General features: G+C 56.2%; 53 protein-coding genes (1 of these 53 only partly in view). 30 read left to right on the forward strand and 23 right to left on the reverse strand.

All coding sequences use genetic code 11. The features are described 5' to 3' along the window. From GO988_RS22305 to GO988_RS22330, 6 genes are all read left to right on the forward strand, one after another. Positions 1-127, forward strand: partial view of an efflux RND transporter periplasmic adaptor subunit gene (locus GO988_RS22305; protein ID WP_198173004.1) — the 3' end only. Its footprint begins 1,049 nt before the window's first position; the window shows 127 of its 1,176 coding nt (coding positions 1,050-1,176); its start codon lies off the left edge, out of view; it ends in the stop codon at positions 125-127. A gap of 18 nt (positions 128-145) precedes the next feature. Further along, positions 146-754 carry a hypothetical protein gene (locus GO988_RS22310; RefSeq protein WP_157569779.1) on the forward strand — a complete coding sequence of 203 codons (609 nt, stop codon included), beginning with the start codon at positions 146-148 and terminating at the stop codon, positions 752-754. A gap of 48 nt (positions 755-802) precedes the next feature. Then, positions 803-2,935, forward strand: a complete 2,133-nt coding sequence (locus tag GO988_RS22315) for a heavy metal translocating P-type ATPase (RefSeq protein ID WP_157569780.1) — start codon at positions 803-805, stop codon at positions 2,933-2,935. A gap of 4 nt (positions 2,936-2,939) precedes the next feature. After that, positions 2,940-3,725 carry a ZIP family metal transporter gene (locus tag GO988_RS22320; protein ID WP_232341663.1) on the forward strand — a complete coding sequence of 262 codons (786 nt, stop codon included), beginning with the start codon at positions 2,940-2,942 and terminating at the stop codon, positions 3,723-3,725. 700 nt (positions 3,726-4,425) lie between these two features. After that, positions 4,426-5,292, forward strand: coding sequence for an Abi family protein (locus GO988_RS22325; protein WP_198173005.1), 867 nt, complete (start codon positions 4,426-4,428; stop codon positions 5,290-5,292). A 255-nt stretch (positions 5,293-5,547) separates the two neighbouring features. Further along, complete coding sequence (locus GO988_RS22330; protein WP_157569782.1) at positions 5,548-6,507, forward strand: site-specific integrase; 960 nt, start codon at positions 5,548-5,550, stop codon at positions 6,505-6,507. 95 nt (positions 6,508-6,602) lie between these two features. On the opposite strand, the gene GO988_RS22335 is transcribed toward GO988_RS22330, so the two are convergent. From GO988_RS22335 to GO988_RS22345, 3 genes are all read right to left on the reverse strand, one after another. Then, positions 6,603-8,303 (reverse strand): coiled-coil domain-containing protein, encoded by a 1,701-nt coding sequence (locus GO988_RS22335; protein WP_157569783.1) that lies wholly within the window; start codon positions 8,301-8,303, stop codon positions 6,603-6,605. Positions 8,304-8,351: 48 nt separating this feature from the next. Next, positions 8,352-9,443: a dsDNA nuclease domain-containing protein gene (locus GO988_RS22340; protein ID WP_157569784.1), complete on the reverse strand. Its 1,092-nt coding sequence runs from the start codon at positions 9,441-9,443 to the stop codon at positions 8,352-8,354. A 108-nt stretch (positions 9,444-9,551) separates the two neighbouring features. Next, positions 9,552-10,163, reverse strand: coding sequence for a hypothetical protein (locus GO988_RS22345; RefSeq protein WP_157569785.1), 612 nt, complete (start codon positions 10,161-10,163; stop codon positions 9,552-9,554). A gap of 291 nt (positions 10,164-10,454) precedes the next feature. Here GO988_RS22345 and GO988_RS22350 point away from each other — a divergent pair, with 291 nt between their 5' ends. After that, on the forward strand, positions 10,455-10,925 hold the full coding sequence (locus GO988_RS22350) for a LexA family protein (RefSeq protein ID WP_157569786.1): 471 nt from the start codon (positions 10,455-10,457) through the stop codon (positions 10,923-10,925). A gap of 11 nt (positions 10,926-10,936) precedes the next feature. Then, a complete protein-coding gene (locus tag GO988_RS22355; RefSeq protein WP_157569787.1) occupies positions 10,937-12,313 on the forward strand; it encodes a Y-family DNA polymerase in 1,377 nt (458 codons plus the stop codon). 166 nt (positions 12,314-12,479) lie between these two features. On the opposite strand, the gene GO988_RS22360 is transcribed toward GO988_RS22355, so the two are convergent. The 5 genes from GO988_RS22360 to GO988_RS22385 all read right to left on the reverse strand — a co-directional run bounded on the left by GO988_RS22360 (position 12,480) and on the right by GO988_RS22385 (position 20,442). Further along, a complete protein-coding gene (locus tag GO988_RS22360; protein WP_157569788.1) occupies positions 12,480-13,901 on the reverse strand; it encodes a toprim domain-containing protein in 1,422 nt (473 codons plus the stop codon). 78 nt (positions 13,902-13,979) lie between these two features. Then, on the reverse strand, positions 13,980-16,568 hold the full coding sequence (locus GO988_RS22365; protein WP_198173006.1) for a DUF3945 domain-containing protein: 2,589 nt from the start codon (positions 16,566-16,568) through the stop codon (positions 13,980-13,982). Positions 16,569-17,068: 500 nt separating this feature from the next. After that, on the reverse strand, positions 17,069-19,081 hold the full coding sequence (gene mobC / locus GO988_RS22375) for a conjugal transfer protein MobC (RefSeq protein ID WP_157569791.1): 2,013 nt from the start codon (positions 19,079-19,081) through the stop codon (positions 17,069-17,071). A gap of 84 nt (positions 19,082-19,165) precedes the next feature. Then, positions 19,166-20,113: a relaxase/mobilization nuclease domain-containing protein gene (locus GO988_RS22380; protein WP_157569793.1), complete on the reverse strand. Its 948-nt coding sequence runs from the start codon at positions 20,111-20,113 to the stop codon at positions 19,166-19,168. Beyond that, positions 20,110-20,442, reverse strand: coding sequence for a plasmid mobilization protein (locus tag GO988_RS22385; protein WP_157569795.1), 333 nt, complete (start codon positions 20,440-20,442; stop codon positions 20,110-20,112). Before GO988_RS22385 ends, GO988_RS22380 begins: the two co-directional genes overlap by 4 nt. A gap of 609 nt (positions 20,443-21,051) precedes the next feature. On the opposite strand from GO988_RS22385, the gene GO988_RS22390 reads away from it, so the two are divergent. The 14 genes from GO988_RS22390 (at position 21,052) to GO988_RS22455 (ending at position 32,560) form a co-directional block, all read left to right on the forward strand. Further along, the gene (locus GO988_RS22390; RefSeq protein WP_157569797.1) at positions 21,052-21,819 is read left to right on the forward strand and encodes a ParA family protein; all 768 of its coding nucleotides are present in this window, start codon (positions 21,052-21,054) and stop codon (positions 21,817-21,819) included. Between the two features lie 12 nt (positions 21,820-21,831). Then, the gene (locus tag GO988_RS22395) at positions 21,832-22,323 is read left to right on the forward strand and encodes a DUF3408 domain-containing protein (RefSeq protein ID WP_157569799.1); all 492 of its coding nucleotides are present in this window, start codon (positions 21,832-21,834) and stop codon (positions 22,321-22,323) included. A gap of 95 nt (positions 22,324-22,418) precedes the next feature. Next, positions 22,419-23,138 (forward strand): hypothetical protein, encoded by a 720-nt coding sequence (locus tag GO988_RS22400; RefSeq protein ID WP_157569801.1) that lies wholly within the window; start codon positions 22,419-22,421, stop codon positions 23,136-23,138. 66 nt (positions 23,139-23,204) lie between these two features. Further along, positions 23,205-23,546, forward strand: coding sequence for a DUF4134 domain-containing protein (locus tag GO988_RS22405; RefSeq protein WP_394351238.1), 342 nt, complete (start codon positions 23,205-23,207; stop codon positions 23,544-23,546). 3 nt (positions 23,547-23,549) lie between these two features. Beyond that, positions 23,550-23,870 carry a DUF4133 domain-containing protein gene (locus GO988_RS22410; protein ID WP_157569803.1) on the forward strand — a complete coding sequence of 107 codons (321 nt, stop codon included), beginning with the start codon at positions 23,550-23,552 and terminating at the stop codon, positions 23,868-23,870. Beyond that, a complete protein-coding gene (locus GO988_RS22415) occupies positions 23,867-26,377 on the forward strand; it encodes a TraG family conjugative transposon ATPase (protein WP_157569805.1) in 2,511 nt (836 codons plus the stop codon). Before GO988_RS22410 ends, GO988_RS22415 begins: the two co-directional genes overlap by 4 nt. Positions 26,378-26,396: 19 nt before the next feature. Next, the gene (locus tag GO988_RS22420; RefSeq protein WP_157569807.1) at positions 26,397-26,978 is read left to right on the forward strand and encodes a hypothetical protein; all 582 of its coding nucleotides are present in this window, start codon (positions 26,397-26,399) and stop codon (positions 26,976-26,978) included. Positions 26,979-27,012: 34 nt separating this feature from the next. Further along, positions 27,013-27,660, forward strand: a complete 648-nt coding sequence (locus GO988_RS22425; RefSeq protein WP_157569809.1) for a hypothetical protein — start codon at positions 27,013-27,015, stop codon at positions 27,658-27,660. Position 27,661: 1 nt separating this feature from the next. Continuing rightward, a complete protein-coding gene (locus GO988_RS22430; protein WP_157569810.1) occupies positions 27,662-28,306 on the forward strand; it encodes a hypothetical protein in 645 nt (214 codons plus the stop codon). Between the two features lie 5 nt (positions 28,307-28,311). After that, positions 28,312-29,403 (forward strand): conjugative transposon protein TraJ, encoded by a 1,092-nt coding sequence (traJ, locus tag GO988_RS22435; protein ID WP_157569812.1) that lies wholly within the window; start codon positions 28,312-28,314, stop codon positions 29,401-29,403. A 26-nt stretch (positions 29,404-29,429) separates the two neighbouring features. After that, entirely contained in the window at positions 29,430-30,050 is a 621-nt protein-coding gene (gene traK, locus GO988_RS22440) for a conjugative transposon protein TraK (protein WP_157569814.1), read from the forward strand. A 24-nt stretch (positions 30,051-30,074) separates the two neighbouring features. Continuing rightward, positions 30,075-31,307: a conjugative transposon protein TraM gene (traM, locus tag GO988_RS22445; protein ID WP_157569815.1), complete on the forward strand. Its 1,233-nt coding sequence runs from the start codon at positions 30,075-30,077 to the stop codon at positions 31,305-31,307. Between the two features lie 5 nt (positions 31,308-31,312). Beyond that, positions 31,313-32,296, forward strand: a complete 984-nt coding sequence (traN, locus tag GO988_RS22450; protein WP_157569818.1) for a conjugative transposon protein TraN — start codon at positions 31,313-31,315, stop codon at positions 32,294-32,296. Between the two features lie 114 nt (positions 32,297-32,410). Then, on the forward strand, positions 32,411-32,560 hold the full coding sequence (locus GO988_RS22455; protein WP_157569819.1) for a hypothetical protein: 150 nt from the start codon (positions 32,411-32,413) through the stop codon (positions 32,558-32,560). A 249-nt stretch (positions 32,561-32,809) separates the two neighbouring features. Here GO988_RS22455 and GO988_RS22460 read toward each other — a convergent pair whose 3' ends face one another. The 6 genes from GO988_RS22460 to GO988_RS22485 form a co-directional block, all read right to left on the reverse strand. Continuing rightward, positions 32,810-32,998, reverse strand: a complete 189-nt coding sequence (locus GO988_RS22460) for a hypothetical protein (protein ID WP_157569821.1) — start codon at positions 32,996-32,998, stop codon at positions 32,810-32,812. A 210-nt stretch (positions 32,999-33,208) separates the two neighbouring features. Next, positions 33,209-34,423, reverse strand: a complete 1,215-nt coding sequence (locus GO988_RS22465) for a replication initiation protein (protein ID WP_157569823.1) — start codon at positions 34,421-34,423, stop codon at positions 33,209-33,211. A 1,146-nt stretch (positions 34,424-35,569) separates the two neighbouring features. Then, entirely contained in the window at positions 35,570-36,559 is a 990-nt protein-coding gene (locus GO988_RS22470) for a hypothetical protein (protein WP_157569825.1), read from the reverse strand. A 158-nt stretch (positions 36,560-36,717) separates the two neighbouring features. Then, entirely contained in the window at positions 36,718-37,098 is a 381-nt protein-coding gene (locus GO988_RS22475) for a hypothetical protein (protein WP_157569827.1), read from the reverse strand. Between the two features lie 171 nt (positions 37,099-37,269). Beyond that, a complete protein-coding gene (locus GO988_RS22480) occupies positions 37,270-38,835 on the reverse strand; it encodes a ParB/RepB/Spo0J family partition protein (RefSeq protein WP_157569829.1) in 1,566 nt (521 codons plus the stop codon). A 90-nt stretch (positions 38,836-38,925) separates the two neighbouring features. Beyond that, positions 38,926-39,900 (reverse strand): ArdC family protein, encoded by a 975-nt coding sequence (locus tag GO988_RS22485; RefSeq protein ID WP_157569830.1) that lies wholly within the window; start codon positions 39,898-39,900, stop codon positions 38,926-38,928. Positions 39,901-40,079: 179 nt separating this feature from the next. Here GO988_RS22485 and GO988_RS23885 point away from each other — a divergent pair, with 179 nt between their 5' ends. The 3 genes from GO988_RS23885 to GO988_RS22500 all read left to right on the forward strand — a co-directional run bounded on the left by GO988_RS23885 (position 40,080) and on the right by GO988_RS22500 (position 41,516). Then, the gene (locus GO988_RS23885; RefSeq protein WP_198173007.1) at positions 40,080-40,301 is read left to right on the forward strand and encodes a low molecular weight phosphatase family protein; all 222 of its coding nucleotides are present in this window, start codon (positions 40,080-40,082) and stop codon (positions 40,299-40,301) included. A gap of 76 nt (positions 40,302-40,377) precedes the next feature. Then, on the forward strand, positions 40,378-40,560 hold the full coding sequence (locus GO988_RS22495; RefSeq protein WP_157569832.1) for a hypothetical protein: 183 nt from the start codon (positions 40,378-40,380) through the stop codon (positions 40,558-40,560). An 86-nt stretch (positions 40,561-40,646) separates the two neighbouring features. Beyond that, on the forward strand, positions 40,647-41,516 hold the full coding sequence (locus tag GO988_RS22500; protein WP_157569834.1) for a DUF4238 domain-containing protein: 870 nt from the start codon (positions 40,647-40,649) through the stop codon (positions 41,514-41,516). 75 nt (positions 41,517-41,591) lie between these two features. Here the strand turns inward: GO988_RS22500 and GO988_RS22505 are convergent, their stop codons facing one another. The 9 genes from GO988_RS22505 to GO988_RS22545 all read right to left on the reverse strand — a co-directional run bounded on the left by GO988_RS22505 (position 41,592) and on the right by GO988_RS22545 (position 52,293). Next, positions 41,592-42,839 (reverse strand): hypothetical protein, encoded by a 1,248-nt coding sequence (locus GO988_RS22505; protein ID WP_157569836.1) that lies wholly within the window; start codon positions 42,837-42,839, stop codon positions 41,592-41,594. A 97-nt stretch (positions 42,840-42,936) separates the two neighbouring features. Beyond that, positions 42,937-43,905 carry a DUF4396 domain-containing protein gene (locus GO988_RS22510; RefSeq protein WP_232341665.1) on the reverse strand — a complete coding sequence of 323 codons (969 nt, stop codon included), beginning with the start codon at positions 43,903-43,905 and terminating at the stop codon, positions 42,937-42,939. 79 nt (positions 43,906-43,984) lie between these two features. Beyond that, entirely contained in the window at positions 43,985-44,608 is a 624-nt protein-coding gene (locus GO988_RS22515) for a DUF305 domain-containing protein (RefSeq protein ID WP_198173008.1), read from the reverse strand. A 191-nt stretch (positions 44,609-44,799) separates the two neighbouring features. After that, entirely contained in the window at positions 44,800-45,408 is a 609-nt protein-coding gene (locus tag GO988_RS22520) for a DUF305 domain-containing protein (RefSeq protein ID WP_157569841.1), read from the reverse strand. A 97-nt stretch (positions 45,409-45,505) separates the two neighbouring features. Continuing rightward, positions 45,506-47,263 (reverse strand): hypothetical protein, encoded by a 1,758-nt coding sequence (locus GO988_RS22525; protein WP_157569843.1) that lies wholly within the window; start codon positions 47,261-47,263, stop codon positions 45,506-45,508. A gap of 146 nt (positions 47,264-47,409) precedes the next feature. Further along, on the reverse strand, positions 47,410-48,033 hold the full coding sequence (locus GO988_RS22530) for a helix-turn-helix domain-containing protein (RefSeq protein ID WP_157569845.1): 624 nt from the start codon (positions 48,031-48,033) through the stop codon (positions 47,410-47,412). Between the two features lie 11 nt (positions 48,034-48,044). After that, positions 48,045-48,422, reverse strand: a complete 378-nt coding sequence (locus GO988_RS22535; RefSeq protein WP_144853272.1) for a cupredoxin domain-containing protein — start codon at positions 48,420-48,422, stop codon at positions 48,045-48,047. Positions 48,423-48,438: 16 nt separating this feature from the next. After that, positions 48,439-50,706, reverse strand: a complete 2,268-nt coding sequence (locus GO988_RS22540) for a heavy metal translocating P-type ATPase (protein ID WP_157569847.1) — start codon at positions 50,704-50,706, stop codon at positions 48,439-48,441. A 153-nt stretch (positions 50,707-50,859) separates the two neighbouring features. Further along, complete coding sequence (locus GO988_RS22545; RefSeq protein WP_157569849.1) at positions 50,860-52,293, reverse strand: hypothetical protein; 1,434 nt, start codon at positions 52,291-52,293, stop codon at positions 50,860-50,862. Positions 52,294-52,502: 209 nt separating this feature from the next. Here GO988_RS22545 and GO988_RS22550 point away from each other — a divergent pair, with 209 nt between their 5' ends. From GO988_RS22550 to GO988_RS22570, 5 genes are all read left to right on the forward strand, one after another. After that, entirely contained in the window at positions 52,503-52,856 is a 354-nt protein-coding gene (locus GO988_RS22550; RefSeq protein WP_157569851.1) for an ArsR/SmtB family transcription factor, read from the forward strand. Positions 52,857-52,884: 28 nt separating this feature from the next. Beyond that, positions 52,885-53,343, forward strand: a complete 459-nt coding sequence (locus GO988_RS22555; protein ID WP_157569853.1) for a DUF6428 family protein — start codon at positions 52,885-52,887, stop codon at positions 53,341-53,343. Between the two features lie 69 nt (positions 53,344-53,412). After that, positions 53,413-54,186, forward strand: a complete 774-nt coding sequence (locus GO988_RS22560; RefSeq protein WP_157569855.1) for a metallophosphoesterase family protein — start codon at positions 53,413-53,415, stop codon at positions 54,184-54,186. An 8-nt stretch (positions 54,187-54,194) separates the two neighbouring features. Continuing rightward, positions 54,195-54,638, forward strand: coding sequence for a DMT family transporter (locus GO988_RS22565; RefSeq protein WP_157569857.1), 444 nt, complete (start codon positions 54,195-54,197; stop codon positions 54,636-54,638). Positions 54,639-54,665: 27 nt separating this feature from the next. Further along, positions 54,666-55,099: GNAT family N-acetyltransferase (locus GO988_RS22570; protein WP_157569859.1), on the forward strand; the 434-nt coding region annotated here is incomplete at its 3' end.

The raw sequence follows: 55,099 nt of genomic DNA on the forward strand, positions 1-55,099 counted from the left end.
CGGCCGCAGCGAAGACGGCTATACGGAGGTAAAGCGCCCGGCGAATCTGCCGGCTACCACGACGTTCGTAGTCAAGGGTGCGTATTCGCTGCTGGCCAAGCTCAAGAATACGGCCGACGAAGACTAATCCATTCCGCGCCCGCTCATGCTCGAACTACTCACCGGCACCCTCCTGCTCAGCCTGCTTCACGCCGCCATCCCCAACCACTGGGCTCCGGTGCTGGCCGTGGCGCGGGCTGAACGCTGGCCCCTACGCCGGGCGGTGGGGCTGACGGCAGTAGCCGGCCTGGCCCACGTACTGAGTACCGTACTGCTGGGCCTGGCCCTGGGGCTGCTGGGCTGGCGGCTTTCAGACCACTTTGCGCAGGTGGCCGCTTGGGCTGCGCCAGCGCTGCTTATCGGCATTGGCCTGCTCTACGCGCTTTCGGGGCCGGGTCATGCGCACCCCGACCCGACTACCCCCTCGCGCCGGGGCAAGCACTTCGTGCTCGGCCTGGCCCTGACCATGTTTCTGGCTCCCTGCCTGGAAGTGCAGACTTTCTTTCTCACGGCCGGCACGCGGGGGCCACTCGTGCTGGCGCTGCTCATGGCCGTGTACCTGGTAGCCTCCGTGGCCGCTATGTGCGTGCTGGTCGCCGTGGCCTTTCGGGGCCTGCACCACCTGCCCCTAGCCGGAATCGCCCGCTACGAGCGCCGCCTGACGGGGGCGGTGCTCGTGGGGGTAGGCATCGCCGGCTTTTTTGTGGAATGGTAGCCGGCCAGCGTCTTCTCTCTTCTCTTAACACGCTTGTATAGACTGTATATGCCGGACCCTACTTCATCCAATACCAACGAGGAACTGAACACCGCCAAGCAGGTGAACCTCGACAATGTGGGCGCGCTCAACCGCGAGCAGCTCACGCCCCAAGCTGCGGCCGAGCCCCAGGGCCACGATGTCGCGGGTCACGACCATGCTCCCGCCGAGGGCAAGCCGGCGGGTCACGACCACCACGACCATAGCCACGCCGGGCACTCCCATGACTCCGGCGAACTGGACCTAGATGAGGAGGAGGAGCACGACCATGACCACGGCCCGGCCGGTGCTAATCCCTACCTGCTGCCCGGCATTAGCCTAGTGCTGCTGCTGGTCGGCCTGGCGCTGGACCACTACCAGGCGGGCTTCTTTACCGGCTACGTGCGGCCGGCCTGGTATGGGCTGGCCTTCGTGCTGGTAGGCTGGAACGTGGTCAAGGCGGCCGTGCTCAGCATCCCCAGCGGCAACGTGTTCAACGAGTTTCTGCTGATGAGCCTCGCCACCATCGGCGCGTTTGCCATCGGTGAATACCCCGAAGGCGTGGCCGTCATGCTCTTCTATACCGTGGGCGAGTTGTTTCAGGACGCGGCCGTGAATCGGGCCAAGCGCAGCATCAAGGCCCTGCTCGAAATTCAGGCCACCGAAGTGACGGTGGTGCGCGGCGGCAAGAATCTAGTCATTGACCCTAAAGCCGTGCAGGTGGGGGATATAATGGAAATCAGGCCTGGCGAGAAAGTAGCCCTCGACGGGACGCTAAACGCGACGGCTGCCAGCTTCAACACAGCCGCCCTAACCGGCGAGTCGGCCCCGCAAACCAAGCAGCCGGGCGAAGCCGTGCTGGCGGGCATGATTAATCTCGAAAGCCTGGTGCAAGTGACCGTTACGGCGGGCTTTCAGGATACCAAGCTCAGCAAGATTCTGGCAATGGTGCAGGACGCGGTGGGCCGCAAGGCCAAGACCCAGCAGTTCATCACCCGGTTCGCCAAAGTGTACACCCCCATCGTGGTGGGGCTGGCCACGCTGCTGGTGCTGGTGCCGCTGCTGGTCGTGCACGATTATGTTTTTCGCGACTGGCTTTACCGGGCGCTGGTGTTTCTAGTCATTTCCTGCCCCTGCGCGTTGGTCGTCAGCATTCCGCTAGGCTACTTCGGCGGCATCGGGGCTGCCTCCAAGGCGGGCATCCTCTTCAAGGGCTCCAACTTTTTGGACGTGCTGCGCGAGATTGATACCGTCGTGATGGACAAGACCGGCACGCTGACCAAGGGCGTGTTTGCCGTGCAGCAGGTGCAGCCCGCGCCCGGCACTGAGCCCGCGCAGCTGCTGCGGCTGGTTGGCGCGTTGGAAACCAAGTCTACCCACCCCATTGCCCGCGCTGTGGTCGCCCACGTCGGGGAGGCAGTTGCCGGCGTAGCCGTAGAAAACGTGGAGGAAATCGCCGGCCACGGATTGCGTGGTCGGGTAGACGGCCGGGACGTACTGGCCGGCAATACCAAGCTGTTAAGCAAGTTCAACGTCGGCTACCCAACCGAAGTAGACCAGGTAGCTGACAGCATCGTGGTGGCCGCTATCGACGGGAAGTACGCCGGCTACCTCACCGTAGCCGACGCCCCGAAGGAAGACGCGGCCCAGGCCGTCCGGGAGCTGAAAGCCGACGGCATCACCAAGCTCGTCATGCTCTCCGGCGATAAGGACAGCATCGTGCAGCGCGTGGCCAAGGAGTTGGGCATCACCGAAGCCCACGGCGGCCTGTTGCCCGAAGACAAGGCCAGGTACGTGCAGCAGTACCTGAGCGAGGGCCGCAAGCTGGCCTTCGTGGGCGACGGGGTGAACGACGCGCCCGTGGTGGCCCTAGCCGACGTGGGCATTGCGATGGGTGGCCTGGGCTCGGATGCCACCATTGAAACCGCCGATGTGGTGATTCAGACCGACCACCCCAGCAAGATTGCCACGGCCCGTCGCATCGCCCGTGCCACGCATAACGTGGTGTGGCAGAATATCTGGCTGGCCTTTGCCGTGAAGGCTGTTGTCCTGGCGCTGGGCGCGGGTGGGCTGGCTACGATGTGGGAAGCCGTCTTTGCCGATGTGGGGGTTGCCCTGCTGGCCATTCTCAACGCCGTGCGCATCCAGCGCATGAAATTCTAACCTCATGCTACTGACTATTCCTACGGCAGTTACGCCTCCCTGGACGACCTTAGTAGGTTTCTCGCTGCTGCCCGCTATCGTCATGATTGCCGGGGCGGCGCTGGCTGTGTGGCGAGCGCCCGGCCCAAAACTGCGCAGTGCCATTCTTCACTTCGCAGCTGGCGTCATCTTCTCCGTCGTCGCCGTGGAACTGCTGCCCGACATCGTGCAGCACCACGCTCCCTACGAAGTAGCTATTGGTTTTGGCCTTGGGGTAGCCACGATGCTTGGCTTGCGCTACTTTACCCAGCGCTTAGAAAAGCAGCAGGAAACGACCTCCGAAACATCAGTTGGTACGGGTTCTCCCAGCGCGTCGCCACTACCGTGGGGCCTGCTGGTGGCTATCGGCATCGACATTCTCATTGATGGGCTGCTGCTCGGCATTGGCTTTGCCGCTGGCGCGAAAGAAGGCACCTTACTGGCCATCGCGTTGACCATTGAACTGCTGTCGCTAGGCTTGGCTACGGCCGTGGAGCTGCGCGACGGCGGGCATAGTAAAGGCCGGGCCGTGGCCATCGTGGCGGGCACCTCCCTGATGCTGCTCGTGGGAGCTGGTATCGGAAACACGGTGCTGCGCGGGGCTACTGGCAACCTACTGGAAATTGTGCTTTCTTTTGGCTTGGCGGCGCTGCTCTTCCTAGTCACTGAAGAACTGCTAACCGAGGCCCACGAGGAAACCGAAACTCCACTGCTCACGCTGTCTTTCTTCGTGGGCTTCCTGCTCTTTCTGTTGCTGGGCATGGTCGCCTAGCTCGACTACCTCCCAGTGAGTTGGCTTATAGAAGACAAGAACCCTCGCACTAAACTTTCAGGAGTTGGTGCGAGGGTTCTTAGGGTGTGGAATCTGCGGGATTGCAGGCGCAATTTGCACGATATGGCTTGAACTAGCTTGCTGCTCTGAGCCCGTTAATCACCTTTTTTATGCTTGTGAGGCTTCAAATCGGGGTGTTTCGGTGCGTTCGGTGGGTCAACCCGTCTTCTTCTGTCGGGTGTGCCGTCTTCTTTGTTTGGTTTTGGTCCAGGTTTGAGGCCCATAATGACGAATGGTTTTTAGAGGTAAAACTTCTTTTCAAGACCTTTCAGTAGTGAGTAATACTCCTTACTGAGAGCTAATAAACGAAGAAAAAACTTTTGGTAAAACAGAAAATATCCTGCCCCTAAATTTTATGAATAAAAATAGAGAGATAGTGCAAAATCAAGAGTATAAATACCTTGTTTGAAGGCACTTGCATGTGAGACCTGATTTTTTCACTAAACGAAATCGCCCGAATTCGGGCGAAATTTCGTACCTTTGTCTCATTAATCCCCCGCACGCCAAGGCTTGCAAGCGCATCTGCGGGGCTTTCTTACCGAAATTACAGCGCCTCTAGCTTAGCAGCTAGGGGCGTTGCCGTTTCATATGGTCTAGCATGTCCCACCAGTACCGCAAGCAGCCGCTCTCCAGTGCGGATATGCTGACCCTGCTCAAGAGCCGTAACCTACTTATCCCTGACGAGGCGCGCGCGACTCGGTATCTGGATAGCATTGGCTATTACCGACTCAGTGGTTACATGTACCCCTTGCAATTAGCTGACCGCTCACACCGCTTCGTGCAAGGCACGAGCTTCGATGACATCGTACGCGCTTATAAATTCGATAAGCAGCTGCGGGCAATTGTCATGGAATATATGGAACGCGTGGAAGTAGTACTGCGGGCCAAGCTGACCAACTACTACAGCCTGGAGCATGGCTTTTTCTGGTACACCGACGAAAACTTGTTTGACAGAAAGTATATAGGGCAGTGGCAGGAGCTTCTAGAAAAACTTCAGCAAGAGTTCAAGCAGCCGAAAGAGTTGTTTCTGAAGACATTCAAGCGGAATTATCCAGATGAGCCATTTCCACCCTCGCAGATGGCACTGGAAACCTTATCGCTGGGGGAGCTTGCGCGCCTGTTCAGGGCCCTATTAACCGACCAGACAAAACGGCAAATTGCTACCGAATTTCAGCAGGCCCCTTCCACCCTGGATACGTGGTTTCTCTGGCTGGCTAACGTTCGCAATGTCTGTGCCCACCACGGCCGGCTCTGGAATAGAATTCTCTCGGCCGACCGCCCAACTATTCCCTCACGCAAGCAGTTCAAATTTGCCGTGGACATGCCTGACGACGCGAACACCACGATGTACGGGGCGGTGGCGCTCATCAACCACCTGTTGCAGTGCTTCAATCCAGGGAACGCTTTTACTGTTAAGGTCGAGGCGCTGATTCGGGAATACCAGGTGGACGCTACCAAGATGGGCTTCCCAGCCGAGTGGGAAACGACAGCTGTTTGGCATCACTAAGCAGCCGCCAGGCCGATTGCGTCTCGCGGTAATTGCTATTGCGCGGGCTGAGCGCCGCCAAAAGCGCTTAGCGCGAGTGTACGCTTCCCGCCTAATTGAGCCAGTTAGCAACCGAGGAAAATCTCGCCCCAGTGAATAAGGTAACTGGTTTCACTTAGCTCAGATAGGTAGCGATTAGTGAAGTTTATCACTACCTATCTGCTATCTTGCCGACCGAACCAAAAACCGCGGTCCACTCCGTTATATATAGGCTACATGGAAAACGAGGTTGCGCTTACCGTGAATCCCGTGGGCCACGGCCTCGCGCACCATACCGGCGCGGCGGCTCGCTACGTCGAGGCCGGGCTGAATGGAGCTCCCAATACAGCCCGGGCGTACTCAGCTCACTTGCGACGCTTCAGCGCCTGGTGCGCCGAACACGGGCATCAGTCCTTACCAGCATCGGTCGATGCACTGGTTGGCTTTTGTACTCACCTGGCCGAAGCCGGCAAAAAAGTCGGCACGCTCGAACAGCACTGCGCCGCCATTAGTAAGGCCCACGCCGTGCGCGGCGTGGACTCGCCAACCGATGACAAACAGTTTAAGATTTTTATGGACGGCGTACGCCGATTGCACGGCGTGCGGCAAAAGCAAGCTGCCGCCTTCTCCCTGATTCAACTCAAGCAGTTGGTGAGGAGCCTGGATATCCAGACAATGACGGGACTACGCGACCGGGCCATCCTGCTACTGGGCTTTACCGGGGCTTTTCGCCGCTCGGAACTGACAGCTCTGAACGTGCAGGACTTATGCTTTACCGAGGATTGCCTAGTCGTATCACTGCGCAGAAGCAAAACCAACCAGCTTGGTGACTACGAGGAAAAGGCTATTTTCTATTCGCCCGAGCCGGCCGTGTGTCCTATCCGGTCCCTAAAGGCTTGGCTAGAACAGATGGAACGTAGTGAAGGGCCAGTATTCGTCATGCTTCGTAAAGGCAACCGATTGACTTCTAATCGCCTGTCTGACCAATCAATCAATACGCTGGTGCAGCGTTACCTAGGGCCAGACTACACTGCCCACTCATTGCGGGCTTCCTTTGTCACGGTGGCCAAGCTCAACGGGGCTGATGACAGCAAAATCATGAACCAGACCAAACACAAGACCAGTGCTATGATTCGCCGCTACACCCGCCTCGACAATGTGCAGCAACATAATGCCGCCAAAGAATTGGGCCTTTAATCAGATTAACCAACCAATTTGATTTGTTAATCCGTTTAACCAATGTCGAGTTAAACATTCATTCTTTCTACTCTTAACTAAAAACAGGATAATAGTTATTGGAGTGCAGAGAAATTAGCTGCTTTAACTAAGAACGGATGCATCCGTTCAGCAACAACCCCAAGTTGCTCAGGGTCGAGTAGCCGGCGCTTATGAGTGAGGTTAATCATCTTGGCATCAAAGTCAATTCCATGTGTCTCCTCAATAGCTAAAATCAGTTGGGACTCTCTCGGCTGATTATCAACTATGAATTGCAGCATTAAAGGCAAATTCTCTTTATCCTGCCCTTGCTGATTGGGGGCATCTATAACTATTGGGCAAAAAGCTGATGAACCGTATTCGCGTGCCAAGTGCAAAATGCTATAATAATAAGCCATCAATGCTCTGGGTTTAGCGCTTCCTGACTCCTTAATTGTGGAAGTCATTGCTTTATAAAATTTCTCTTTCAGGGAAAGCACGTTTAAGCCTATTAAGAATTTAGACATATAGCCTAGATATTTCCCATTGATAAGCTCTTTACGCTCCTTGTCTTCAGAATCCTTCATGACATCCTCGTAGCGTTTCTTCTCAATCAATACCTCCTTAAGGCGTTCCGTATACAGGGCAACCTCTTCTTCAAGCATGTTCTTAATTTCACGCTTGCCCTCGCTAGCTATCAAGTCTTTAAGCTTTACTTCCTCTTTTTTGACTCCCAAACGTTTCTCGATATCATGAATAATATAATTGTTATTGCTGAACTGTTCCGATACAACTGATATGCTGTTATCAATTGCCACTAACTCTTCCTTCAATTCTGTTATTAGGTCTAAACACTTTTGCTCATCCTGAGCCATATCGAAGCGCTCTGCAAAAGAGTTATCGTATTCAGCACCACAACTGGGACACAAGACCACGTCATTGAGTGTTTCCACTGCATAAGTGTAATCCTCCTGAGTTTCTTCAAGAGCTCGCCTAGTTATTTCTAATTGAGCATCAACACTGATTCGCGCATTGTAATGATGTGCTAAATCATGCTTGATTTTATTTTGTGAGGTATTCAGGTCTTCGCATACTACTAATAAGTCAGATAGTTCCTTCTGAAATTCTTCGATATTTACGCTAAATTCAGTTTTAGCAATTTTTTCTCTCAGATTTGCTAATAGCCCTTTTACTACTTTCTCTTCGGTGGAAAGAACTTTAATTTTCTCATCAATTAGCTTTATTTCTCCCTTTGCTTCAAAGAACTCATTAGGCCTAAGCCCAGTATGGTAGCTAACAAGGTCGCTTTTTGGGTTAGGTAGATAAAGACGGTCGAAAGAAGACCAATTTTTGGCCCACCCCAAATCTTGGTCAACATAATAAGGTAAGAAAAGGTAGGCCGGCGGGGGGACAACTATTTCTGCCTTTTGATTTACTAGTTTGATTTTAAAATCAAATAGTTCTGCTAATACACTTCCTAGTTCAGACACTTTGGTCGATTGGAATTGCACTTCTCCCTCCGAATCGAATAGAGTAAAAAAGTTACCCTGCTTCATCATAGAATAGGGAACTCTGTCTACTGTGAAGCGAACTATAGAAACTACTTCTGCATCCTGCCAGCTTGGATGTAGCTGATGCGGCTGCGCTCCAAACGTATAGTAGATTGATTTCATCAGGCAAGATTTGCCTGTACTATTCATTCCCACTATCACCGTCCTTCTTTTGTCGAAGGTTAAGCTTAGGGCGCTTTTTTCCTTTTGGGATAGAAGCAGTATCTCTTTTAAGTAAAATGCCTTCATTTGGCCAATTTCGCAGGGTGTGAACGAGTTGCTTGAAGTTGCCTTTTATCATTGTTCGTAGAAGTGAAAAAGGAGTATCGTTCTCAAATAATCATCTTCTATAAAGCTAGCTGCAGCAATGGTCTTCTTCACCTCCGCAAATAAGCAATCCAAGGTTGCCCAAAGCGTCGCTTCATCACAAGCGCTTGCCTTGACAATTAGATTAGATTCATCAATAACAGTTTTGAGCATCCGATTTGCGTAGTTCATACGTTCTACCTCGAATAGCTTCGCGTAGCGCTTGAATGTTTTTATGAAGCTCACGCTGACCTGTTCTGCATTTAACCTTCCTTCAATAGAAGCCATTGTAGATTCAATTGATGAATTCTTAGTTACTACTTCCAAATACTTGTCGAAATCGTCCCTGCTAATTGACTTTTTTCTTTTAAGTGTTTCAAAGTCCACTATTACTTCTTCAACGTTACTTTTCTTTCTAACTTCATCAAATATGCTTTTGTATAGAGGAACAATCTGATATTTGGCACCAGGGAATTTGGAATCAATGAAGTCCGCTAATTGCGCCTTTGCTAATTGGTCATGGTGGTTGATATCTAATTCCCCTAACTTGAAGAACATTATATTCTTGAAATTGCCAAGGTCATTCAATGAGTGTTCTGCCTTCAATGCATCTATTATTGTGCTTAAATCCTTATCACACAATTGATTGCAGCAAAATCCTGAAATATCTGCACAACTTACATCATTAGAAAGCTTGCCTTTTATTCTTGAATTAGTTACAAAAGTTAGAGATAAGACATCATCATTATGTTTGATGATGTTGTCATATAATTTACCCATAAAAGAATTTAACGGGCCTTTTTTTCCACTCTCCCTCTTGATTAGCGCATTAACAGTCCAGTGAGCAGCCTTTTCTGTCTTGGTTTTAACTTGATAGAATGATATTTTCTTAGGGTCAGAGCTAGAGTCAAAAACGATAATATCGTCGTGGTATTCAAAACTGACTAAATAATCTCCCGGCTTAGCATGAAGCTCTAATATTTTAGTAATCGCCCAATTCTTTTGAAAATCAAATCTATTAGAAGCCATTGGGCCGCTATTCTCCCTCGGCACCACTGAAAATACCCTATCCTTTATATTCATGCTCTATAGTAGGTTGCTTGCTGAGGGTCGCAAGTTTTAGACAATGCTAAGCACAAAAGCCAAATGTAGCACCTGCTATACGTACGTGTGTCCCTGCTACGGGCCATATTACAGATGGCCCTGCTCACCTATTCCATCAAAGAAGCCCTCGAAACGGCCAGCATTAGTTACTGCGAACTTGCCTAGGCGGGTGTTGATTTTCTTTTTTAAGCTAATCGGGTAATCTTCCGGGACTATCCCCGGCATTCCAAACTTAGTCTTGATTCGACTAAACTCGCTCACACATAGCTGTTCGCATTCCTGGGTAGCCCAGCCGTCAGTAGGTCGAGTTATGACGTGCACTACTGGCGGTTCCAAATTAGAAACGGCCCGAATTTGCAGGAGGTTCAAATGGTGCGCCGTGCGCACATCGCGCCAACTCAATCCCGTACCTGCCGGATGATTATGGGTCATGTATCCCCCGTGCGCTTGCCCTACCTGTTGATTGGTAAATTCTACGCTGAAATCGCTGCTCTGTACTCGAAGAACTTCTTGCCCTTCGGCATTGAACACGACGCAGACCTCCATTGGTAAGGCAGCAAGTTGTCGCTCAATAGCCAGTAGCTTCTCCTCTATGGACAAACTAGGTGGAATCACGAGAGCAGTTAAGTCAAAATTGGCTTCAGGAGTTGGTACAACCGGCCTACTGGCTGAAGACGAAGGGCTGGCATTTTTAGCCATTAAGAGAGGAATGGTTTCGGGGACCTACTTCTTCCCAGGCCGAGCAGGAAAGAATGGAGGCAGTTGACTGGGCAAAACTACCTAGCTCAAGCGACCGATTTACGCGATACTTCGCTGCTTCCAAAAGGTAAGCTCTAACCGTGGCTTTTCCGAATAGTAGCTCATTTCTAATCTGCGCGCTGGCTTAATTCTCCTCAGTAGTGAGCCTATATACTACTTATTTTAGCCAATTTAAAACTAATTTGATTGGCAATAACGTATACTTGCGACCAGTCTAAGTTTCCTTGGCCGATGAGTGACGTCGAATTAATCCCGGTTGTAGCGACCGAAACTCCCTTCTTCCTGCCGCTTTTTAGCTGCACCGTACCGGCTGGCTTTCCCTCCCCGGCCTCCGACCATCTTGAAGATGAACTCTTTGACTTGAACCGGCTGTTGCTGCGCCATCCCGATGCAACGTACCTAGTGCGGGTCTCGGGCGAAAGTATGGCCGGCGCGGAAATTCACGCCGGGGACTTACTGGCAGTTGATAAACAGCTAGAAGCCGACCATAACCACATCGTAGTGGCAGTAGTCGAGGGGGAGTGCACGGTTAAGCAATTAGTTTGCAAAGGAGGTTCCTGGTGGCTTATGCCAGCTAATCCGGCCTACCAGCCTTACGAGATTCGGGACACCAACGAAGTCAGCATTTGGGGGGTAGTCACGCACGTGCTGCACGAATTGGTACCCGGCAAGCTCGCAGCGCTGCTGCGGACTCGCGACTAAGCTCCCCAGATATGTTCGGACTAGTAGACGCCAACAATTTTTACGTGAGCTGCGAGCGCGTATTCCAGCCGCGCTATGAGAAGCGCCCTGTCGTGGTCCTAAGCAATAACGATGGCAACGTCGTGAGCCGGAGCGCGGAAGTGAAGGCGCTCGGTATTCCGATGGGGGCTCCCTATTTCGAGGTCAAGGAATTGCTGAGAGCTAATAACGCGGCCGTGTTCTCCAGTAACTACGCCCTCTACGGCTCCATGAGTGCGCGGGTCATGTACTGCATCGCCCAGCGAGTACCGGCTATCGAGATATACTCGATTGATGAAGCTTTTCTGGACTTGCACGGCTTGGAAAAGCACTTGACTCCTTACTTGGGTCGCCTGGACAACTTGGCTCATACCATTCGGACCGACGTGAAGCGCCGCACGGGCATTCCTACCTGTGTGGGGGTAGCGCCCACCAAGACCCTAGCCAAGCTCGCTAATCGCTTAGCCAAGAAACTCCCAGACCTGGATGGGGTACTCTACCTTGACAGCGCCGAGCGCCAAGCTTGGGCGCTCAGGCAAGTGGCCGTGGGCGACGTGTGGGGTATTGGCCGCCAGTACGCCGCCAAGCTCACAGCCGCCGGCATCGACTCAGCTGCCGATTTAGCCCGCGTTTCTGACGCCTGGGCACGCAAGCATTTGGGAGGCGTGGTAGGGGCGCGATTGGTGCAAGAGTTACAGGGCCGTCCCTGCGTAGGCCTGCATCCTTCGGAAGACGGGACCCTGAGCCGGCAGAGCATCAGCTGCTCGCGCACATTTGGCCGGCCGTTAACGGGCTATGCGGATGTACAGGCAGCAGTGGCCACCTTTCTCTCACGGGCCGCCGAAAAGCTCCGGGCACAGGGGGATACCGCTTACGTGCTGACAGTGTACATCAGCAAAAACCGCTTTGCACCGCACGTACTCCCACCCTACTCCCGGTCAGCCACGTTGACCTTGCCAGGAGGTCCGACAGCTGACACAACGGTATTACTGAGCTACGCCAGTTCTCTACTCGGCCGCTTGTGGGAGCCGGGTACCGCTTATCATAAGGCCGGCGTAGTCCTCGACGGCTTGGAGCCTCCCGGCACTGGTCAGCAGCTTAGTCTATTTAGCCCAGTTCCTACCGCCGCTCAACCGCAGAACGAAAGGGAAGAAAAGAGTTCGCGGGCTAGCCGACCGAGCTTAATGGCCAGCTTGGACGCGCTAAACCAGCGTTTCGGCCGCGGCACAGTGCGCCTGGCCACGGCACTGTCGGCACCGGCCGAACTACCAGCAACCGTCGGCAACAACCGGCCAGCCTGGGAAGGCAAAGCGCAGTGGCGCTCCCCCGCATTTACGACCCGGCTGGAAGATTTACTGCTGGTCAATTGACCATGGGCAGACGAGATAAGTGATAGCAGGTGTCTCATAAAACGAACGGAAAACAACGGTAGCAAGCGCAGGTCAGCCGGGTTGGGGACCAAGTGAGTTTGCGGCGGGTTGGGCGTCTCAGAAAACGACCGTTTTAGTTTTGGGTGAGGACAATCCTTAGGCTAGCTCACATACGTGGCCCCCGACGTCGAGGTGCGTCCTGCTCGGGTGCCTGGTGCTGAGGATGCTGGCCCTGCTCCTTGACGGGAGCTACCGCCTGCGCCGATGCCCTTAGCTGCTCCTTGAGTTGGTCGTTCCAATCGTTAGCCCGTGACTTCTCCAGCTCCAGCTTGGCCACCATCGGAAAGGAGTTGATGAGCGCTTGGTTGAAAAAGGCCAGCGTTTCCAGGCGCTTCGGCACGTGGAATTGGTAGCGGTGGGTATCTATCCTAGCTACCTTAATCAACTCCGAATCAAGCGTAGGGCTAGCCGTCGTGTCTTGGCCACCCGCCTTGCGGTAATCCTCTACCACGCGCAGGTTGTACGCTTTAGCAGCTTGGTGCATCTTAACTACGGGCTCGTCCTGCACCGAGTAGATGCTGACCGTTATGATACTGGGCTGAGTGCGCTCAATGCCCATTGGGGTGTTGGGGCGCGCCAGGCCGGCAATCAGCCGGGTATCGAACAGATGCCCCTCCAGGTTATTATCCATCGCCAGCTTCACCGTCTTAAGATTGGTATTCTCAATCACCCGCTTGATTTCAGCCACCTTGTTATCGGTCAGCTGGCCCGAAGTCGAGGCGTAGACCGCATTGGTGGGCTGCTTCAATTGGTGATAGGAAAGCGCGTCAATGGCGCTTTCGGCCACTACCAGCGTGTTGGTTTTGGTGTTCGGTTTCGAGAGCCACAGGGCGGCCGAATTGAGGGAGTCGGCTGCTTGCCCTTTGAAGCCGTTGGCCTTGACTTCCAGCCCTACAATACCATCCTTGTAAAGCTGGGGAAAGGCCGTATTGATAAACTTATACGCTTGGCCATCCTTGGTAGTGCCCTCGTGCACATGATTCAGGATGCGGCCCTCAAATAGAGGGCTGGCCAGCGTCTCGCTGCTGATACCCCGGCTGTTGAGGTAGCGCGTATCCGTTAAGGGCAACGTCTTACGTAGAAACTCGGGTATGTAACCTTCGCCGCGCTGCACCGGCTCAATGCGCTGTTGCAGTTGGGGACTGACAGTACGCACTTCTGGGGGTAGGTTGAGAAACCGCTTGGCGTTTTCAATAACGCTGGCCCAGACGTTCTTGCCCGGGCTGGCCACGATGCCCGCAATACGCGGGTTCTCAATGCGGTTCTTTAAAAAGTCGATGACGCTACCCTTATCCCGGTCATCGGCCCGGTTGAAATAGAGGTAGTCGCCCGACGGCGCTTTGTAAATAATGACTTGGTCGAGGCTAGGTTTTCCCTTGTAGTCGAAGGTGTGAAACTTGCCTTTCTCGATGTCCGAGCCGCTTTTGGCCCGGTTGTGCTGGTAGCCGAGAGTGAGCACCAAATCAACCAGATTGATATCCTTCTTGACTTGGTTGAAATTAAGCTCTGGTTCGCGGGGCTGCTGCATAGGTAGCGGAGGTGTGTCGGTAAAAGAAAATCAGCCCCCGAATATCGGGAGCTGATTCTCAGTAAGTTTAGGTATTGTTTACATCCGCACACTTTGTCGGCGTGCGGGTGGGGTCTGCGCCTGGGCAATTATTTGCTCCGGCACCTGCCGGGCGGTAGTATCCCGAAAGACGAAAGCCTTCTTAAGTGGGTCAAGCTGCACCAGGGCATCCACTAGCTTATTCTCGCCCGGATGGGTCATGCCCTCTACGCGGGTGGGCTTGCCCTCCAGTAGCGATTTCTGCTGCTCGGCACTGAGCTTCGCGCCGTATACCTCCTTGGGCACACTTAGGCCTTCGGGGCGCACGTACACTACTCGCTTCATTTCCTGGTCAATCGCTAGGTAGCCGGCAAGAGCCTTACCCTGACCATCGCTAAAGCCTTCCGCCAGGGGCACTACGCCGGTAGTCTTAAGCTGCTGCTGCATGGCGGGCGTAATTTCCTTGCCCATCACCTGGGGTGGAATCACCAGCTCGTGCTTGGGCAAGTCTACGCGCAGCGTGGCCACGCCCTGGGTGTCGCGGTCGAGCACGAGCTTGGCGGCAAATTTGGTGGGCTGGCCATCCGGCCCGGCAAGCATCAGGTTGGGAATGAGGTCGGTTTTCTGGCCATCCAGCAGCTTTTGCAGCTGGCCAGCACGCTCCAGTTCAGCTACTGGCACGCCCACTTTAGTCAGCAACTCTATCGGCAGGTCGGCCACACTGAAAGCCTTGCCCTGAGCTACCACCAACGGGGCCTGCGGGGCCGCCGGCTGCACTGGCGCCGGCTGCTGCGCCTGATACACCGTCTCGGCCGCGCTGAAGTATACACGGCCCTTTTCCATCACGCGCCAGCCGTCGGCCGTGCGCTCCAATTGGGTAGGCGTTTCGACTGCCAAGTTCCGCTTGCCTATCTCGGGCTGACCGCTTATCTGGTAAACGCTACCAATGGTGTCTTTGAGAGCGTTAACCAACATATCATCCTTGCCAGGAGCCGGCAACAGAATGGCTCGGTTCGTATCGCGGGGGTCTACCTGAATTTGAAAGAGGGAATAGTGCGCGGCCTGACCACTGAGCATGTCCTTGCGAATCACCCCGTCCGAGTGGGGCGGCGCGTTGGCATAGAGAACTTCTCCTTTGCTGGGAGTCGGCTGCGGCGCTGGGGCGGCCTGAGCCACCGTCGCGACGGGCGTAGGAGTGATGGCCTGCGGGGCGCTCACTTGGGGCTTGAATACGTTACCCTCCGTATCGGTAATGGCAAGCTTACCCTTGGTTACTACTTCCCAGCCGGTTTCGGTCTGCTTCAACTGGCCGGGCTCGGCTAGGCCGACGTGGGCAATCTTAAAACCCGACGTGGGTAGGGCATAGTCAAAGAATTTGCTCATCGACCCGATGCCGTCGCCAATCAGGCGCTGCTGGTCAACCTTGGGGTTGAGGCCAAACTCGCCTTTCTCGCTGATGGCCACATTGAGATGCTGGCTGTCGTGGGGAATGGCCTTGCGGCTGTCAATGATGCCGTTTTCGGTCGAAGGCGCGAAGAGCGTATAAGCTGGGTAGGCCTGGAACGACGCTGCCGGCTTCTCCACCAGTTGCTGCACGCTCTCGCGGGCCTGCTGGCGAGTCTGCTGCTCGGTCTGAGCCTGCTGCTGCTGTCGGGCCTGCTGCGCTAGGCGTTCGTGCTCCTGGCTGGCAGCTTCCTTGCGCGCCTGTGGGTCGCCTGGCATCTCCTGCACCTTGCTCCCCCGCATCACGACGGCCGCATCGAGCAGCGCGCTCACCTTCTCAATGCCTGGCGTATCGAGGTGATAGCTCACCTTTAGCTCCGAAACACTTTGCCCGGCCACTAGGGCAGGCTTGGTTAAAAGTACCTCCGCACTGGCGCCGGCATCTTGAAACCGCTTGCTCAGCACGTCGGGCATTCCGCGGCCGGGCTCCTCGGGCGTGTTGAACGTGAGCCGAATGGTAGCCACTTTCAGCTGCGAGTCGTCGGCCGGCACGGCCAATACCCCAGGGGCAGAGGTTTCGACGGCTGAGGCGGCCGATGCTGGCGTAGCCACCACCCCAGGAGCGGGTACGCCCTGGGCAGTAGCTGGCTTTGCGACGGCGGCTGGGGTGGCCTGTTGGGTACGCTTGAAGTTGTCGGTGAAGTTGCTGACGAAGCTCGTCACGACTCCATTGCGCACGGTGATATTGAGCATGCCATCCTTATCCAGCTTGTTGCTGGCCCGCCGCATCTCCTTCGCCTCCGGCATATTTTTCAACGCTGGGTCTTGGTCGATGGCCTTGTACACGTTAGCCAACAGGTCTTTGATTGACTCTTCTTTGCCGGGGGCCTGCGCCTGCTCGGGGGCGGCCGTGCGCTCCAGCGACTTCGTTTGCAGGATGGCACTAGCAACCGACTCTAGTTGCTTCGCTTCTTGGGACTTACCGCTCCGGCGCAGGGCAGCGGCCACCGGCACCGCATTACGAATAAAGTCGTCGCGGTCATCGGTGAGCGTCTTAGCCTTAGCAGCTGGGCGTGTCGTGGGCTTCATCTGCGTCGGGACGGGAGTAATCTGTGCCTGCTGTTCGGGCTTTTCGGATACCGCCACAGCGGGCTGGCGAACTTGCTGGTCGCCAGCCCCGGAATTTGGTTCGGTTTGTTCAGGCATGTTATTGTTAGTAAAATAGTTAGGCATACCTCTCCCCTATCGGGAAGCTAGCATAAGCAAATATACCACCTCACACCCTGAATTATGACAATTTTACCTAATCAGAATCCAGCTATCTTTAAAGCATTATTTTCCATATTAGGAAACCACTTGCACAGATAATTCATCTAGCTCTTTTCCAACTACTTGCCTTAATCTGTCGAACATTGAGAGTACTGTTGTGGCCTCAAGAGATTTGGAAGTCTCTGCTATCGCCACTTTTGATACCATGGTATTATCAGGCAAAAGGAGCCAGCTCAAACTGTACCCGTGACGATAGTAGAAATTGAGTAGTCGTGTGAACGTCTCAATACTACCGGCACCGGCCTGCTCTAGGCGCGCTATCTGGTTAGGTGTAAGACCTGTTTCGTCCGCCAGTCGCGCTTGCGACCAAGCAGATTCGCCAGGAGCAGCCAATTCATTCCGAAGTTGGGCCAGACGCTTACCTATTTGCAGAGTACTCATTTTGATGATGCCATTTTGTTGCTGATTAAATGCCGCAAGGTTGGGTCACGCTTAATTCGGTTTAATTCAGTCACAATCATCGTGGACACATCTTTTTTGATTGTCTCATAGTTGGCCTGAATAATCTCCTTCGTGCAATCCTTACCAGCGGAATCCGCAAAACTAGTAATCTCTGGGATTGCTTCGTACGTGGCTTCATCTTTCTTAATCTGGGCTATATCCACGATAATCTCGGCGTGGAATACCTTTTGACTAATCTCCTCGCCAAAGTTGTCCGCGACCGCTCCGACGAATCTACCCTGTGAGAGGGTGGAAATCTTGCTGGCGGGAATCATGCTGTCGAGCTGGGTCGAAATACTGCTGCTGGTGTCTTTGCTATTGATGCTCACGGACTGGCGTTTTTGCAGGATGCGCCCGAAGCGCTTACTTAGGGCCTCGGCGCTGTCGCCCGTCACTTGGCCGGAAATGATGTTACCTACGACTTCCTGAATGGCGGTGGATTCCAGCTTGCCGTAATCACGGTCAATTTGAGCCTTCGTCTGGATGCCCAGGCAGGTAGAAACTTTATTGCTACGGGCCGTGGCAATCAGGTCATCTAGCCCCTTAAAGTAAATGGTGGGTAATTCATCAATGATGAGCGAGAACTTGAGTTGGTGCTTCTTGTTGACCAGCTTCACGATGCGGGCATTGTAGAGCCCCAGAGCCGCCCCGTATATCATCTTGCGCTCGGGGTTATTGCCCACGCATAAGACCTTAGGCTGCTTGGGGTTGTTGAGGTCAAGCGTGAAGTCATTGCCACTCATCACCCAGTAGAGCTGCGGGCTGGCCATGCGAGCCAGCGGAATGCGGGCCGAGGCAATCTGGCCCTCTAGTTGCTCGCGGGCGTCGCCCTCGAAGGCATCCACGAACGGGCGCACGTAATTTTCAATCTCGGGGTAGGCACCCAGGATGGGAAACATCTCCTCGTACTTGCGGCCCAAAAACTCAATCATGTGCGGGAAGGTGCAGTACCTCCCTCCCTCGTAGAGCTTAAGAAACCAGATGATGGCTGCCACGAAATTGATGGGCGACTCGACGAAGAAATCGCCCTGCTTCTCAATCCACTTCTTGTTGAGGTTGAGCATGATGGTCGCCGCCGATTCGTAGGCGTCCATGATATCCGTCATCATCTCCGGCAGAAGGGGGTTACACCGGTGACTTTTGCTCGGGTTGTCGAAGTTGATAACGCAGAACTGCACCGGGTTCTCGTACTTGCCCTCGTTCCGCAGCAGCTCGTTGTACACCAGCGTGCTCAAGTCGGGAAACTTGAAGTCGTACACATACATCGCAAAACCCTTATTGAGGTGCTGCTTGATGAATTGGTTGATGACGGCAAATGACTTACCCGAGCCCGGCGTACCGTAGACGATGGTGGCCCGGAAGGGATTGACAATGTTCACCCAGCCTTTGCGCTGCTTCTTGCCCAGCTGGTACACAGTAGGCAGATTCACCGAGTACTCGTTTTCCATCTTGCGCTCTTCCTGCGGGAACGTCTCGTTTTCGGTGTTGAAAATGTCACCCATCAGATTCACTTTCAGCATTCGGCTGACCAGGTTGCCTCCGCGCAGCAGCAGCATAAACCCGATGGCCGTGGTAGCGCAGTACAGCGCCGTCACCACGTCAGGCGAGTAGGCCTGCTCCAGCACGAACCCGTTGCCAAAGAATACGGCGACCCCAAGCACCAGGTAGGCCAGGATGGGGGGCCACGTCTGGGTTTCGCTGGGCTTACCCCGCGTACCCAGGCAGGCTAAGGCCAGCAGCAGCACGGCCGCGCCCTTGGTCACGTAGGGCGCGTGGAATAGGGCGGTCTTCGTACTGAACTTGCCTAGAATAGCCCCGAACCAGGCAGCCGTCAGGTGGTGCTCGGTAAAGAAACCGTAGCAGTAGTAGTAGAGGTGTAGCAGGGTCAGGACGACGGCAAATAGCCGCATGAGGTCCATGATTTTGCCCATTCCGCGTTCGTCGTCCATAACCGTAAAGGAGGGGGTGAAAGGTGGGGAAAAGTGAGGGGTGTTGTATTGCGTTCTTAGGTGACGGGTAGGTCAATAGTCGCCCTAGTGGTGTCGCCGACGACGTTTCTTGCGCCGTAGCTCATTCTCGTTCTGCTGCGCATCATCGGCACCTGGGCCCTCAGCCGGCCCGTCCTCGAAGCTGAGCAGCGCCCCGTCATCGCCGGGGAGCAGCCCGGCCCCAGTTGGTGCCGCGGCTAGGCCGGTGGCCCGAGGCTGCCCCTGGTCGGCCGTGCGCAGCGCCTCGCGTCCGAAGGGGCTGAAGTGGTCGCGCAGTTGCTTGGCCTTCACACCCACGTCCGTACCCTTCACGCTGCTTTCCTGATAGCGGAAGCTGGTGCCCACGAGTACGCCTTTACCGTCGCGCTTCAGCGTGGTCTCAATCTCTCTCTCCCGGAGGTGAGTCACCAACTGGTCGAGCGACTGGATAGCCGGGTTGGCCAGCGCTGCCGTGAGCACGTCGCGCACATGGCCGCGAGTTGCCTCCTTACCGGGGTCGAGGTCGCGAGTAGTCTGCCGGCGACTTGGTAGCTCAGCCATGCCCAGTTCCTTCCGAATCTGGCGGGTGGCTACCACATTGCGGGCGTAGTTCTGGTCGGTACGCAGGGCCGGCCCGCCGTCCATGGGTACTCGGTTGATGTAGATGTGCACGTGCGCGTGGTCTTTGTCGCGGTGCTCATAGACGGCCACCTGGTGCCTTCCCAAGTCGGCACCCATCAGCTCGCAGTAGCGCGCCGCGGCGCGTAGCTTCTGCTCCCGGTTGACCTTTTCGTCCGGCGACCAGGACAGAATCGTGTGCCAAACCGGCTGCTGAATTCGGCCGCTCATGCTGGCCACCGCTGCCATCTCGGCGGCTATCTGGTGCGCGTCTTGGCTACCTACATTAGCCACACTTAGTAGCTCCGATTTCTCGTTGGGGCGGCCCGCCCGCAGGCCGGCCCCGTACGTTAGGGCTCCCGTAAAATCGGAGCCGGTAACAGTCTTAGCTATCATCGCAGTGTTTTGAGCAAGCGTTCTACTAGTTCGTTTAATGCCTCGATACCGACCCCTGGCAACTTGCCGGAGTTAGCCAGTCGAGCTAGCTGATTGAGGTTGTTTCCGACCGCACCCAGTTCCCGGCGTAGGTCGAGTGGCACGCGCTCGACTATCGTTTTGCCCAGCGCGGCCCGTCGCATATAGTCGGCTACCGAAAGGCCAGCCCTTTTTGCTTTGGCCTCAATAGCGCACTTATCGGTAGCCGCGATTCGCATGTTGATATGCTGCTCCTTCCCGGCATTTTCCTCACCGCTGGGCGCGGGTTTGGAGCTAAGTAATGGTTCCATAAATTCACTTGGTGGGGGCCTGCGAGAGCAAGCCAGGAGAAATAGCTTGCGTCAATTTCTCCGTTGTCTTTGTGGGCACGTGTGCGCACAAAGACATGGCTTGCTGAACAACATTAAGGTGGATTAAGAGGCGTAATAATGAGCGTGTTTAACCGCTAACGTCAACCCCAAAGCGAGCTATTTCAGCTAGGAGCGCCGGCCTGTCTATCGACCATTTCACCTCACATTTGTACAACTGTACAATTGTGCAATTGTACAGTTGTACAAACATTTTTTTGTTTGTTTGTGTGTTTGTTTATTTTTATACATTTTTATCTAAGTTTTTTTGTAAGCTTTTTTCTTTCATACTGCTTAGCTGTTTGTGTGTGTTTGTATGAAATTGTTTGATTAGAGATGTATTGGCGCAAACTTGCTTCTGTTTAGCTAGGCCTGTGTTTAACAAATATAACAAACGAACAAAATGATTTTCTCACTTATAAAAATTTGTTCCTTGTTTTTTTCATAAATGTTTCTAATTTTGTACATAGTGAAAGAGTCCTAGGATTCCTTAGTTGTGTACATACAGCTCAGCTTTCCCTTTCACCATTCCCATTAAAGAGCCTCGTTCGCATGAGCACCACCAAGTTTATCTCCATCTCCTCCCAGAAGGGGGGCGTGGGCAAAACCACCATCAACATTCTGGCGGCTTCGGCCTTCCACTTCCTAGCCAAACAGAAAGTAGCCGTCATTGACTGCGACTATCCCCAGCACTCGCTTCAGGGCCTGCGCGATAAGGAGTTAGAGCTACTACAAACCAGCCCCGACAAAGCGGCCGAGTTTCGGGCCCTAGGTCGCCAAGCCTACCCAATTGAGTCCTGCCAGGTAAAAGATGCCCTAGGCTTGGCTAAGCAAATGGAGGGAGAATTTGACTTAGTGTTCATCGACACACCGGGCACTATCAACGTGCCGGGCATTATTGAGCTGTGGAAGCAGCTCGACTACATCTTTATGCCGATGGAATCCGACCGCTTGAGTGTCGAGGCCACGTTGCCCTACGCCCAGGTATTGGAGAAATTCGCCAAAGGCCAGCCAGGCAGCCGGTTAAAGCAGCACTATGCCTTTTGGAACAAGCACATTAAGAGCGAGAAACAGGAATTTTACGACCGCACGGAAGCCTATTTTACCGAGCAGAACATTCCCTTCCTGAAGAGCCGCCTGGAGCACAGCGTGAACTACAAAAAGGACGCCATGCGCTCGACCATGTTCCCCCTGGCCAAGGAATATCAACGTTTGGGCATCAGTGGGCTAATCAAGGAGATAGGTGGCATCATCTACGGCACAGCCACCGATGGAGCAACTGACGCAGTAGCATCTACCACCGCAAACAAAGCCCGCTAAGCTGCCCCTACGATGGCTAAAACCAACCGCCCCGCCCCTGCGCCCGACTTGAGCAGCCAAATGATGGACTTCGTTGCCCAGCGCAAGCCAGTCGAGCCAATTCCTATCCCAGTTGCCCCGGCCGAAACGCCTGCCCCCACCTCTGAGCCAGTAGCTCAAGCAGTACCCGCCCCCGTTGACTCGGCCGACAATGAATCAGTCGATGAACAACCAATCGACAATCAACAACAAAAGGGAAGAAAAGACCAGGCCCCGGCCTCAGCTGGTGCCGACTACGCCAGCCTCTTTCTAAAGCCCGTGCGCGGCCGCAAAGCCAAGACTATCTACCTCTCGGAAGAGATGCATACTGCTCTGGCCACCATCACGCAGGCCAGCCCCGATAACATCGGCCTCTCCGACTTGCTCATCAACATCATCACTCACCATTTCGAGACTTTTGGCCCTGGGATACGCCAGTTTCTGACCACTCAAGAAAAGCTCAGAAAGAACAAGCTCCCCTACTAGCAATCCGGTAATAACTACCTGAGTGTCATGCCTCTAAAAAAGGCATGCTAGCTACTGCTTTGCCCTTTTTCTTCACCCTCTTACCTGTATCCGCTATGTTTAAAGCAATCTCATGGGGCCAGTACGCAGGCTGGCTGTCCCTAGCGCTGCTGGCTTATTATGCCTACGTTGGCTTGGCTTATTACCGAGTCGAGTTGCTGGGACTACTCAAGAATAAAGGCAAGGCACCTAGCTCAGTCCCGGCCCAGGAAGTGGCCCCGCCCGCCCTTGGCTCAAGCGGCAAAAAATCGCTTATTGCCAAAGCAGCCCTTGCGGTACCAGTTACGCCCGATGAAGAGGCCCGACATGAGGAAGATGGGGTAGGGGAGGAGCTATCCGTCGAAGCCACCCACCAGCAAGAGCAGCCGACCGATGAGCAGGTGGAGCGAGTGGCCGACCTACCGCCGTTTGAATTACCTAGCGTCGAGGTAAACGAGGGATACAATTATGAAAATGACGATGAAATTTCTTTTGTCAATGATAATTTAATTACTTTTACTGAGCACGGTGGCTCCAACTCGTTCCAGGACACCGAAAGCGGAGTGGAATCCGCTGGTGATGACTTCTACCTAGGCTCAACTGTGGGCATCGCTCAACTCGGCGACTATCTCAGTAGCGCGGCTGAGGGTCAGATTACTCCAACTCAATTGGTCGAGCAAGAGCCCGGCCTCGCCAACACCGACCTTCTCCTAGCCTTTTTTCAGAACAGCACAAAGAACGCTCAGCGGGCAACTGCGCATCTCTACGAAGGAGTTGCTGAACCCGCCCTTGACTAATCGAATTAGCAATATTTTTTCCATTCTTTTTTTCACTTGTTCCCTTCACTCTTTACTACAAATTCCATGTTCCACAACCTCACTCCCCGCGCCGCTAAGCGCATGACCAAAGCCCTCAACACCGGCCTGCTCGTGCTGGGCTCGGCTACGGCTGCCCTCGCGCAGGGCGGCCTCAACGCCGGCAAGCAGGGTATTCAGGATGCCACCACGGCCATCACCGGCTATTTCGACCCGGCCACGCTGCTCATCTATGCCATCGCCGCCGTTGCGGGCCTGATTGGGGGTTTCAAGGTGTTCAGCAAGTGGCAGTCGGGCGACCAGGACACCCAGAAGTCGGCCATGGGCTGGTTTGGTAGCTGCATCTTTCTGGCGGTAGTAGCCACGGTACTGCGCGCTTTCTTCTTGTAAGAAATGAGCCACTACCCACTTAACAAGGGCATCAACAAGCCCGTCGAATTTAAGGGGCTAGTGGGCTCGCGCTACCTATTTCTATTGGCTGGAGGCCTCGGCGGGGTGTTTCTAGGATTTATCATCCTGCGTCTCGTCGGGGCCAATACCTACCTCTCGGTGGCCCTGGCCCTGGGCGGCGGTTTCTTCTGGGTGACGCGGGTATTCGCCCTCAGCGCCAAGTACGGCGAGCACGGCGCCATGAAGCTGCAAGCCCAAAGCCGCCAGCCCAAACGCATCGTGAGCCGCAATGCCCGTCTCTTCAAAGGTCTAAAGCAGTCATGAGTAATCTACTCCTCAAATCGGCCACGCTGGAAAGCAAGCAGCCCATCTACAAGGTGGAAAACAACTGCCTCATCAGCAAGAATGCCGATGTCACGCTGGCATTCCGCCTGGAGCTGCCCGAAGTATTCAGCCAGTCCGGCGAGGACCTGGAATCGCTGCATTCAGTTTTCGTGAAGGGCGTGCGCCTGTTTCCCAACTACACGGTGTTGCACAAGCAGGACTGGTTTGTGCGTGACACCTACGCCCCTGATTTCAAGCAGGAGCGCACCATGCTCCAGCACAGCTACGAGAGTCATTTCTACGAGCGCCCGTTTCTCAACCACCATTGCTACCTGTTCATCACCAAGACCAGCACCGGCCGCGAGAACTGGAATAGCCTCAGCTCGTTGCTGTCGCGCTCGAAAATCGTCCCGAAGGAAATGATGGACGATAAGGTACTCAATACCTTTTTCAACGCGGTGGGCCAGTTCGTGCGCTTGCTCACGGATGCCGGCATTGGCATTACCCAGCTGACGGACGATGACATTTGCGGCACTGAGGCCGACGAAGCCACCGGCACGCTGGAGCGGGTGGGCCTGTTGGAAAAGTACTTGGCCCTCGACCTCAGCGACTCGGCGCCCATGGTGGATATCGACCTCACCAACGGGCTGAAGGTGGGCAGCAAAACCTGCCAGTGCTACTCGCTGGGCAATCTCGATGATATGCCCGCCTACGTGGAGACGGATGTGAAGTACGATAAGCTCAGCACCGATAAAATCCCTTTCTTCATCGGCTTCGCGGCCCCGGTGGGGCTGCTGCTGAACTGCAACCACATCTATAACCAGTACTTGTTCGTCGATGACCACGCCAAGACCATCAAGACGTTCGAGAAGAAGCGCAACAACCTCAACTCGTTGGCGCTCTACTCGCGGGAGAATGCCATCAACAAAGAGTTTTACGACCGCTACCTGAACGAGGCCGTTTCCGACCAAAAGCAGTGCGTGCGGGCTCATGCGAACGTCTTGGTGTGGAGTGAGCAGGAATCGGAAATAAAGGAGCTGCGCGACATAACCAGCGCCGCCATTACCAAGATGGACTGCCGGCCGCGCGAGAACACGGTGGACGTGGGCGGGCTGTTCTGGGCCGGCATCCCGGGCAATGCCGGCGACTTCCCCGGCGAGGAGAGTTTCTACACCTTCATCGAGCAGGCCTGCTGCCTGTGGAATGTCGAAACCAACTACCGTGACTCCCCCAGCACGTTTGGTATCAAGCTCAGCGACCGCCTCACGGGTAAGCCCGTGCACGTGGATATTTCCGACCTCCCGATGGAGACGGGCCTAATCGGCAACCGCAACAAATTTATCCTGGGCTCCTCCGGCTCGGGTAAATCGTTCTTCACCAACCGCCTGATGCGCCAGTACCACGAGCAGGGCGCGCACCTGGTACTAGTGGACGTGGGCGATAGCTATAAGGGCCTGTGCGACCTGCGCGGTGGGGTGTACTTCACCTACTCCGAGCAAAAGCCCATCAGCTTCAACCCCTTTTTTGTAGTCGGTAAGCCCGACGTGGAAAAGCGTGAAAGCCTCAAAACGCTGCTGGTGACGCTTTGGAAACGCGAGGATGAGCGCGTAAGCCAGGCCGAATATGTGTCGCTCTCGACGGCCATCACGCAGTACTACCAGCTGCTAGCCAACACGCCCAGCATGCGCCCCAGCTTCAACACGTTTTATGAGTATCTGTACGGCCCTTTCCGCGAATATTTAGAGAAAGAGAAGGTGCGTGACCAGGACTTTGACATGCAAAATTTCCTGTACGTGCTTAAGCCTTTCTACCGCGGCGGGGAGTATGATTACCTGCTCAACTCGGAAGAAGATTTGAACTTGGTGCAGGAGTCGTTTATCGTGTTCGAGTTGGACAACATCAAAGACCACCCGATTCTCTTCCCGGTGGTGACGCTCATCATCATGGACACGTTCATTTCCAAAATGCGGACGCTGAAAGGCATCAAAAAGGTAATTCTAATCGAGGAAGCCTGGAAGGCAATTGCCAAAGAGGGGATGGCCGAGTACATCAAGTACCTGTTCAAAACCGTCCGCAAGTTCGACGGCGAGGCCCTGGTAGTAACGCAGGAAATTGATGATATCATCGGTAACACCATCGTCAAGGATACCATCATCAACAACTCGGACTGCCGGGTTCTACTCGACATGAACAAGTTTATCAAGCGCTTCGAGGAGATTCAGCGCATGATGGGCCTCAGCGATAAGGAGAAGTCCCAAGTGCTTTCCATCAACCTTGATAATCGCCGTGGCCCCAAATACAAAGAGGTCTGGATTGGCCTTGGGGGCAAAGAATCAAAGGTGTATGGAGTCGAGGCCTCGTTAGAAGAATACGCTACGTACACCACCAACCAGAAGGAAAAAACGCACCTCTTCAAAAAGGTAACTGAGGGTGGTATGTCGCTGCCAGCGGCCATTAAGTCGTTTGCCCAAGAACTACGCGAGCAGCACGCCACAAAAGCTGCCTAATTCCATTTCCACCCGAATCATGAAAGCAAGCACTCTCCTCCTCCTCACCGGCCTGGCCACCCTCGGCACCAGCTGCGGCCAGGATGCCGCCTCCAAAAAGCTGGCCGACGAAACCGAGGCCCGCGTAGTGGCTAGTATTAAGCAGGTGCTGGTGCAGGCCCCCACCCAGGGCGAAATACTCGGCCAGGCGCACACCTGGTACCAGAGCAGTGAGGTGCCCAACATCATTAAGCTCGACCCGGGTGCAGAAGCGGTGTACAAAGACCACGCGGCCATCCTGCAGGAAGTGGCCACCAATCAGAGCAAGCTAGCCAGTGACCCGATTCTGACGCCCGCCCAGGGCCAAGGCATCCGGTCGGGCTACCAAAAGCTGGTTGATGAGAGTGCGGGCAACGTGGCCCAGCTCACGAACCTGGCTAGCAGCAAAACCACCATGAGCGAGGCGGAGCAGCGCACGTTCGTAGGCGAGCTGGCCAAAAAGGAAAACCACCAACTGGAGCTAGTGAAGTACTTCACCCGGCGCACGACTAGCACTATCGACTTGAAAACCCGGCAGAAGAAGTCGGACGAGGCCAATATCAAGATGTGGGGCCACAAGTAGCCCCGCCCGAGTCTCACTAACCACATTTTAGGCGATGAAAAAAACACAGTTTACGCTGTGCCTGGCAGCGCTTTGCCTCTTTGGCGCACCAGCTGCACGTGCTCAGGCGGTGGTTTCGGCCCCCGTTTTGGAAGGTACCAACTTCATTCAGACCGGTTTACAGGCTACGTTGAAGGCACTCAACACGAAGGCAAACGACCTTGCCAATGATGGCGTGGTCGAGCAGGTGCTGACCAAGGGCTTTACCGAGAAAAACATGCTCTTGGCCAAGGACTGGTACGATGGGCTGCTGGCCATCAGTAACACGATTAAGAGCTACCGACGCGTGCAGCACATTTTCGAGCGGCAGACGGCCATCATCACCATCTATTCGAACTACATCGGCAAGTTCAAAGCTGATCCCAACTTGAGCCCCGCCCAGGTCGCCGGCGTCATCCGGGGCTACACACTGCTGATTCAGGAATCGGGGACCTACCTCGATGACTTGTCGGCCATCGTTTCGCCGGCCAAATCGAAAATGACCGATGCCGAACGGATGGAGTTAATAGATGTGCTCGACGACAAGGTGACGCATCAATACGACCTAGTGAATTACTTCACCCGGCGCAACATGGCCATCTCTACGCAACAAGGCCAAGCCTCGAAGGATGCCGCGACGCTGAAGAAACTCTACGGGTTGTAGGATGAGAAAGCTCCTCACCCTCGTGGTGCTGGCTGGCCTAGGGCTAGCCGCCCGCCCCGTCCGCGCTCAGTTCGTGATATCGGCTCCGATTGCCGAGGGCCAAGCCACCAAGCAGGCCGGCCACCAGGGCATCTTAACGGTGCTCAAAGACCTTGGTAATACGGTCGTAAAAAAGGGCAACGACACGCAGGCTATCATTAAATCACTGGAAGACCAAACGGTGCAGATGCACGACGACTGGTATTCGAGCCTGCTTAAAATCAACTCGGTGGTGGCCAATTACCAGCAGGTAAAAAGCATCTGGAACTACCAGAACCGCACGATGAGCCTCTACACGCAGAACATTGCCCAGCTGCGCGCCAATCCCTTCCTGACGCCAGACCAGTTTCAGGGCATGGTGAAGGGCTACACGACGCTGCTAGCCGAGAACGTGGGCCTGCTCGATGACCTCACAACCATCCTCACGCCGGGCAGTGCCAAGATGACGGATGCCCAACGCCTGAAGTTCATCAACAAGATTTCCGATAAGGTAACGCATCAATATCAGCTCGTTGCCTACTTCACCAAGCGCAACCAGACCATCGCCACGCAGCAGACGCAGGCGGCCCAGGATGCCCAAACCCTTAAAAAGCTCTACGGACTGTAATCGCTATGACGCTTCTTACTTTTTTACTCCAGGTGTCGATTCCAGTCAAGTCACTCAATGACTTGCTCGACAACCTCTACACGGAAATGTTGCCTCTGTGCAGCGACCTCATCAACGTAGGCCGCGCCCTCGGTGGGCTGGGAGCACTGATTTTCATTGCTGGCAAGGTGTGGCGCCACCAAGCCGAGAACTCGCCCATTGACGTGTTTCCGCTGTTGCGCCCCTTCGCCATCGGGCTAGCCATCTCTCTGTTTCCTTCAATGCTGGGCATCCTGAATGGCGTGCTGGGCGGCCTCTCGGCAGCCACGTCCTCTATCGTGCTAGTCCAGAATCAAGACATTATCCAACTGGAGGCACGCAAAGAAGCTCTGCTCAAATCTAAGCCCGAAAACGCCGTTTATGAAGATGATGACGCGTTTGAAAAGGAGCTAGAAAACAAAGATGTGCTCGATTTCGGCGGCAAGGCTGCCCTCTACTTCGACCGCCTGAGTTACGGCGTGAAGAAGGACTTTCGGGAGTGGATGCGCAATGCCCTGGAGTTGGCCCACGACTCGGCCGCGCTGGTCATCAACACTATTCGCACCTTTTTCCTTATCATCCTGAGCATCATCGGGCCCATCAGCTTCGGCTTCGCTATCTGGCCCGGCTTTGAGGGCACGCTGACGAACTGGTTTTCACGCTACATCAACGTATTCCTCTGGCTGCCGGTGGCAAACATCTTCGGGGCTATCATCGCCAAGATTCAGGTCATGATGCTAAACCTCGATATCGCCCAGATACAGGCAGGTAGTGACTTGGAAAAGGCCGATTACGGCTACATGATTTTCCTCGTGATTGCCATCGCCGGCTACTTCACTGTGCCGTCAGTATCGAGTTGGATAGTCTCGGCTAGCGGTCTAACCAACATCACGCGCTATGCTACCACGCAGGGAGGCAACGCCGCCAGTATGGCATCGAGCGCCGCTGGTGCTGCCGGTGGCCAAGTCATGGGCCGGGCCATCGCAGCCGGTCGCGCAGTCTTTGGGGGTAGTGGCCAGCAGTCCTCAGGTGGTGGCCAGGGTAGCAATGGTTACCAGAATACCAATAAAGCGGCCTAAGCTTTTCACTTTAAAGCTCCTATTCCATGTTTCGCTCGCTCAAAAATATTGATTCTGCCTACCAGCAGACGAAAACGCTGGCCCTGCTTTTCATGGTGCTGTGCGCCTCAATAGCTGGCTACGCGGTGTACGCTTCCCAACGCACCGCCCGGCTGGCCCAAGACCACATCTACCTGCTCGACCAAGGCCAGCTGCTGGCGGCTACCTCGCACAACGTGCAGGACAACCGCCCAGTCGAAGCGCAGGACCACGTGAAGCGCTTCCACGAATACTTTTTCACCCTCGACCCCGACTCCAAGGCTATCGAGAGTAATGTTACGCAGTCGCTTTTCCTGGCCGATGAGAGCGCCAAACGCGCCTACGACAATTACAAGGAAAGCGGTTACTACAACAACCTGATTCAGGCTAACATCAGCCAGCATATCACGGTGGACAGCGTGGTGGTGAATCCGACTACTTACCCCTACTACGCCAAGTGCTACGCCACCGAGCAGATTATTCGGGCGACCAACGTGACGACCCGGGCCCTGGTGTCCGAGTGCTACCTGCGCGACGTCTCGCGCTCAACCAACAACCCGCACGGCTTCCTCATGGAGCGCTGGCGCGTGATTCAGAATAATGACCTCCGCACCGAAGCCCGCTTATAATCCCTTTCCTTTCAAACCCTTCTCATGAGCACGCCTAAGCATACCCAAGCGTTTCTGAAAAAGCGGCAACTGATGGTATTCGCTCCCCTGCCGATAGTGGCCTGCATGACTGCTCTATTCGCGGTGGGCGGCGGCGGTAAAGGGGTCGCGGCGGCCACGGCGACCAGCAATGCGCCGGGCGCGAGCGGTCTCAACCTCTCGCTACCCTCAGCTGGTAAAACCACGCTGTTTGAAAATAAGATGCAGGCCGCAGCTGCGCCCCAGGATAGCAACCGGCATAACAACCTAGCCTTCGCGCCGCCCATCACCACGGCGGCCGGCGCAGCACCCGGTGCTTCAGCAGCTGGCACGCAACTGGCCGGTGCCAACTACGCCGTGCAGCCGGGCCAGTCGGGCCAGAAGTACGACCCCAACGCCGACCCCAACGTGGTGGCCATGCAAACCCGGATGCAGCGCCTCCAGGAGCAAACCAGCACTCAGCCGGGCGTTGCACCTGCCGCGGCACCAGCAGCCAGCAGCCCGCGCACCAGTTCGGCGGCGGTGGCAGCGGCACCAGCTCACGATACGCGAATGGATGCGTCGCTGAAGGAACTCGATGAGTTGAAGAATCAGTACCAGCAACGACTACTTGCCATGAACTCGCCAGCCACATCGCCAGCTGCTGCCCCGGTGCCCACCTCGGCTACCACTGCCAAAAAGATGACGGTCATTACCCAGGTGCGGCCCTCGGTGGTAAGCACGCTCCAGCAGGCTGCACCCCAGACCAACGGTTTTCACACGCTCGGGGAGTCGAACACCGCTAGCACCGTGAACGCGGTACCGGCCGTGATTCACAACGACCAAGTAGTGGAAGCCGGCTCGACGGTGAAGCTGCGCCTACTGCAAGATGTGCAGTTGGAGGGTCGCTTGATTCCGCGCAACAGCTTTCTCTACGGCACGTGCAGCATGGCCGGTAACCGCCTCACTATCGCGGCCACGTCTGTGCAGTACCAGGGCAATTTACTCCCCGTCAGCCTCAAGGCATTTGATATCGACGGCAACGAAGGGCTCAACATTCCCGGCTCCATCGACCGCGACGCCCTCAAGCAGGGGGCTGCCCAGGGCGTGAGCAGTGCCGACCTGCTCACGATGTCGCCTAGCCTGGGCGCGCAAGCAGCTGGTATCGCTATTCAAACCGGCAAGGCCTTAACCGGCCGCAAAATCAAGACGGTGAAGATTCACCTCAAAGCCAATTACCAACTGCTCCTCAAGTCTTAAATCTCATGAAAACGCTTTCTTTTCTCGCCTGCCTCGGCCTAGCTACGCTTACCCTCTCCGCCTCCGCGCAGAAGTCAACCCACCGGCGCCACCGTACCAGCACCGTCTCTGGGCAGATTGCTAGCGTTATTCCAGGGGCGGCGGCCCACGTAGGGCCGGCTACCTACCTACCGGCAGCGCCCACCTCAACACAGAAAATTCTCTCGTTACAGGAGCAGAACTATATCGGCTCCTACCGCATGACTGTCGGCTTTCAGAAAACCACCCACTTAATTTTCCCCTACGCCGTGAGCTACGTGGACCTGGGCAACGGGGGCATCATTGCTGATAAAGCCCGGGGGGCGGAAAACATCGTCAAAGTGAAGGCCAGCCAGCAGGGCTTTCCAGAAACCAATATGACGGTCGTGACCACCGATGGGCGACTCTATTCCTTCCTGGTTAACTACGACGCCAACCCGCGGGTGCTGAACTACAACCTAGCCTCGACCGACGTTTCCGCGTCCTCGGCTGTGGTACCCCTGGCCCACCTGAGCAACATGGGTGTGACTCAAAGCGATTTGGAGGCGTACTCGCGCTTGGTGCTGGATAAGAAGAAAGGGCCCCACGTGCACGAGCAGAAAGACAATATTACCTTGGCCCTACAAGGTATGTACACGCAGGACGACGTATTTTTCTTTCCCTTGCACCTAGCTAACAGCTCCAATATCAACTACGATGTGGATTTCATCAAATTCTACATTCGTGATAAGAAGGTAGCTAAGCGCACCGCTATTCAAGAATCGGAAGTAACGCCGGTATTTGTCTACAATGCCAGCCAGAATACTATCCCGGGCCCGGGCAACATCGACCAGGTGTACGCGCTACGCAAGTTCACCATTCCCGACGATAAGAATCTGGTGGTTGAGATGTTTGAGAAGGGCGGCGGTCGCCAACTCTCCTTCGTGGTGACCAACAGCGACATCCTCAAGGCGCGTAAGCTTAAAAAGTAGGTCGTCTTAGCATTAATAGGGTGTAGCACTTTGCTGCGCCCTATTTTGTTTTTAAACAGTACTAACGCTATGGCGTTACATTAGCTGCGTCAACAGCTTCACCCCTACTTGGCTATGAACAAGTTTCTGTTTTTCCTGATTGCCGCCGCCTACCTACTCAGCCCATTTGGGCCTACTTGGGGGCCGCGGCTGGTGGGCTTGGGTGTTATCCTAGTGGTATTTAATTTCTTTGTTAAGGCCGTTCCTAAACGTCCCTACCAATAGCTAGCCTTAACCGTGTTTTCTACCTTCAGTTGGCTCACCTTCTTTCAAATAGGTATCGGCTGCTTTGTCGTAAGCTTTCTCGCGTGCGCGCTGCTGCATGACTGGGGCTTTCGTATCCGGCGCTAGCCATATGGTCATTATTTGTTTCTCAACTGACCGGCAGCTATGTCGGTCAGTTGTCATTTATAGCCAACTCACTACCTGTAATTGCAACGAGGCGGCCACCAGGAATGGCCATGTACACATGGCCTAGTCGATGACCAGATGCGGCCGGGTGCTCATGCAACTGGTGCAGCGCATGATTACCTCCGTCAAGCCGTCGGCGACCGATATCACCTCCTCGTACACGTGCAAAGTGTCTTCTTGGCAAGTCACGCAGTCGAGTAGCTCGGCACTACCTAGCATCTCCTCTAAAAAGGCTAACTCGTCAGGTTCCATCAAACAGGGTAGTAAGGCTAGGCAAGATAGGGGGTTATTAAACAAATAGGGCATAGCTTCCGACTCGAGAGCCAAGTAGCTTGCATGTTGGCAATAAGATACGAAGGTGCCATAAGAGTTGCGCGGGATAAATATGTTTACACGCACCTTAAAACTATCGGAGGAGCCTAGCGAAAACCAGCCTTTTAATCAAGGCCGCAATTGCATCTACTAGCTGCCGATTCGGGCCAACTGCTGTTCCAGGTCGGCAATCGTGGCCTGTGTGCTGGCAATGGCCTCCGGGCGGGTCTGCTCATTATATACCTCACTGGTTCTTACAAATGCCAGCGTCCCCCGGGCATCTTCCAACCCGCTCAGCAGCCGGCGGCGCTCCCCTTCCACGCTTACCCCACTTTTGGTAAAGAGGAGAGCCGTTTGCCCAGACTTGGCGGGCTTAGTTGGCTTTGTCGCTGGCGCTAGCTTCGTCTTCAGATAAGCGGGCAGTAAATAGCCGTCGGTCAGTGCCTTGTAGATGGCCCCCGCCTCTTTCTTAACCTTGCCGCCCTGCACCTGGGTGCGCACCGTCGCCAGCACGAAGTGGACGTAGCCTTCCTCATATTCGCCTGCCGCTAGCTTCTCGCGCACCACCTCCAAGCTCTTGGCCGCCACTCCGACTTCGAGTAGCGCCTGAGCCCACTGCTCGACCTCGGCCGGCGGTAGTTCCATTGGCTGGACCCCACCAGGCGCAAACAGGAAGCGAATGGAGTCAACCACGCGGCCTTCCTTGAGCAATTCATACGTGAAGGGCAAGTCTGTCTGGGACAATTCCTTTTGAGCAGGCTCCAGCACCCGGGCCTTGAAGTGGTCGAAACGGTCCACGTACTCATCAGTAAAGCCCAGAATGTGTCGCAGTTCATTCACCCCCACCGTTCGCTTACCAAAGGCTAGATACTCGCGCAGCAACCAATAAATGCGGTGCGAGGTCGGCCGCTTAATCTTGAGGAGTTGGCTGAGTTGGGCCTTGGTAAAATTACTCGTTAGCTCCAGCAGGTAGGGCCGGAGGTGGTCATTAAAGACGGCCTCGACGACACCTTCCTTTTTCAGATACATGGCTTTGCCCATCAGCGGGAAACCCTGAATGTCGGGCTGCTTCACCCGCTCCCCATTGGGGCCTAATATTTCCAGTAGTAGGATACGAGATAGCATCCGCGTCACCATCTCCCGTACGTCCGCATAGACTGTGGCGCTGCTGCTATCGGGGCAGATTTCCTTCACCGTAATCCGGCACACGGGTAGGGTAGTGTCCTCTCGACTAATGCGACTAAGCATGGCCAAAAAGAAACGCATTTCAAGGGCTGACATGGTAAAACCGGCGTTTACCAATGCATTGTGCTGCACGACCAGCGGATTGTTGGTCGTCACAACGGGCAGGAGCTTCTTGGCCATGAGGATAGTAGGCGGGGCAGGTAAAGATAGACGTTTACCCTTGCTCAGCCCACAACTATTTTTTCTTGTGGGGGAGTCACTCCGTTTTTGTGGGCCCGATTCTGTAATTCTACTCCGTTTTTGTGGGGGAGTCACTCCGTTTTTGTGGGGGAATCGCTCCGTTTTTGTGGGGGAGTCACTCCGTTTTTGTGGGATATGGTCCCTGTAATTAACATTTAATCAATAGCTTATGCCAAGCGTAAACTCTATAAACCTTTTAAAAATCTTAAACTTGCTGTTATTTTAGTAGTGTTTTTATTAAAACCCTTTTTTTCAAATAGTTAACTAACAACGAGCGAGTAGTAGTTATGCATGAGCAGCCCCCGCCCTGACTCCGTTTTTGTGGGGGAATACTTCAGAAAGGCTATCAGTAAGCTGGAAAGGCACTTTTTATAAATTTTACTCCCCACAAAAACGGAGTGAATTATGCCTTGGGCCACAACCTGCACAGCTCGTTTGCAGAATGAGAAAGCTACTTCAGCCTCGATAGCCTCGCGATAAGTGTTACCCGGCGAAACCAGAGTTTCTTGAGTTGTTGCTGGAGGCAAGTTGGTCTACCAACTGGTTGTAAACGCGCTACTATTATCTCGCGCAACAACTTTCAATCATGGGCAACTATGCGGCCGCCCGCCACGGTGTGCGAAGCGCTTCTTTTCTCCCTTTCGGTGCCTCGCCCACTTGCAAAAACGGGGCGTTTTAAGCCCTTCTGAGCGAGGCCATTTTTTTCGTGCACACATTCTCATGCTAGGAGGCATTCGTGGCATACGCGTAAGCTCTGCCTCAAATACCGGGCGTTGTGTATCGGCTGGTCGTCTCACACCCTCTGAAAGCCTATCGTTGTTGGACGTTGTGTTACTATTCTTAATCTTCTTTTTTCTTCTACTTTAAATAGGAGTTGGTGAATCAAACAAGACAGAGAAGTGAATCAAACAAGACAATTACGGTGAACCAAACAAGACAGTAGTGAATCAAACAAAACAGTTAGTGAACGAAACAAGACAAGGAAGTGAACCAAACAAGACAGTATAAAAAAGCACTAAAAAAGGTCCACCCGCATAGCAAAATGGACCTTTTAATACCAGACGTAACTGCCTGTTTATACTGCACTTAAGCCCGCATACTCTTGGGCAGTTTCTTCTGAAAATTGAGCTGTGTCTGCTGAAGCTCCTGCCGCTTCTGTTCCTCAGCTTCTGCCTTAGCCACCTCGGGTTTTTTAATGAGCACCACCTGATAGTTGTCGTCAAAAGAACCGTCAACTTGGCGGCGGACGTTGGACTCAGTTTTAAGGACCTCAGCCGTGAAGGGAATGCTATCGAGGGCGCACACGCGGGCCAGAAACTTACGGAGAAGGCTGGCTGCCTTCTTAGCTGGGGTTTTCTCAAAACCAGCAATCTCCTTGAGTTCATCAAAGTTCTCGATAAACTTCAGCTTGCTTTTATTCTCCTTGGTGCACCATAGGCCCCAGGCATAGCGCATCCGCAGGTAGAGGAACCGGCCCACGGTCCAGCTAGTACCCGACGGCTCCTGTTCAGTACCAGCCGTGCGCAGGCTGGTGTAGTCGGGTAGCGTGATGAGCTGACTCAAGAAGTGGTTGTTCTGCACGAAGTCGGGATTTACCGACATGGTGTAACGCACAAAAGAGCGGTCGCGGCGCGTGATGGTGAGTCCTTTGAATAGCCGGACGCTACTCAGGTTATAGCGCGTCTCCCGGCGGGGGCCAGCTACGCGGTACTCCTTGGAGTCGTAGAGCATGTTGTGGGCCGACATGCTAAAGAGTACGGCATCCAACATGGTGCGGCCGTAGTCAGCCTTAAGCTTTGGCTGCAAGGCAAAGATGGCTTGGCCACCCTTCGTGAGCGGTTGCAGCAGCGAGCTGCGCGAATGGCCGAAGAGGGTGTAGAAGTCGGAAGCGTGGAACGTGACGCTGGGCGTATCCAGGAGCAAGGCCAGGTTCTGGCGGAAGCCGGGAATAAAGGTCTCCTTGGCCACCCACATGATTAAATCTATAGCTAGCCCACGGTAAGGGCCGTATTGGCGCACTTCGTGGGGATAGCGACAGATATTGGAGTCGAGATAGATTGTATCTATATTTGCCATGCGAACAGACTCTCTTAACGAGGGTTTGGCGGGCGCTCCTCGTAGGACAGGGGCGCCCGTCGTTTTTTATTACCGTCGCAAGGTAGTGAAGAAACCCATACTTGTTCTTATAAAAGAACAGCTACACCCGGCAAAAAGATAGAAATTATAAGCGGAGCCTATGTTGCTTTAGGGGCCTTGGCTTTGGGTTGAGCTGCAACACGAGCGGCGGGCTGAAACGTATCACTTAAACCCGGGGGAGCTATTTTGCGGCCAACTACCTGGCCTTTTGCAGCCTCTATCTTTCCGGCTACCGCCTCGGCCACTTGGGGGTTACGCTCCATCTCGGCCGTCACCAAGTCGAGTAGGCGCTTAAGTGGGTGGCCCGTGAGCGTGGCCAGTATTTGCAACTCAGCGACGGTAAATAAAGAGGGGTCAGCTTCGGCACGCTTTAGCTTCAAGTGGCCCATGCCCAGCGCGTTCATAAAATCGCGGTCGGTAAAGCGGTTACCTTCGCGAATAAGGTCCCGAAGCGTCGCGGGCGTGGTAGGACTTTTCATAAGCTGCGAACTAAGCCACGAAAGTAAGTAAAAGACGCTGGGCATTAAAATACAAGGGTTTTAGGTTACACTACCCGGACGTAGTAACTAAAGGGAAAAAAAAGCGCGGGCGGAGCCTACCAATCAGCCCCAACCACTGCCTAAGGCAGGGTCAGGGCCTTCGGTGGCTTCCTATTTGTAGGCGCGCAGGGTGGTGGGGTCGTACTTCTTATGCAGCAGGGCTTGGCTGGCCTCGGTCAGCCCCTGCGTTAGCGGCTGGTGGTCGAGTAGCTTGACTAGGTGGTGCTGATGCTCGTCGTACTCGCTGGTTAGGCCGTGGTGGGTTTCCACGAACAGCAGCAACTCCAATAGCTGGGCCTCGGTAGGGGCGCTGGCAGCAACCTGGGCGCGTACCCATTTGGGGTACTCGTCGCCCCGCATGGCCTTGCGGGTTTTCTCAGCCAGGGGCTCCCAACCCCATTCGCGCACCAGCTGGGCAAAGGTCAGCTCATCAAGCGCCGTACGGTTAGCCAGCAGCTTGCGGGCAATGAGGCTGCCGAGTAGGGTGCGGCGGGCTTGGGCGGCGGTGTCATCACCCTGCTGGAGCAATCCGACCAGTCGCCCGGCCAGAACGCACTTAGTAGCCTCTTTCGTGAGGCGCTGGCGGCGGGTATCGAGGCCGATTTCGTAGCTGCTCTTGTTGGCGGTTGGGGCCGCGCCTATCACCTTCACGTAAATTACATGGCCCTGCTGCGGCCCGTCGATGTACACGCCCGGCCGACCTTCTTTCTTCTTCACCACCTCGTAGCGGCTGGGCGACAAGCTGCCCGCTGGTAGCTCATAGTAGCGGGTGGAAAGCTGCACGGCGGGCTGCTGCTCGGTGCTGTGGTCGATGATGGCGCGCTCGGTCTGCTTACTCAACTTTACTTTCCAGCAAGCCGCATCCAAGCACGTGTCTTTACCCTTGCTTGGCTGCTCGAACAGGACCCCGGCGCAGCTACTGCGCTTAGGGCACTTGAGGCAGGCCCCGGCCTGCGGGTATAACTTATCATCGCTTAGGCCCCAGGGGGCGGCGCTCAACTGGTGGGCCTCGCTGCTCACCCAACTCTTCACGTAGCTTTCGGTATAGGCCGAGCCGCGCCCTATGTCCTTAATATGCTCGGCGGCTAGGCGCTGCTGCACCGACTGCGGCCACCGGGCCAACTCCTGCGCTGCGGCCAGCGTCAGCTTATCGGCCCGCAACAGTTTCAGCCACCCCGCCGCCAACTGGCTCACGGCTTTGCGCTGGGCTACCCAACGCAGGGGCTTGCCGAGGCGGCTGGCAATTTCTTCGTAGGTGGCCCCGTTGGCGCTTAGCTTGCCCACGGCCACCGCCTCGTCGGCCGGGTGCGGGTTCTCGCGCTGCACGTTTTCAATCAGCCGCGCCTCGTCGGCCTGCTGCTCACTCATTTCGCGCACGTTGCATAGAATGGTGGGCAGTTGGGCCAACTGGTGGGCCGCGTAGCGCCGCCCTCCGGCAACTAGGGCGTACCGCTTGCCCGCTAGCGGCTCGACTAACGGGCGCACGGTGGCGGGCTGAATCAGGCCCGAATTTTTAATGCTTTCGGCCAACTCGGCAAGGCCGGGGGCACTCATGGACAGGCGGTAATTGCCGCCGATATAAATTTCATCGAGCGATAATTGTCGTAGCTCACCCTGAGGCGTGGGCAGGATAATAACGGCAATTTCTTCGGCTGGGGCTAGTGTTTCTACAGACATGGCAAACGGAAATCTATAAGTGGAATTTTTGCGAATCAGCACCCTACGAGCACCGGATAGCCAGGCTATCCGGTGCCGTTTGGGCCGTTTTTAGGCGGCTAGGGCAGTGGTTGCCTCTTCCTCCGTTGTCAGCGTTTTCACCTCTTTACTGGGTGTAGTCGGGGCCGGAATTGGGTCGGGAATGATGCCCAAAATCAGGTTAGCAGCTTTCTGCGCGTGGCTGGCTGCCTGAATAATCAGCTTCTTATCGGCTTTGAGCTGGCCCACCCAGTATTGCAGGTAAGCCACTGTATTTTCTTCGGTGGCCTGGGTGCTGATACCTGCGGCCCCGCACAAGAAGGCCGCGCCCATCTCGGCGGTCAGTTCCTCGCGGGCGTAACCGCTGGCACCTTTGACTTTCATGTTCTCGGCTAGGTCAGCCCGGTTGAGGCGGCTGGGGTGGCCGGTGGCGTGGGTCAACTCGTGGAACAGCGTTTGATAGTAGGCCTCGGCGCTGGTGAAGCTGCTGAAAATGGGCATATTCACGTAGTCGAACGCGGGCACGTAGTAGGCGCGCTGGTCTAGGTGCTTGATGTCGGGGCGCTCGGCCCAGCTGCCTACGATTGCCTCAGCTGCTTCGAGGGGCTGGTGCTGCACCTCGGCACCTTCGGGTAGTATCAGATTCACGTTCTCCACATCGGCCACGTTGAACACAGTCGAGTAGGTAGCGAAAGGAATGCGCTCCTTTTCGCCCGGCTGACCTTCCTTCTTCTCCTTCTCAATCACGTTGTAGAAGATGATAGGGAAACCTTTGGCTCCCTTGCGAATATTGCCGCCCAACTTCTTGGCCTGCTGGAACGTCAGGAACAGGGGCAAGCCCTCACTCAGGAAGTGCAGCAAAAAGGCGTTGATGCCGGTATACACGTGGCCCGTCACGTAGTTACGGGGCATCCCCAGCGACTGCCAGGGCTTCTGCCAAGGGATTAAACCGCCTTCCATCTTTTCCAGAATGCGGTCAGTGATAATTTGGTAAGCATCGGCCTTAGGACTGCCTTTGCTCTCTTCGGTGGTGTTGCGAACAGCCATCTTAAAGGGGTGATTAGAAGGAGCTTCGTTGCTCTTTCCTTACTATAAAGATACAAAAGTTGTTCTTATATAGCAACAACTTTCATGCTTTTTCATAAGTTTTTTTCATCAAAAAAGGCTCTCTCGATACTCTAAGACGGCCTTTTTCTTCCCTTTAGTTACTACTCTGCTTATTGACAATGACGGTATGCGACTTCGCCAACGAGGTCTGCCCGGTGTTTCCCTCTACCGCCAAGAAGCTGCATCATAACTTTCCCGACCCAGCTAAGGCCTTGGGCAGCGAGGAAGCAATCGTGTTTCGGTTTCGGAATGTGCTTGACCACGTGAAACCCATGCCCACGGCTTCAGGCACGCGCAGTTTCAAATCGCCTAACGCAACTAAACAACCGCTGCGTGGGTGACCCGAGGGCTTAGGTGGAATTCTTCGGTTAGCCTCACCGTTGAGGTAAAGAGAGTTTTTCCCTCTCATACCGCTATATGGCAACTAATAATCCGGCCGGCGACGGCCACCGCATCGGCGCAGTGCGCGACCGCTCGCAAGTTTTCAACCCCGTCACGGAACAATACGTGAAGCGGAACACTACCAACGGCCAGTTCATGGACGTGAAGCAAGACGGTACTCCCTTCAAAGGAGTGCGGAAAGAGAAGGGAGGCAAATAGTACTACTTCTACTTTATGTTTCTTGCTATAAAAAAGCGACTCCGAAATTGGAGTCGCTTTTTTGTTTCAATTACTGCTAACAGCTTATGCAGGTATCACGCAGACATCATTACATTCCCCAGTTCCTCATCAAGAATTTTGCAGACGAGGACGGCTTACTCTACTTGTTTGATAAGCAGACGGGTAGAATAGCCAAACAGCGGCAAAGCCCGAAGGCTATATTCTTTGAAATGGACCGGAATACGGTGCTCTTTAATGGCCAGCCTAAAGACCACCTGGAAGCCTTGTATGCGGCTTTAGATGACAAGGCTGCCGCCGACTTGCAAACTGTCCTTCTATCCCGGAAGGCCTCCGCAGAAGAAGTAGTGAGCATAGTTGCGCTGGCCAGTTCCCTCAAATGGCGCACCCCTGCGAGTGACCCACAGTTTGGCCAACTGAAAGAAGAATTAAGCCTAGCCGACTTAAAGACCGAAATCCGCCCCATTGACCAAGCTACGCCTGTAGACCAGAACGCGCTGAACCAGTTAGTGGCTTCGGACGCTATTAAAGAAGCTAAGCGAATTCTATTACCCCTGCTGCCATTGCTTGACGAGGAGAAGCTTACCGACATTCACGCCAACTGGTTTATTCACTCGCACTCCGATGAACGGTTTCCATCCTTAATTGGCGACTGCCCTCTGCTAGAAAGACCCAATGCCGACTATAGCAAGCTGGAAGACTTTATCTTTCCGCTAAGCTCTACCGACACATTTATTTATAAGCGCAAGGCACAAAAGCAAATTAACAGTCCAATTTTTACTATTCAGAAGGATTTAGCTACACTTCATTATTCCGCGCGTTATGTTGCCTGCAAAAGCAAAACGCATCTGGAATCCACTGTGAACATGTACGGCGTATTGCAAGCTCAAAACCAAGTAGGGCAACTCACTAAGTTTTTATTTGACTTCATCGCCTAAGCTGTTTTAGAATCGATTAGCAAAGCTTTGCTCCAGCGAGCCCAGTAGTCATGCTCAAAGAGCAGATAAGGCCGCTCATACCGAGCGCGCAATCTTGAGCATGGCAGCTGGCGAGTCACCAAACTTGCACAGGGCCTCGCAGTGCTGGCGCAGTTCCGAAAACAGGATGTAGCGGATGGTTGCGCCGGCGGCCCGGATGGCCGGGCGCGAAAGCTGGGCCTGCACTTCCTTCTCGCGAGCATCGGGCACCACCAGGTAGAGCGCCGTCTCATGCTCGGGCATGGAGAACGCCAAATCCGTGAGGCGCAGAATGCCGCTGTAGATGCTGGTGCTTTTCTCCACCTCGAAGGCCGCCACCACGCGGTTGGTGCCGGGCGCAAACCACACGATGTCAATCAGGCGGATGGTGCTGGCCACCTCGGCGGGCACCGGCAACTCGGGGTGCTGGTCGAGGCAGAGAAACGAGAGCTTCTGCCCACCGCAGAGGCGGTTGCGGTCGTTGATGGCCGTGGTCACATCGCAGCCCAGGGCCTTGCCCACGCGCAGCAGGTGGTGCTGCATCTCGGTGTGCTGGTTTTCCTCCTGCGCCTCGGTCTGCACCTCCTTGTGGCGCTTCTGGGCCTGCTGCTGGTACTTGTCGCGGTCCTCGTCGGTGGCGAACTGCTGGTCGCCGGCAATCATCTTTTTCACGCCCACGTCGAAAAGCAGCCCGCTCAGCGCGCCGTAGTCGAGGCTCAGGTGCTGGCGGTGTTCCTGGTTGAGGTCGCGCAGCCGGTCGCGCATGCGCAGGTACTCCGACCAGGAGCCCAGCTTGATTTTCTCTCCGAACAGGGCGTTGAAGCCGTTGACGATGGCCGTGTTGCAGGGCGGCATCAGGGTAGGATGCAGGAAATAGAGGATGCTGGCTACGGCCGGCCCCAGCCCCTTGATTTTGCGACGGTCGAGAATGTCGATTTCGCGCAGCAGCTGATGCTCGGTGGTGGCGGCCAGGCAGCTTTCCAGAAATTGCCCGAAAGCCCGCTTGTTGTCCTCGTGCTCGTAAATGTCGGGGATACGCAGCTTAGGCTTCCAGTAGAAGGGGTGGGCCGCGCCCTGAAACACCTGCTTCTGCTCGCTGATAACGCTGAGCACAAATTCGAGCGAGGTACCCTTAAAATCGTTGCCGAAGCTACCGGCTTTGATGTCCTTCACCACCTGCTGCACCCCGCGCCGGATGGAGCGGAAGGCCTTCAGGCGCTCTTCGTTGTTGATGAACCAGGTGTTGTAAACAGACTCGGAATCAGCTTTGTATTGCTGGATAAGGGGAGGTAGCGCAGCGGACATAAATAGGAGTGGGCCAATGGAACCACTAAGATGCGTACAACCCCGGGGTCGGCAAGCTGGCGCGCCCAAAATCCGGCGTCCTGGCGGCGGTTGCCTGCTAATGCGTCCTGCCGGGCATGGCCATTGCCGGCATGGCCATCGGCTGGCCGGGTCGCATGGAAAGGTCGCCGTACCGGGCGGCTACGTAGTAGCCAGCCGCCAGCAGCAGCAGGGTGAGCACCGTGACCAGGGCTTTGCGTCCGGCCGATACCTGCCCGTCGCCGGCCATGCTCATGCCGGGCATCGCGTGCCCGGCGTGCCCGCTGGCAGTCGCCGGGGGCATGGCGGGCGACATGCCGGCCATGGCCATCCCCGCGTGCTGCGGCGCTGCGGCTGCCATTGCGCCGCCCTTGCCTAATGCCCGCTCGGTGCCCATGCCGTGCTTGAGTTTGTGCTTGACCAGCCACCAGTTGACGGGGTAGGCCACCGCCACCCCCACGAGCGTGGCGGCCGACATCGCCGCCCAGAACCAGGGCGAGGTGGCTTCCATTGCCCGCATGTCCCGCGACATCAGCACGACCATCGTGGGCAGCATGCCAGCCATCATGGCGTTCATGGACATCCACTCGGGCAAAAACGAGCTGCGCAGGGCCTGCCCGTAGCTCATGCCCATCATGTCCTTCATAAACAGGGCCTGGAAGATAAATAACCCGAAGCCGAAGCCGGCCGCGTATTCTACCCAAATATCCACGCCCATGCGCAGGCCGAAATAGCCCGTAATGCCGGCCGCCACAATGATGCCCGTGGCATCGCCGGCCGCGCAGTGAATGGTCGAGCCTACGGCTTGCTTCCAAAGCGGCGCAATGAACTGCTCGTGGGTGCCGGGCGATGGCTCCCGGCACGAAAACCAGTAGATGAGCAGCCCCACCGGCCCGGTGTAAAGCGTGACCAGCACCCAGCCCCACTTCATCACCTTCATCTCCGGGGTGCGGGTGAACAAGTCCCAAGCCACGTAGGCAGCCGATAGCAGCGTGAGGCCAAACCAAATCCAGAGCAACCAGGCCGGAGCCCAGGGGGTAGCGTTCATCGTCATCGTCGAGCGCGGTAAATGGGTAAAAAAAAGCAGCGAGACTTTCGCCCCGCTGCTTGGTTGGTTGCGACTGGCGCTAGAACTTCTTGTTTTTCAGCAGCCAGGTCTGAAACTGGGTGATTTCCATCTTCTGCTCGGTAATAATGCCGTCCGCCAGGGTCTTAGTGGTCGTCTCGCGGCCGTATTTCAACTCCAAGTCCGAATTCTCGATGGCGCTCTGGTGGTGGTCCACCATGAGCTGCGCGAAGTCGTAGTCCGTGTCGCCAGTCAGGGGCCGCAGGTCATTGGCCTGGTCCATACGCATCATATTAGCGCTCTGCATCGTCGCAAAATTGGGCAAGAAGGGCGCGTGCGCTGGGTGCGCGGCCAGAAAAGCCGTAAACTGCGCGATTTCCGCTTGCTGTGTGGCAATGATGTTGGTGGCCATAGTCCGCATCTCGGTGTCTTTGCCGTTTTTCAGCTCCTCGTTGGCCATGTTGATGGCCCCCTGGTGATGCATTTTCATCATCATCGCAAAGTCGTTGTCGGGGTCGCCCGTGGGCGTCATGGCATCCATGTCCTTCATCATGTTGTGCATGATGGTCATCAGGGTGCTTTGGTCGTGGGGCTGCACTTGCAGTCCCTCCTCCTTTTTGCAGGCAGCGGTAGCGAGGCCCAGGCCCAGCAGGGCGAGGGCGGGTAAGCGAAGAAAACGATTCATAGGGGGTAGTAGGGGTAATTGATTAACTGACGCTAAAACGGCCCCCATCTACCTCATGATTTGCACATGCTAGTCCTGCCGCTTGCATAATTTCTACTCCTCACGCCAGTAGGGCCGGCCGCATGGCAGCGCCCAACAACCAAAAAAGGCAGCCCCAACAGGCTGCCTTCTCCAATCGGCTACTCACCGGCCTACTTGTTGCGCGTAAGCCAGTCCTGCAACGCCGTGATTTCCTGGCGCTGGTCGGTGATAATAGCCTGGGCCAGCGTTCGGGTGGTGTTCTCGCGGCCATGCAGCAGCAGGGCCTCGGAGTTGTCGATGGCGGCCTGGTGGTGGTCTACCATCAGCTGGGCAAAGTCGTAATCGGGTCGGCCCGTAATGGTGCGCTTGTCGCTGCTGGCCATCATCTTATCCATGTTGGCTTTCTGGAGCTGGGCGAACTGCGGCACCAGGGGCGTGCGGGGCTGGTGGCTGCTGAGAAAGGCGTTGAACTGCGTGATTTCGGCCTGCTGCTTGGTAATGATAGCCTGGGCCGTCGTTTTCATGTCCTGGTTGGTACCGCTCTTTAATTCCTCCTGGGCCATTTTGATGGCCGCCTGGTGGTGCAGCACCATCTGGGCGGCGTAGTCGTGGTCGGGGTCCTGGGTTTTGGCCTGCGCATCCATCTGGGTCATCATGTCCATCATAATGGTCATGTACACACTTTCGTGGGCGGGGTCCATATCGTGGCTCTTCGAGCAGGAGGCCACAAAGAGCCCGAAGAGGGCCAGTACTAGCAGGGGTAAGCGTAACCGGGGCATAGGGAGTATGAAGACTTGATGAGCTTTCTTAACACCCAGGCCAGGCCCTTAGATTTTACATATCCGCGCAGTTTCCTTGCATAATTTCCGGCTTCCGCTACTGCCCTGGCTGGTCGTCCGCATCCCGGTTGATGATGGGCAGAATCTGGTAGAGCATCTCGCTGGGGATGCCCAGCATATCGCGCTTTTCCGCGTAGTTCTCTAAAAATAAGGCGAAGGGGTGGATGCGCTGCATCTGCCGCTGCTCGTCCTCAGCCGCGCTCATGCCGGCCCAGGCCGGGGCCCGCAGGTAGGCCACGTATTCTTCCAGCATGTCTTCAAACACCAGCCGCCCGTCCCGGAAGTCCTCGTGGTAGGCGAGGAGCGTATCCACGTCGATGATAATCAGCGGGCGCACGTTGTGCACCGGCAGCCCCTGCTGCGCCAGCTCGGCCAACTCCTCCTGGAACCAGTCGTTGACGACCACGTTCAGGCCGGGCTGGTTGTAGAGCCGGTCGTGCACCACCAGCACCGGGTAGAGTAGCAGCTCGGCCGGGTCGAAGTCGGTATCGAAAGGCAACTGGTGGCGCAGCAGGCGCGCCACGTTGCCCGCCAGCTGCTTCGCCGCCTTGGGGTGGTGGTTTTCATCTTCGTAAAACTTCTTCCTTACCTCGTCTAGGTAAGTGGCAAAGTCGTGGCCGGCCTTGGCATCCTTGTGCACCAGCACGTCCTTCGACTCGAAAAGCACGGCCCGGTTATCGTGGCGGAAATAGTAGTCCGGCTCGGCCTGCCCTTTCAGCTGCCAGCCTTCGAAGATGGCCCGACCGCTCAGCGCCAATCCTCGGCCCTGCAAGATGGCATCGAGCAGCAGGTACATGAGGTACTGCTCCGAGAACAGGTCGCAGTACACCGAGCGCCAGTCCTTTTCCCGCTCGGCCTTGGGTAAAGTCCGGTTAGCTAGGCTAAACTGAAAGTACAGTCCCTTGTGCAGAGCTTCCAGCACTAGTACCGGATACACCAGCACGAAGGTGCCGGGCGACTCTTCACATAGCGGGGTCGCTCGTAAGCTGGTAAAGTCAGCCATATCCAGCGGCTGCCCTTCGGGGAGCGTGAAATGCCGCAGAAACGTGCACGCTGTCACATAATCGGGCCTGACGGGCACCTCAACTGCAATTCGGCCGAGCGTTTCCGCCTGCGTAACGGGCTTGATTACGCCGCTTAGCTGGCGAAAGTAATCCTGCCAGCGTTGGCAGTCAAAACGCCGCAAGAAGGCTTGCAGCAGGGGCGCAAAGCGAGCCTCTGCCTCCAAAAACTCGAACAGCCGCACCGACTTTATCAGTTGCAGCATCGCGATGTGGTGCAGGCGGTGGTTGACCAGCTCGAAATCGGAGAACGTGCCGGCCAGCGCGGCAGCGGCCAGCGGCTGCGTCGGCAGCAGCTGGCGGGCCACGGTCATGGCCTGGGACTGCTCCCTGATGTAGGACTCATTCAGCACCAGGCAGGCCACAAACAAGCTGCATTCCAACTCGGGCTCGGTCTGCCTGGTCGGCTCATCGGGCAGCTCGAAGCACAGGCTGTAAAGCTGAAGCACCGTTTTCGGATGCAGGAAGTTAAGCTTGGACTCGACGCGGCGCGCCAAAGCCTGCGTCTGCTGGTAGACCTGGCTGGCAAAAAGCGCATTATGCTGCGGCCCGAAAAACTGCTGCATGTCCGTCACGTAGTCCCGCTTAGGAGCTGGCGTATGGCTTAGGTAGCCAAGTAGGTGCGAGACGCACTGCAAGCGGTCAAGTCGGCTAATACCGCTCAGGTAGTCGGCAATGGGCTGCGCCGGCCCCTTAAATAGGTTATTAAATTCAACGAGAAGCTGTCGTTTCATAGGCTGAGGAAGAGCCGCCGGAGTTGGGGCCGTTGTGCTACCGACTAGAACACAAAAAAGCAGCAGCCCGTTAAATAAGGCCTTGCCTAGCTCCTGCCTATCATCTGACCACAAGCCACTTATTTTACCCTAGCACAACCGAACCTTTAAATCAGCGAGTCCAGACTGCGGCGGGCGTGGCTGGCGGGCCCCAGCCGCTGAAACTCGGTGGGCGTAAGGCCCGTCACCTGCCGGAACTGCCGCGAGAGGTGCGCCGGGCTGCTGTAGCCCAGTTGCTGGGCCACTTCGGCAATGGGCAGCTCGCCGTAGCCAATCAGCTCCTTGGCCCGCTCCACCTTTTGGCGGATGATAAACTTCTCAATCGTGAGGCCTTCGGAAGCGGAGAACAAGTGGGAAAGGTAATGGTAGTCCTTGCCCAGGTGCTCGACCAGGTAATCCGAGTAGTTGAGCAGGCGCGGACCGGGCGGCGGGTAGTGAATCAGGGCCACCAGCAGCGTCTTGATGCGGTCCACCAGCTGGTCGCGGGGGTCTTCCAGCAGCTCGAAGCCGGCTTCCCGCAAGCTGGCCCGGATGGCCGGCCAGTCGGGGGCCGTACCATCGGGCGTAGACACGTCGGCCTCGCCCAGCGCCACGCGGTGCACGCGCAGGCCCAGGGCCGCCATATCCTCGCCTACCACCCGGATGCACTGCGGGCACACCATGTTCTTAATCAGCAGCCGGTGCGAATCGGGCGGGGGCAGCACGTGGGCAATGCTAACGTCAGCTTTCATGGGATGCGTCATTATTTCACGACCAGGCTACCCCGCAGCATACCCATGCCGCAGGTGAACGGAAATGTACCGGCTTCTTGGGGCAGCAACTCGACCAGCGTGGTTTTGAAGGCCGGCAGGTCGCGGCGGACGCTGAAATCGGGCATCAGCAGCTCCTCCGAGCAGCTGTTTTCCTCGTCGCGGTAGAAGCTCAGCTGCACGGGCTGGCCGCGCTGCACCTCAATCACGTCGGGCGAATAGCCGCCCTTCACGGTAATAGCCACCTCCTGCACGCCACTGGAAGAGGAAACGGCGCTGGCCGTCTGGCGGGCCGAAAAGAAGAAGTACCAGAGCACGAACCCGGCGAGGGCCAGGCCGGCGACGGTCACGATGATAGCGGGCGTATCCATAACTAACAGGTAAAGACTAGTGGTTGTCGAACGCGCGCAGGCGCAACGAGTTGGTGAGCACCGATACCGAGCTGAGGGCCATGGCCCCGGCCGCGAGCATGGGCGAGAGCAGAATACCGAAGAAGGGGTAGAGCAGCCCGGCCGCCACGGGAATGCCCAGCGTGTTGTAGATGAAGGCGAAAAACAGGTTCTGCTTGATGGTGCGAATGGTCTGGCGGCTCAGCTCGATGGCTGTCACCACGCCATGCAGGTCCGAGCGCATGAGCGTGATACCGGCCGCTTCCATCGCCACGTCGGTGCCCGAGCCGATGGCCAGCCCAATGTCGGCCTGGGCCAGCGCCGGCGCGTCGTTGATGCCGTCGCCCACCATGGCCACGGTGCGGCCCTCGGCTTGCAGTGCCTTCACCTTGCCGGCTTTATCGGCGGGTAGCACCTCGGCGAAGTAGCGCGTGATGCCCACCTGCGCGGCCACCTGGGCGGCCGTTTCGGTGTTATCACCCGTCATCATCACCACCTCGATGCCCAGCTCCTGGAGCTTTTTGATGGCCGCGGCCGACGTGTCGCGCACGGTATCGGCTACGCCCAGCAGCCCCACGGCCTGGCCGGCCACGGCGACGTACAGCACGGTTTTGGCCTGGGCCAGCAACTGCTCGGCCTGGGTAATCACGGCAGGGGAGAGGCTTACGCTTTCATCGGCCAGCAGCCGGCGGTTGCCAATCAGCACGGCCTGGCCGTTGACGGTGGCGGCGGCCCCCTTACCTTCCACGGCGCGGAAGCCGGTGGCGCTCAGACTGGCCCCGCCCTGGGCGTCGGCGTGGCGCACCACGGCCTCAGCCAGCGGGTGCTCGCTCTGGCGCTCCACGGCGGCCACCACTTGCAGCAGTTGGCTCGCCTCCTGGCCGGGCAGCGTCCAGAAGTCCGTCACGGCGGGCTCGCCGCGGGTGATGGTGCCGGTTTTATCCAGGAGCACGGTGTTGACTTTATAGGCCTTTTCCAAGGCTTCGGCGTTGCGGATGAGCACGCCATGCTCCGCGCCCTTGCCCGTGCTCACCATAATGGCGGTGGGCGTGGCCAGCCCCAGCGCGCAGGGGCAGGCGATGATGAGCACGGCCACGAAGTTGACCACTGCCAGCGGCAGGCGGGCACCGGCCGGGGCAAAATCAAACCACAGCACGAAGGTGAGAATGGCAATGACCACGACCGTGGGCACGAAGATGGCGCTCACCTTATCGGCCAGCCGCTGAATGGGGGCGCGGCTGCCCTGAGCATCCTCTACCAGCTTCACAATCTGGGAGAGCATGGTGTCGGCCCCTACTTTGGTGACGCGGAAGCGGAAGGAGCCGGTCTTGTTAAGGGTAGCTCCGAATACCGGGTCGCCCGCCTGCTTCTGCACCGGCAGGCTTTCGCCGGTGAGCATGGCCTCATTGAGCGAAGAGGAACCTTCGGTGATAAGGCCATCGGTGGCCACCTTCTCGCCGGGGCGCACCACTACGAGGTCGCCCAGCTGCACCTGCTCGATGGGCACATCGACTTCCGCCCCATCGGGCCGCACCACGCGGGCGGTTTTGGCTTGCAGGCCGATGAGGCTGCGCATGGCCGCCGAGGTCTGGGTTTTGGCCCGCAGCTCCAGCACCTTGCCCAGCAGAATCAGGGCAATGATGGTGGCCGTCGTGTCATAGTATACCTCGGGCATCAGGCCCCGGCTGGTGAAGAAGCCGGGCACGACGGTCGCGGCCAGGCTGTAGAGAAACGCCGCGCCGGTGCCCACGGCAATGAGTGTATCCATGTTGGCGGCCCGGTGCTTGAAGCCGTTCCAGGCCGACACATAGAACTCGCGCCCGCTGTAGAGCAGCACGGGCAGCGTAAGCAGTAGCAGGGCGTAGTTGAGCCACTGCATGTTCACGCGCTGCATCATCGCCGGCCAGAGCATGAGCATACTCAGGGGCATGATGAGGACGGCTAGCCCCACGGCGACCCCGAAGCGGCGCTTGAGCTTCTGGTAGGCCAGCGCCTTCTGGCGGTCGATTTCGGCGCTGCGCTCGGCGGCGCTGGTATCGGGGGCGCGCTCCGCTACGCCGTAGCCGGCATTGACAACTGCCTCTTTCAGCGTAGCCGGGGACGCCTGGGTGGGCACGTAGTCCACGGTAGCTTTCTCGGTGGCAAAGTTGACCATCGCCCGCTGCACCCCCGGCGTGCGGCTGAGCGACTTCTCGACGAAGGACGCGCACGAGGCGCAAGTCATGCCTTCGATATCGAGGGTTTCGGTTTTAGTGGCAGGTTCCATAGCTAGTAGATTTGTAGCAGGTTGCTGAGCCCGCTAGCCTCACGGCTTAGGCCTACAACTACCCTACAAAGCAACGGCTCCTACTCCCCAAAGTTGGTACTAAATACTGTCGCAGACTTGCATAATTTGACAGGCAATATGGGATTACCAGCGCTACTCACCTTCGTTGCCCTCTGGGTATTCGTCTTCATGAGCGGTTGAGGCTACGGGGTTCCGAAACAAATGCAAACTAGCCTGCTCAGCTAATTCCCGCTCGTTATCTTCCCACACGTCGCCTTCGAAATACATCAAATCGTAGCTGCTCAACGCGTCGAACCCCCCGGCTTCAGTTGCAATGCCGAAGAACTTTTGCGTTTGGCCAAACTGCTGAAACTTGATAGCTAGACAGTACCCCTGTAGCGCCTCAAAGCGCCGCACCCGGTATTCAGCCACCGTTTCTCCTTTGCGTCGGGGCAAGAGCAGGAATACGTATTGCACGCCGCTATCTTCCAGCGCACCGGTGTGCCGCACGCGGTACTCGTCCGGCTCTGACATCGCTATCATTTCCCGGAAGGACTTGGCCAGCATTCGGCGGCTCAGCCGTGACTCGCGCGCCATGATGCGCAAGGCTGCTTCTCGGTTGGTAAAGGAGGTGTCGAGACGCAGGGCGTAGGCTTTGCCAGCGTCTGTGTGTTCATAGATGAATTTTATCAAGCCGTCCCAGGCATAACTGCCCTGGTCAGCTTTGCGACGCGCTTGGTACTGCGGACTGGTTATGAAGTCGCTCCAAAATCCCTCTGAAATGCGCAAACCTTGGTAGCCCGCCGCAACGGGGAAGATGTGGCGACCAAACGTAGGACTAGCTTCGTCGTGGTCCGTGTTACGCAGGTAGTAGGCCAATAAATCGTCCTCGCCAGCCGCCCACACTTTTAGTCCACGCTGGGATAATAGGGCTTCCTTTTTCTCTAGGTAGGCCACGAAATCCGTTATCGTATCCAGCAGGTGCATCACGGCCGCCAATGAGGCATCATCGAAGACGTGCACGTAGGCTTTAGTCGGGTCCACCAAGCCAAGGGTGAACGGCTCGGGCGTGAAGCGCTGGGTGTCGTAGTGGGCCGTGCCCTGCACCCGGTTGTCCAGCATTAAGCTTCCTGTCCCGCCAAACTCCGCTTGGCAGTCCTGCGAAGCACCATGCGCCACGACTATACGGTGGACTTTCATGGCGGCCGGAGCTGGCAAGGGCACCGGGAAAGGATGCTGGCAGGCCTTGTCTAGGTATACCCGGTCAGGATGCTGCTTCAACCACCGCTCGGCCCCGTAGAGTTGGTCAGCCGCCGCCGCCACGGCTCGCCTGTACCAACGGCTCCAGTTCAATACCGGGTTGGAGGTAGTGGGATAATCGCAGTGCTTGCTCGAAAAGATGATGACGTGCTCATCGAACACCACCAGCATATCACACAGCTCTTTTCCTTCGCTACCCTGCGCGCTGAAGCTTTGGTTGCGAAAAGGGCTGACGTAGCTCCATAGCGTTAAAAAAGAGCGCTCACCGAGTTCAGCAAGGTACTGCTCGGCCAACGTACCCCCCGGGTTTTTCGGTACTAGCGGCATGACTGCTCAAATATGCTGGAAGGTAAACCACGAACACCCTCGCCATGCAGTTTGGGTAAGGAAGCAGTCAGTTAGGAATAGCACCAGAGCTAGGCCAGAAACTTACGCTAAGGACATATCGCCTATTTACTGTAAAAGAGAATATTTCGCTATGTCGTATACTTGCGTCATTGTTTGTCGTATATTTGCGACATACTTTATAGTTAGCCATGACTTACGCCAAAACCGCCGCCTTCACTACCGACCAGCAGCAGCTCGCCCGCGTAGCCAAAGCCCTGGCCCATCCGGCGCGAGTAGCCATCATTCAGTTTCTGGCCAGCAAGAAAACCTGCATCTCGGGCGACATTGCCGCTGAGCTGCCCCTCTCGCGCACCACCGTATCGCAGCACTTGCAGGAGCTGAAGGCACTGGACCTGATTCGTGGCGAAATCGACGGGCTCACGGTCTGCTACTGCCTCAATACTGAATTGCTGCACCAAGTACACCAACAGTTCACGGCCTTTTTCATCGAGGCCACCGCGACAGGGCCGGTGTGCGGGCCAGAAGACGCCTGCGCCTGCTAATCTTACCAACTTCACCTAAAGCGTTTTTATGAATATCTCCGAAATGAAGCAGTCCCTGGCGGGGCTGGAGGCCGTGAATTTTCGCCTGCCCTCGGGCGAATACCTACCCGCGCACTTCCACGTCACGGAAGTCGGTTTGGTGAGCAAGCATTTCATCGACTGTGGCGGCGTGGAGCGGAAGGAAACCGTAGCCAACTTTCAACTCTGGGAAGCTGGCGACTACGACCACCGCCTGGCCCCGCAAAAATTTCTGCACATCCTGAACCTGTCGGAGAAGATTCTAGGCAGCGAGGATTTGCCCATTGAGGTTGAATATCAACAAGCCACTATCGGCAAGTTTGGCCTTGACTTCGACGGTATCGACTTCATGCTGACGCCCAAACAGACCGCTTGCCTAGCCCAAGACGCCTGTGGCATCCCCAACGCTGCCTTTGCCTTGCCCCAGCTGCAATCGGCGTGCTGCACGCCGGGCGGCGGGTGCTGCTAAGGCCTCCCACGGCGCAGCCCCTCGGGTTGCGCCGTTTTGCTTTCTATCCCCTCTGCTTAATTATTTTCGATGACAATTGCCTTCTTTTCCGACGTGCACGGCAACCTGCCGGCCCTGCAAGCGGTGCTGGCTGACCTGGACCAGCGCCGGCCGGACATGGTGTTTTGCCTGGGCGACCTGGTGGGCTATGCGCCCTGGCCCAATGAAGTGGTGAACGAGGTGCGGCGGCGGGGCATCCCTACGCTGGCCGGCAACTACGACCAGGGCATTGGCCTGGCCAGCTCCGATTGCGGCTGCGCTTACCAGACGGACATTGATAAGAGCCTGGGCGCGCAAAGCATCGCTTATACGAACTCGGTCGTGGGCGACGACGAGCGGCGCTACCTGCGCCTGCTGCCCAAGCACATGCGCCTGGATTTTCAGGACGAGCCCTGCACGCTCAGCCTGCTCATGGTCCACGGCTCGCCGCGCCGCATCAACCAGTATTTGTTCGAAGACTTCCCGGAAGGCAGCTTTGCGCGCCTGCTGGAAGGGGCCGGGGCTGATATTCTGCTCTTCGGGCACACCCACAAGCCCTACCACCGGGCCATTCCCTACCAGCACGAGGGCAAAACCCGTTACCGGCACGCGCTCAATATCGGCTCCGTGGGCAAGCCCAAGGATGGTGACGCCCGCGCCGCCTACCTGCTGCTGCACCTCGACCAGCATACTACCCTTACCGACGCTAGCAGCCTACGCTCGGAGTTCGTGCGGGTGACCTACGATGTGGAGCAAGCCGCGCAAGCGGTCGAAGCCTCGCCGCTACCCAACGAGTACGCCGACATGCTGCGCAAGGCCTACTAGCCTGCTCCATGAAAGTCTTTTCGTTGCTGGTGCTCGTGCTCGCAGGAGCGGCCCTGACTACGCAATCCGTGGTAAACAGCCAATTGCGCGGTGCCCTGCACGGCGTGACGTGGGCAGTGCTCACTTCCTATCTGGTGGGGAGCCTGGCGGCGGCAGCCGTGCTGGTGGCTGGCCAGGAACCCATGCCGAGCCTGGCCACCTTCGGCGCGCTGAAGTGGTATCAGTGGACCGGGGGCGCCCTGGGCATGGTCTACCTGGCGGCCATCACCTTCTCGCTGCAACGGGTCGGCGCGGCTAGTCTCTTCGCCCTAGTCGTGACCGGACAGTTGCTCACGGCCCTGTGTTACGACCAGTTTGGCCTGCTGGGTCTGCCCCGCAGCAGCTTCTCCCTGACCAAGCTGGTCGGCGTCGTCCTGCTAGCAGCCGGAGCTTATCTACTCAACCGCAAATGATTAGCCGCTTCACCTGCCTTTTTTATTATGAAAATAGCTTCTCTTACCCCTGCCCACTGGCCAGCCGTACGGGCCATCTACGAGGCCGGCATCGCGACAGGCAATGCCACCTTTGAAACCCAAGCCCCGATGTGGGAAGCCTGGGATAAGGGTCACCTGGCGCATAGTCGCCTAGTAGCGCTGGCCGCTGACGGGACCGTGCTGGGGTGGGCGGCGCTCTCGCCTGTTTCGGGCCGCTGCGTGTACGGCGGTGTGGCTGAAATCAGTGTGTACATCGCCGCCGAGGCGCGGGGGCAAGGTGTGGGGCGGCAGCTCCTCCAGGCGTTGATTCAGGAATCCGAAGCCAATGGCATCTGGACGCTGCAAGCCGGCACCTTCGAGGAAAATGCGGCCAGCATTGGCCTGCATACCCAAGTGGGGTTCCGCGTCATCGGGCACCGCGAACGCATCGGCCAGCACCA

The organism is Hymenobacter ginkgonis (genome assembly GCF_009755225.1).
Classification (GTDB): domain Bacteria; phylum Bacteroidota; class Bacteroidia; order Cytophagales; family Hymenobacteraceae; genus Hymenobacter; species Hymenobacter ginkgonis.

Coding starts and splice junctions, on each gene's coding strand:
- GO988_RS22310 (WP_157569779.1), top strand. CDS start 146: ATGCTCGAACTACTCACCGGCACCCTCCTGCTCAGCCTGCTTCACGCC.
- GO988_RS22315 (WP_157569780.1), top strand. CDS start 803: ATGCCGGACCCTACTTCATCCAATACCAACGAGGAACTGAACACCGCC.
- GO988_RS22320 (WP_232341663.1), top strand. CDS start 2,940: ATGCTACTGACTATTCCTACGGCAGTTACGCCTCCCTGGACGACCTTA.
- GO988_RS22325 (WP_198173005.1), top strand. CDS start 4,426: ATGCTGACCCTGCTCAAGAGCCGTAACCTACTTATCCCTGACGAGGCG.
- GO988_RS22330 (WP_157569782.1), top strand. CDS start 5,548: ATGGAAAACGAGGTTGCGCTTACCGTGAATCCCGTGGGCCACGGCCTC.
- GO988_RS22335 (WP_157569783.1), bottom strand. CDS start 8,303: ATGAAGGCATTTTACTTAAAAGAGATACTGCTTCTATCCCAAAAGGAA.
- GO988_RS22340 (WP_157569784.1), bottom strand. CDS start 9,443: ATGAATATAAAGGATAGGGTATTTTCAGTGGTGCCGAGGGAGAATAGC.
- GO988_RS22345 (WP_157569785.1), bottom strand. CDS start 10,163: ATGGCTAAAAATGCCAGCCCTTCGTCTTCAGCCAGTAGGCCGGTTGTA.
- GO988_RS22350 (WP_157569786.1), top strand. CDS start 10,455: ATGAGTGACGTCGAATTAATCCCGGTTGTAGCGACCGAAACTCCCTTC.
- GO988_RS22355 (WP_157569787.1), top strand. CDS start 10,937: ATGTTCGGACTAGTAGACGCCAACAATTTTTACGTGAGCTGCGAGCGC.
- GO988_RS22360 (WP_157569788.1), bottom strand. CDS start 13,901: ATGCAGCAGCCCCGCGAACCAGAGCTTAATTTCAACCAAGTCAAGAAG.
- GO988_RS22365 (WP_198173006.1), bottom strand. CDS start 16,568: ATGCCTGAACAAACCGAACCAAATTCCGGGGCTGGCGACCAGCAAGTT.
- mobC (WP_157569791.1), bottom strand. CDS start 19,081: ATGGACGACGAACGCGGAATGGGCAAAATCATGGACCTCATGCGGCTA.
- GO988_RS22380 (WP_157569793.1), bottom strand. CDS start 20,113: ATGATAGCTAAGACTGTTACCGGCTCCGATTTTACGGGAGCCCTAACG.
- GO988_RS22385 (WP_157569795.1), bottom strand. CDS start 20,442: ATGGAACCATTACTTAGCTCCAAACCCGCGCCCAGCGGTGAGGAAAAT.
- GO988_RS22390 (WP_157569797.1), top strand. CDS start 21,052: ATGAGCACCACCAAGTTTATCTCCATCTCCTCCCAGAAGGGGGGCGTG.
- GO988_RS22395 (WP_157569799.1), top strand. CDS start 21,832: ATGGCTAAAACCAACCGCCCCGCCCCTGCGCCCGACTTGAGCAGCCAA.
- GO988_RS22400 (WP_157569801.1), top strand. CDS start 22,419: ATGTTTAAAGCAATCTCATGGGGCCAGTACGCAGGCTGGCTGTCCCTA.
- GO988_RS22405 (WP_394351238.1), top strand. CDS start 23,205: ATGTTCCACAACCTCACTCCCCGCGCCGCTAAGCGCATGACCAAAGCC.
- GO988_RS22410 (WP_157569803.1), top strand. CDS start 23,550: ATGAGCCACTACCCACTTAACAAGGGCATCAACAAGCCCGTCGAATTT.
- GO988_RS22415 (WP_157569805.1), top strand. CDS start 23,867: ATGAGTAATCTACTCCTCAAATCGGCCACGCTGGAAAGCAAGCAGCCC.
- GO988_RS22420 (WP_157569807.1), top strand. CDS start 26,397: ATGAAAGCAAGCACTCTCCTCCTCCTCACCGGCCTGGCCACCCTCGGC.
- GO988_RS22425 (WP_157569809.1), top strand. CDS start 27,013: ATGAAAAAAACACAGTTTACGCTGTGCCTGGCAGCGCTTTGCCTCTTT.
- GO988_RS22430 (WP_157569810.1), top strand. CDS start 27,662: ATGAGAAAGCTCCTCACCCTCGTGGTGCTGGCTGGCCTAGGGCTAGCC.
- traJ (WP_157569812.1), top strand. CDS start 28,312: ATGACGCTTCTTACTTTTTTACTCCAGGTGTCGATTCCAGTCAAGTCA.
- traK (WP_157569814.1), top strand. CDS start 29,430: ATGTTTCGCTCGCTCAAAAATATTGATTCTGCCTACCAGCAGACGAAA.
- traM (WP_157569815.1), top strand. CDS start 30,075: ATGAGCACGCCTAAGCATACCCAAGCGTTTCTGAAAAAGCGGCAACTG.
- traN (WP_157569818.1), top strand. CDS start 31,313: ATGAAAACGCTTTCTTTTCTCGCCTGCCTCGGCCTAGCTACGCTTACC.
- GO988_RS22455 (WP_157569819.1), top strand. CDS start 32,411: ATGAACAAGTTTCTGTTTTTCCTGATTGCCGCCGCCTACCTACTCAGC.
- GO988_RS22460 (WP_157569821.1), bottom strand. CDS start 32,998: ATGGAACCTGACGAGTTAGCCTTTTTAGAGGAGATGCTAGGTAGTGCC.
- GO988_RS22465 (WP_157569823.1), bottom strand. CDS start 34,423: ATGGCCAAGAAGCTCCTGCCCGTTGTGACGACCAACAATCCGCTGGTC.
- GO988_RS22470 (WP_157569825.1), bottom strand. CDS start 36,559: ATGGCAAATATAGATACAATCTATCTCGACTCCAATATCTGTCGCTAT.
- GO988_RS22475 (WP_157569827.1), bottom strand. CDS start 37,098: ATGAAAAGTCCTACCACGCCCGCGACGCTTCGGGACCTTATTCGCGAA.
- GO988_RS22480 (WP_157569829.1), bottom strand. CDS start 38,835: ATGTCTGTAGAAACACTAGCCCCAGCCGAAGAAATTGCCGTTATTATC.
- GO988_RS22485 (WP_157569830.1), bottom strand. CDS start 39,900: ATGGCTGTTCGCAACACCACCGAAGAGAGCAAAGGCAGTCCTAAGGCC.
- GO988_RS23885 (WP_198173007.1), top strand. CDS start 40,080: ATGACGGTATGCGACTTCGCCAACGAGGTCTGCCCGGTGTTTCCCTCT.
- GO988_RS22495 (WP_157569832.1), top strand. CDS start 40,378: ATGGCAACTAATAATCCGGCCGGCGACGGCCACCGCATCGGCGCAGTG.
- GO988_RS22500 (WP_157569834.1), top strand. CDS start 40,647: ATGCAGGTATCACGCAGACATCATTACATTCCCCAGTTCCTCATCAAG.
- GO988_RS22505 (WP_157569836.1), bottom strand. CDS start 42,839: ATGTCCGCTGCGCTACCTCCCCTTATCCAGCAATACAAAGCTGATTCC.
- GO988_RS22510 (WP_232341665.1), bottom strand. CDS start 43,905: ATGAACGCTACCCCCTGGGCTCCGGCCTGGTTGCTCTGGATTTGGTTT.
- GO988_RS22515 (WP_198173008.1), bottom strand. CDS start 44,608: ATGAATCGTTTTCTTCGCTTACCCGCCCTCGCCCTGCTGGGCCTGGGC.
- GO988_RS22520 (WP_157569841.1), bottom strand. CDS start 45,408: ATGCCCCGGTTACGCTTACCCCTGCTAGTACTGGCCCTCTTCGGGCTC.
- GO988_RS22525 (WP_157569843.1), bottom strand. CDS start 47,263: ATGAAACGACAGCTTCTCGTTGAATTTAATAACCTATTTAAGGGGCCG.
- GO988_RS22530 (WP_157569845.1), bottom strand. CDS start 48,033: ATGAAAGCTGACGTTAGCATTGCCCACGTGCTGCCCCCGCCCGATTCG.
- GO988_RS22535 (WP_144853272.1), bottom strand. CDS start 48,422: ATGGATACGCCCGCTATCATCGTGACCGTCGCCGGCCTGGCCCTCGCC.
- GO988_RS22540 (WP_157569847.1), bottom strand. CDS start 50,706: ATGGAACCTGCCACTAAAACCGAAACCCTCGATATCGAAGGCATGACT.
- GO988_RS22545 (WP_157569849.1), bottom strand. CDS start 52,293: ATGCCGCTAGTACCGAAAAACCCGGGGGGTACGTTGGCCGAGCAGTAC.
- GO988_RS22550 (WP_157569851.1), top strand. CDS start 52,503: ATGACTTACGCCAAAACCGCCGCCTTCACTACCGACCAGCAGCAGCTC.
- GO988_RS22555 (WP_157569853.1), top strand. CDS start 52,885: ATGAATATCTCCGAAATGAAGCAGTCCCTGGCGGGGCTGGAGGCCGTG.
- GO988_RS22560 (WP_157569855.1), top strand. CDS start 53,413: ATGACAATTGCCTTCTTTTCCGACGTGCACGGCAACCTGCCGGCCCTG.
- GO988_RS22565 (WP_157569857.1), top strand. CDS start 54,195: ATGAAAGTCTTTTCGTTGCTGGTGCTCGTGCTCGCAGGAGCGGCCCTG.